This window comes from Dermacoccus sp. SAI-028 (assembly GCF_004346775.1).
GTDB classification, from domain to species: Bacteria; Actinomycetota; Actinomycetes; order Actinomycetales; family Dermatophilaceae; genus Dermacoccus; species Dermacoccus nishinomiyaensis.
In genome coordinates this window covers 2,981,380-3,039,050 of sequence record NZ_SMFS01000001.1, presented here as the reverse complement: position 1 = coordinate 3,039,050, position 57,671 = coordinate 2,981,380, and the positions used below count along the sequence as shown (strand labels likewise).

Annotated in this window: 48 protein-coding genes and 1 pseudogene (2 of these 49 only partly in view); 24 read left to right on the top strand and 25 right to left on the bottom strand. The window is 68.0% G+C overall.

Translation table 11 applies throughout. The features are described 5' to 3' along the window. Both EDC82_RS13840 and EDC82_RS13835 read left to right on the top strand, forming a co-directional pair. Nucleotides 1-157, top strand: the final stretch of a protein-coding gene (locus EDC82_RS13840; RefSeq protein ID WP_074040858.1) for a DNA-processing protein DprA. The gene continues 728 nt to the left of window position 1, outside the view; only the last 157 of its 885 coding nucleotides appear in the window; its start codon lies off the left edge, out of view; it ends in the stop codon at nucleotides 155-157. An 873-nt stretch (nucleotides 158-1,030) separates the two neighbouring features. Next, nucleotides 1,031-1,468 carry a hypothetical protein gene (locus tag EDC82_RS13835; RefSeq protein ID WP_074040857.1) on the top strand — a complete coding sequence of 146 codons (438 nt, stop codon included), beginning with the start codon at nucleotides 1,031-1,033 and terminating at the stop codon, nucleotides 1,466-1,468. Nucleotides 1,469-1,652: 184 nt separating this feature from the next. On the opposite strand, the gene drmB is transcribed toward EDC82_RS13835, so the two are convergent. The 6 genes from drmB to EDC82_RS13805 all read right to left on the bottom strand — a co-directional run bounded on the left by drmB (nucleotide 1,653) and on the right by EDC82_RS13805 (nucleotide 12,357). Continuing rightward, nucleotides 1,653-3,578, bottom strand: coding sequence for a DUF1998 domain-containing protein (gene drmB / locus EDC82_RS13830; protein ID WP_074040856.1), 1,926 nt, complete (start codon nucleotides 3,576-3,578; stop codon nucleotides 1,653-1,655). Further along, entirely contained in the window at nucleotides 3,575-7,075 is a 3,501-nt protein-coding gene (locus EDC82_RS13825) for a helicase-related protein (protein ID WP_074040855.1), read from the bottom strand. The genes drmB and EDC82_RS13825 overlap by 4 nt, the downstream gene beginning before the upstream one ends. Further along, complete coding sequence (locus EDC82_RS13820) at nucleotides 7,072-8,772, bottom strand: nuclease-related domain-containing DEAD/DEAH box helicase (protein WP_074040854.1); 1,701 nt, start codon at nucleotides 8,770-8,772, stop codon at nucleotides 7,072-7,074. Before EDC82_RS13820 ends, EDC82_RS13825 begins: the two co-directional genes overlap by 4 nt. Continuing rightward, nucleotides 8,769-10,301, bottom strand: a complete 1,533-nt coding sequence (locus tag EDC82_RS13815) for a hypothetical protein (RefSeq protein WP_074040853.1) — start codon at nucleotides 10,299-10,301, stop codon at nucleotides 8,769-8,771. Before EDC82_RS13815 ends, EDC82_RS13820 begins: the two co-directional genes overlap by 4 nt. After that, nucleotides 10,298-10,996, bottom strand: a complete 699-nt coding sequence (locus EDC82_RS13810; protein ID WP_235006245.1) for a hypothetical protein — start codon at nucleotides 10,994-10,996, stop codon at nucleotides 10,298-10,300. The genes EDC82_RS13815 and EDC82_RS13810 overlap by 4 nt, the downstream gene beginning before the upstream one ends. 320 nt (nucleotides 10,997-11,316) lie before the next feature. Next, nucleotides 11,317-12,357 carry a DNA cytosine methyltransferase gene (locus EDC82_RS13805; protein WP_074040852.1) on the bottom strand — a complete coding sequence of 347 codons (1,041 nt, stop codon included), beginning with the start codon at nucleotides 12,355-12,357 and terminating at the stop codon, nucleotides 11,317-11,319. A 416-nt stretch (nucleotides 12,358-12,773) separates the two neighbouring features. Here EDC82_RS13805 and mobF point away from each other — a divergent pair, with 416 nt between their 5' ends. Continuing rightward, complete coding sequence (gene mobF, locus EDC82_RS13800; RefSeq protein WP_074040851.1) at nucleotides 12,774-16,295, top strand: MobF family relaxase; 3,522 nt, start codon at nucleotides 12,774-12,776, stop codon at nucleotides 16,293-16,295. An 8-nt stretch (nucleotides 16,296-16,303) separates the two neighbouring features. Here the strand turns inward: mobF and EDC82_RS13795 are convergent, their stop codons facing one another. Continuing rightward, a complete protein-coding gene (locus EDC82_RS13795; RefSeq protein WP_235006243.1) occupies nucleotides 16,304-16,651 on the bottom strand; it encodes an Lsr2 family protein in 348 nt (115 codons plus the stop codon). A gap of 68 nt (nucleotides 16,652-16,719) precedes the next feature. Next, nucleotides 16,720-17,490, bottom strand: coding sequence for a hypothetical protein (locus EDC82_RS13790; RefSeq protein ID WP_074040850.1), 771 nt, complete (start codon nucleotides 17,488-17,490; stop codon nucleotides 16,720-16,722). A gap of 141 nt (nucleotides 17,491-17,631) precedes the next feature. Between EDC82_RS13790 and EDC82_RS13785 the strand changes: the two genes are divergently transcribed. The 4 genes from EDC82_RS13785 to EDC82_RS13770 all read left to right on the top strand — a co-directional run bounded on the left by EDC82_RS13785 (nucleotide 17,632) and on the right by EDC82_RS13770 (nucleotide 20,134). Further along, nucleotides 17,632-17,865, top strand: a complete 234-nt coding sequence (locus EDC82_RS13785; RefSeq protein WP_083603968.1) for an addiction module protein — start codon at nucleotides 17,632-17,634, stop codon at nucleotides 17,863-17,865. Next, nucleotides 17,862-18,173 (top strand): type II toxin-antitoxin system RelE/ParE family toxin, encoded by a 312-nt coding sequence (locus EDC82_RS13780; RefSeq protein ID WP_074040848.1) that lies wholly within the window; start codon nucleotides 17,862-17,864, stop codon nucleotides 18,171-18,173. Before EDC82_RS13785 ends, EDC82_RS13780 begins: the two co-directional genes overlap by 4 nt. Before the next feature lie 33 nt (nucleotides 18,174-18,206). Continuing rightward, nucleotides 18,207-18,704, top strand: coding sequence for a hypothetical protein (locus tag EDC82_RS13775; protein WP_074040847.1), 498 nt, complete (start codon nucleotides 18,207-18,209; stop codon nucleotides 18,702-18,704). 299 nt (nucleotides 18,705-19,003) lie between these two features. After that, complete coding sequence (locus EDC82_RS13770) at nucleotides 19,004-20,134, top strand: FAD-binding oxidoreductase (RefSeq protein WP_171969873.1); 1,131 nt, start codon at nucleotides 19,004-19,006, stop codon at nucleotides 20,132-20,134. A gap of 167 nt (nucleotides 20,135-20,301) precedes the next feature. On the opposite strand, the pseudogene EDC82_RS13765 reads toward EDC82_RS13770, so the two are convergent. Beyond that, nucleotides 20,302-20,526: pseudogene (locus tag EDC82_RS13765) on the bottom strand (ethanolamine utilization protein); the annotation flags it as partial. 120 nt (nucleotides 20,527-20,646) lie between these two features. Here EDC82_RS13765 and EDC82_RS13760 point away from each other — a divergent pair. The 9 genes from EDC82_RS13760 (at nucleotide 20,647) to EDC82_RS13720 (ending at nucleotide 31,253) form a co-directional block, all read left to right on the top strand. Further along, nucleotides 20,647-21,204 (top strand): hypothetical protein, encoded by a 558-nt coding sequence (locus EDC82_RS13760; RefSeq protein WP_131941892.1) that lies wholly within the window; start codon nucleotides 20,647-20,649, stop codon nucleotides 21,202-21,204. Nucleotides 21,205-21,542: 338 nt separating this feature from the next. Then, a complete protein-coding gene (locus EDC82_RS13755) occupies nucleotides 21,543-22,238 on the top strand; it encodes a copper chaperone PCu(A)C (protein ID WP_074040844.1) in 696 nt (231 codons plus the stop codon). Between the two features lie 25 nt (nucleotides 22,239-22,263). Next, a complete protein-coding gene (locus EDC82_RS13750) occupies nucleotides 22,264-22,851 on the top strand; it encodes a copper resistance CopC family protein (RefSeq protein WP_074040843.1) in 588 nt (195 codons plus the stop codon). A gap of 437 nt (nucleotides 22,852-23,288) precedes the next feature. Beyond that, the gene (locus EDC82_RS13745) at nucleotides 23,289-24,320 is read left to right on the top strand and encodes a Dyp-type peroxidase (protein WP_160126269.1); all 1,032 of its coding nucleotides are present in this window, start codon (nucleotides 23,289-23,291) and stop codon (nucleotides 24,318-24,320) included. Nucleotides 24,321-24,540: 220 nt separating this feature from the next. Then, nucleotides 24,541-26,286 carry a pyruvate dehydrogenase gene (locus EDC82_RS13740; protein WP_074040885.1) on the top strand — a complete coding sequence of 582 codons (1,746 nt, stop codon included), beginning with the start codon at nucleotides 24,541-24,543 and terminating at the stop codon, nucleotides 26,284-26,286. A 260-nt stretch (nucleotides 26,287-26,546) separates the two neighbouring features. Beyond that, nucleotides 26,547-27,869 (top strand): hypothetical protein, encoded by a 1,323-nt coding sequence (locus tag EDC82_RS13735; protein ID WP_074040842.1) that lies wholly within the window; start codon nucleotides 26,547-26,549, stop codon nucleotides 27,867-27,869. Between the two features lie 116 nt (nucleotides 27,870-27,985). After that, nucleotides 27,986-28,507 (top strand): 2'-5' RNA ligase family protein, encoded by a 522-nt coding sequence (locus EDC82_RS13730; RefSeq protein ID WP_074040841.1) that lies wholly within the window; start codon nucleotides 27,986-27,988, stop codon nucleotides 28,505-28,507. 187 nt (nucleotides 28,508-28,694) lie between these two features. Beyond that, nucleotides 28,695-29,687, top strand: a complete 993-nt coding sequence (locus tag EDC82_RS13725) for a 5,10-methylenetetrahydrofolate reductase (RefSeq protein WP_131941890.1) — start codon at nucleotides 28,695-28,697, stop codon at nucleotides 29,685-29,687. A 276-nt stretch (nucleotides 29,688-29,963) separates the two neighbouring features. Next, a complete protein-coding gene (locus EDC82_RS13720) occupies nucleotides 29,964-31,253 on the top strand; it encodes a lipase family protein (protein WP_131941888.1) in 1,290 nt (429 codons plus the stop codon). A 272-nt stretch (nucleotides 31,254-31,525) separates the two neighbouring features. Here EDC82_RS13720 and EDC82_RS13715 read toward each other — a convergent pair whose 3' ends face one another. The 3 genes from EDC82_RS13715 to EDC82_RS13710 form a co-directional block, all read right to left on the bottom strand. Then, nucleotides 31,526-31,915, bottom strand: a complete 390-nt coding sequence (locus EDC82_RS13715; RefSeq protein WP_131941886.1) for a hypothetical protein — start codon at nucleotides 31,913-31,915, stop codon at nucleotides 31,526-31,528. A gap of 161 nt (nucleotides 31,916-32,076) precedes the next feature. Next, entirely contained in the window at nucleotides 32,077-32,238 is a 162-nt protein-coding gene (locus EDC82_RS14670) for a hypothetical protein (protein WP_156444999.1), read from the bottom strand. Nucleotides 32,239-32,252: 14 nt separating this feature from the next. After that, nucleotides 32,253-33,623, bottom strand: coding sequence for a threonine/serine exporter family protein (locus EDC82_RS13710; protein ID WP_200829308.1), 1,371 nt, complete (start codon nucleotides 33,621-33,623; stop codon nucleotides 32,253-32,255). A gap of 254 nt (nucleotides 33,624-33,877) precedes the next feature. Here EDC82_RS13710 and EDC82_RS13705 point away from each other — a divergent pair, with 254 nt between their 5' ends. After that, nucleotides 33,878-36,187, top strand: a complete 2,310-nt coding sequence (locus EDC82_RS13705) for a hypothetical protein (protein WP_131941884.1) — start codon at nucleotides 33,878-33,880, stop codon at nucleotides 36,185-36,187. A gap of 64 nt (nucleotides 36,188-36,251) precedes the next feature. Here EDC82_RS13705 and EDC82_RS13700 read toward each other — a convergent pair whose 3' ends face one another. The 6 genes from EDC82_RS13700 to EDC82_RS13675 form a co-directional block, all read right to left on the bottom strand. Beyond that, nucleotides 36,252-37,211 (bottom strand): glycosyltransferase family 2 protein, encoded by a 960-nt coding sequence (locus tag EDC82_RS13700; protein ID WP_131941882.1) that lies wholly within the window; start codon nucleotides 37,209-37,211, stop codon nucleotides 36,252-36,254. 169 nt (nucleotides 37,212-37,380) lie between these two features. After that, entirely contained in the window at nucleotides 37,381-38,196 is an 816-nt protein-coding gene (locus EDC82_RS13695; protein WP_131941880.1) for an FAD:protein FMN transferase, read from the bottom strand. A 40-nt stretch (nucleotides 38,197-38,236) separates the two neighbouring features. Further along, nucleotides 38,237-38,755 (bottom strand): FMN-binding protein, encoded by a 519-nt coding sequence (locus EDC82_RS13690; protein WP_074040838.1) that lies wholly within the window; start codon nucleotides 38,753-38,755, stop codon nucleotides 38,237-38,239. Nucleotides 38,756-38,784: 29 nt separating this feature from the next. Beyond that, nucleotides 38,785-40,266, bottom strand: a complete 1,482-nt coding sequence (locus EDC82_RS13685; protein ID WP_131941878.1) for a ferric reductase-like transmembrane domain-containing protein — start codon at nucleotides 40,264-40,266, stop codon at nucleotides 38,785-38,787. Between the two features lie 151 nt (nucleotides 40,267-40,417). Next, nucleotides 40,418-41,230: a DsbA family oxidoreductase gene (locus EDC82_RS13680; protein WP_131941876.1), complete on the bottom strand. Its 813-nt coding sequence runs from the start codon at nucleotides 41,228-41,230 to the stop codon at nucleotides 40,418-40,420. A 304-nt stretch (nucleotides 41,231-41,534) separates the two neighbouring features. Next, nucleotides 41,535-42,641: an ABC transporter permease gene (locus EDC82_RS13675; protein ID WP_200829307.1), complete on the bottom strand. Its 1,107-nt coding sequence runs from the start codon at nucleotides 42,639-42,641 to the stop codon at nucleotides 41,535-41,537. Between the two features lie 108 nt (nucleotides 42,642-42,749). Here EDC82_RS13675 and EDC82_RS13670 point away from each other — a divergent pair, with 108 nt between their 5' ends. After that, nucleotides 42,750-43,346: a TetR family transcriptional regulator gene (locus EDC82_RS13670; RefSeq protein WP_131941874.1), complete on the top strand. Its 597-nt coding sequence runs from the start codon at nucleotides 42,750-42,752 to the stop codon at nucleotides 43,344-43,346. Nucleotides 43,347-43,773: 427 nt separating this feature from the next. On the opposite strand, the gene EDC82_RS13665 is transcribed toward EDC82_RS13670, so the two are convergent. Together EDC82_RS13665 and EDC82_RS13660 are read right to left on the bottom strand one after the other, a co-directional pair. Continuing rightward, a complete protein-coding gene (locus EDC82_RS13665) occupies nucleotides 43,774-45,042 on the bottom strand; it encodes a hydroxyacid-oxoacid transhydrogenase (protein WP_131941872.1) in 1,269 nt (422 codons plus the stop codon). 175 nt (nucleotides 45,043-45,217) lie between these two features. Beyond that, nucleotides 45,218-46,135 carry a hypothetical protein gene (locus EDC82_RS13660; protein WP_131941870.1) on the bottom strand — a complete coding sequence of 306 codons (918 nt, stop codon included), beginning with the start codon at nucleotides 46,133-46,135 and terminating at the stop codon, nucleotides 45,218-45,220. A 249-nt stretch (nucleotides 46,136-46,384) separates the two neighbouring features. Between EDC82_RS13660 and EDC82_RS13655 the strand changes: the two genes are divergently transcribed. From EDC82_RS13655 to EDC82_RS13640, 4 genes are all read left to right on the top strand, one after another. Further along, nucleotides 46,385-47,446, top strand: a complete 1,062-nt coding sequence (locus tag EDC82_RS13655) for a DUF5336 domain-containing protein (protein ID WP_131941868.1) — start codon at nucleotides 46,385-46,387, stop codon at nucleotides 47,444-47,446. A 78-nt stretch (nucleotides 47,447-47,524) separates the two neighbouring features. Next, nucleotides 47,525-48,208 (top strand): HAD family hydrolase, encoded by a 684-nt coding sequence (locus EDC82_RS13650; protein ID WP_131941866.1) that lies wholly within the window; start codon nucleotides 47,525-47,527, stop codon nucleotides 48,206-48,208. Between the two features lie 205 nt (nucleotides 48,209-48,413). Next, nucleotides 48,414-49,967 (top strand): amino acid permease, encoded by a 1,554-nt coding sequence (locus EDC82_RS13645; protein WP_131941864.1) that lies wholly within the window; start codon nucleotides 48,414-48,416, stop codon nucleotides 49,965-49,967. Between the two features lie 168 nt (nucleotides 49,968-50,135). Next, nucleotides 50,136-50,651, top strand: coding sequence for a DUF1697 domain-containing protein (locus tag EDC82_RS13640; RefSeq protein WP_160126267.1), 516 nt, complete (start codon nucleotides 50,136-50,138; stop codon nucleotides 50,649-50,651). A 75-nt stretch (nucleotides 50,652-50,726) separates the two neighbouring features. Here EDC82_RS13640 and EDC82_RS13635 read toward each other — a convergent pair whose 3' ends face one another. Beyond that, nucleotides 50,727-52,094 carry a threonine/serine exporter ThrE family protein gene (locus EDC82_RS13635; protein WP_131941860.1) on the bottom strand — a complete coding sequence of 456 codons (1,368 nt, stop codon included), beginning with the start codon at nucleotides 52,092-52,094 and terminating at the stop codon, nucleotides 50,727-50,729. Between the two features lie 94 nt (nucleotides 52,095-52,188). Between EDC82_RS13635 and EDC82_RS13630 the strand changes: the two genes are divergently transcribed. Continuing rightward, nucleotides 52,189-52,983, top strand: coding sequence for a TIGR00730 family Rossman fold protein (locus EDC82_RS13630; RefSeq protein WP_235006239.1), 795 nt, complete (start codon nucleotides 52,189-52,191; stop codon nucleotides 52,981-52,983). A gap of 424 nt (nucleotides 52,984-53,407) precedes the next feature. On the opposite strand, the gene EDC82_RS13625 is transcribed toward EDC82_RS13630, so the two are convergent. Further along, a complete protein-coding gene (locus EDC82_RS13625; RefSeq protein WP_131941858.1) occupies nucleotides 53,408-53,836 on the bottom strand; it encodes a hypothetical protein in 429 nt (142 codons plus the stop codon). Between the two features lie 235 nt (nucleotides 53,837-54,071). Here EDC82_RS13625 and EDC82_RS13620 point away from each other — a divergent pair, with 235 nt between their 5' ends. Then, nucleotides 54,072-54,701, top strand: coding sequence for a GNAT family N-acetyltransferase (locus EDC82_RS13620; RefSeq protein WP_006945032.1), 630 nt, complete (start codon nucleotides 54,072-54,074; stop codon nucleotides 54,699-54,701). 90 nt (nucleotides 54,702-54,791) lie between these two features. Here the strand turns inward: EDC82_RS13620 and EDC82_RS13615 are convergent, their stop codons facing one another. The 3 genes in view from EDC82_RS13615 to EDC82_RS13605 are tightly spaced (at most 41 nt apart) and all read right to left on the bottom strand, a layout consistent with a single transcriptional unit that may run on beyond the window. Next, nucleotides 54,792-56,540 carry an NAD-binding protein gene (locus EDC82_RS13615; protein ID WP_006945168.1) on the bottom strand — a complete coding sequence of 583 codons (1,749 nt, stop codon included), beginning with the start codon at nucleotides 56,538-56,540 and terminating at the stop codon, nucleotides 54,792-54,794. 3 nt (nucleotides 56,541-56,543) lie between these two features. Beyond that, nucleotides 56,544-56,921, bottom strand: a complete 378-nt coding sequence (locus EDC82_RS13610) for a DUF6394 family protein (RefSeq protein ID WP_006945029.1) — start codon at nucleotides 56,919-56,921, stop codon at nucleotides 56,544-56,546. 41 nt (nucleotides 56,922-56,962) lie between these two features. Beyond that, nucleotides 56,963-57,671: the 3' portion of a DNA integrity scanning protein DisA nucleotide-binding domain protein gene (locus tag EDC82_RS13605; RefSeq protein ID WP_235006237.1), read on the bottom strand. 602 nt of this gene lie beyond the right edge of the window; the window shows 709 of its 1,311 coding nt (coding positions 603-1,311); the start codon falls outside the window, past its right edge; the stop codon is at nucleotides 56,963-56,965.

Here is a 57,671-nt window from a genome sequence, read left to right as displayed (position 1 = left end):
GGTCGCGCACACCGCGCACCGCCTCGCGCGCACCGTGGGAGCAGTGCCCGGCCCGATCACGAGCACCACCAGCACGGGATGCCACCTCCTCATCCAAGCGGGCATCGCCCGCCTCATCACCAGCGCCGACGACCTCGCCCCCACCGTGGACGAGTAACCGCCAGCACCCCCGGACGGCGCCGACCGCGTTACCAAGCCACGGTCGGCACCGCCCGAACCCCTCTCACACCGCACCCTGCGCCCGACCCTCGCCGCCAGCACCATGACCAGCCCACGCACCCAGCACCCGGCGCCAGCTCCGCCTCCGCTCGACCCGAAACCGGCCCCGCGGACCTCCTCCACCACGCTCCGCACCCGCTCTTCTCACAGTCGGATACACGTCTTGCATTTACACGCCGATCGAGCATTATTGCGGCAGAAGCCTCTTCCGCGCCCGCGTCGATGCGACCTCGCCGCCGCTACGCAGCGATCCCGCTCTCGCTCGATAAAACAGCCGACACCGCACGCGCGCCCGCGCCTGAAACTTGCCGAGACATCGACCCGGGCCCGAGAAATCACCACGCGCGCAACTCCACAGCTCGCGCTACGGCCGAACAGGGATCGAGCCTCACCACCACCGGCGCTCACACCGCCGACAACGGCGACCGGAGCCGAAACACCCCGGCACCGCGCCCGCCATACGCGATGGCGAGGCGAACGTGCTCCGCAACACGCACGCGCACAACAGCCCGCACATCACACCCGCAACACGAAGCCCCCGCAGCATGTTGCACACAGCAAAGGCCCCGGCAGCTCCAAGCGTGCTGCACGCCTCGCGCCCGCACATCCGCGACCTGTAACATCCCTGCACGGACCCGATGCACCGCAAGAAGGAAGCCCTAGCGGCACCATGCAACACCCGGTACCATCGACAGCACCCGGCGGGCAATTACATGCTTCAGGATTCAGGACGCACCATCGGTGCGAAGGGGCCCAGCCACCAACAACACAACCGAGCACGAATGTGCTCGACCGTTGAAGGAGGCCCCTGATGTTCCTCATCTCACTCGCCATGCGCCCCGCCGCCGCCGTCTACAACTGGTGCCAGCGGTGGCTCCCCAGCAATCGACTCGTCACGCTCCTACGCACGCGGCGAGGCTACCGTTGGGGCGTGCCCGCCGTGCTCCTCGGCGCCCTGTACTTCGTCGTCGGGATCGGCTGCTACGGTGCTGTCCGCCTCGGACATACCGAATGGCTCTACCTCGGCATGCTCGTCTTCTGGTGGACCGCCCTCAAACTCGCCGTCCACGGCGTGACGGCGACCATCCGTCTCCTCATCGCCCGCGGCCACGAGAACCTCGCCGTCCGCGCCGCCATCCGCAACGAACGCCGCATCGCCGTCGCAGAAGGTCGAACGGCGCCGACCCACACCGTCGCCGAACGCCGCCGCATTACCGGTGACGTAAGGCACACCTTGCTCGCGCAGTGAGAGACACCGGCCGACAGCCCTCCTTAACTCTGACGGCCGCCCAGAGCCATAACTCCGAGTATGCAACTTCTGGGCGGGCCGATACGACCAGACTCGTACTCGATGCCCCATAGTTTGCGCATGAGCACCGCCCCCGAGTGGCGATGGGACTGGTCGTCAGATGGTATCTTCCTTCGGAAACGCTTCAGTCTGAGAACGCGTCGGAGAAGTAGCCCAGCTTCGGGTCGTCCAGAGTGCCGATTACGAGACCTCGATCGAGGAATCGATTGAACTCCTCACAGCTGGTCTCGGGGAGGAGCCCACAGGCGTGACACGCCGCAAGGTTGCAGGAGTCCGGTCCCTGCCCCTTCTCGCCTGCATCCATACACACCGGATCAGTCGAGCACCAGTGAGCGTCCGCCAGTGCAGAGGCAAAAACTTGCCGCAGGTTGTCCGGGCGTGCCATGCGAACAAGTCCGCCCATCGTCCCTTCTGAGTCGCCCGCCGCTGTGTAGATCAGTACGCCGGCCATGTTCCGATCGGCCGAGTCAGAGACGTAGAGACGCTCCCGGAGCGAAGCCGAGCTGTAGCCGCAGGCGAAGATGAACTCGTTGATCAAGAGATGCGACAGCGTATGCAGCAGCACGAACCTTGGGCTAATCGTCCGCCCCTGCAACCCGCGCTGGCTTGCCACTGATCCGTAGTGATCGGTGATCCGCTGGGCGCGTGCCTGAACCTCCGCACGCCCCTCCCAGGCTGCAAGGCGTGTCCCATCGAGTTCGAAGTAGATTCCTTCACCCTTGACCACATAGGCCGGCAGCCAATCCTGTGCAGGGGTCAAGCTGGCACGCCTGAGCATCGCCTTCCCCTCCGTCAGCTTCAGCTCGCCGTCGCGAACTCGCGTAAACCCCCGCAACGCGCGCGTCTCCCGAAGCACATCGATCGACCTCACGCGAGAGAGGTGGCTTGCTAGATCAGCGTGAAGACCGGGGTCGGATGCCGCGAGGAAGTCATCTTTCGGTGTCTCGCGAATCTTCACGTATTCCGGATGCCGCCAGATGTCGTCGCTCGTCAGGCTCTCCGCGTCGACCGGAGTCTCGACTGGCTCCTCCCCGCTGCTCTCGCCGATGCCGAACTGATCTTGGTATGCCGCCAGTAACTCGTCGTCCGAAATGGGAGCGAAGAGTTCGGGCGGGACGTTTCGCTCCAGCAGCTTCCGTAGCTGCCCGCCCGACACCTCATCAAGACTCAACTGAAACACGTTGTTGAAGGTCGTGCTGACAGCAGGGTGTCGGAGCAGCTGATGGACCTCCTCGCTGACGGCTCCCTCACGTCGAGGGAGATAGATCGAGGACTCCACCTTGGGGAAGTAGACGTTTCCAGCAGCGCGCAGGGCGCCTCGAATCGGTTGATCGCAAACACCGTCAAGCTGCGCTAACCAGGGCCGAGCCCCACCGCAGAGATAGGGCTGTTCGGGCGAAACGAGCTGATCGCTGAGATTGGTGTGCTCCTCGCCGTTCTTGTCGAATCGGGCCTCGGTGACCCCTCGAAGCGAGCGCTCCTGCTTGCAGGTATCGCAGGTTACGACCTGCCCTTCGAGCCCGCCGCCTCCGCGTGATACGAGGCGCAAGGTGCCCGTACATGATGGGTTGGCCGATCGATGCACCCACTTGTCAAAGGGAAAGTCATCCAGGTGTCCTCGGGCGCAGATCGCCACGAACGGAACCTGCGACATCTTCGGCTTGTACTTCTTGTCGGCATGCTCCTTGTCCTGGCACTCAACGAGCGTCTTCATCGTGAGCTTGCTGAGTTCCAGACGCTTGCAATAGATGCAGAACGACCATCGGGGGAAGCGCAACACGGGCACGGTAAGTCGGACGTTTCGCAAGTCGCTGCCCTGGCCTGACGGCCTGTAGTCCGGTGGCAGTCGGAACTCGGAGACTTTGAGGCGGGACTCAAGCCGCCAGTCGTGTTCCTGGTACTCCTCCATCGCGAGAGCGCTTTGGTCGACGACCTCGTACCAGTGATCAAGACCAGCAGTGATCACTGAGGTCCCATTCACAAGCACGCTCATGGCCCCCACGCCGAATGGAGTCACTAGCTGCGCTCGGCGCATTGCTCCAGTGCTCATGCTGGCTCCTCCGCGGCCGTGTCCTCGAACAGGTACGCCTGACTGATCTCCAGGCGGCATTCGGCATCGACGTTCCGCATGCTTGTCGGCACATCCCAGATCGTCGCGCGCCTATCGAGATCAGGGAGGGTTCCCGCGAACCGCATGAGCCCCTGCAGCGGATCACCAGTACGGGGGTTGGCGTCCCACTCGGTACGCTCCCAACCACCCCACTGACGGGCGCGATCACGCGCAAAACGATCGAGGACCGGGAGCTCGTCGGGTTCCGCGATTTCTGCTCGCTCACGCAGCAGGCGAATGGCCTCGTCGTAGGCAGTCGAAGGGAACGGGTCGGGTCCGAGTGTCTCGGGAGCGGTCTGCCGAACATAGGCGACCGCGGCAGCGTGAAGCGCTCTGCGAAGGACCGGCATGGCAAATGGAGTGACGGAAGTAGGCTCCACCTGCGCGTAAAGCTGTTGATGGTAGGTGCGGAAACGCTCGTAGTGGCTGCGGTCACGCGGCTTCGCGGCCCCGTAGATGGTGATGACCAGTCCAGGGCTGACTTCCTGCTTCCGGCCGACCCGACCGCTCACCTGGATGTACTGCGCCGTGGTCTTCGGTTGCCCGACGATCGTCATCAGCGCGAGCCGATCGATGTCCACACCTACCTCGATGATGTTCGAGGCGAGACAGATATCGATAGCCTCTTGTCGCTCCTTCCCAGGGGCGTACCTCACCTGGAGCTGTTCGATCGCTTTTGGAATCTCGTCTGACCGCCGCCTCGATGTGAGTTCCATCTGTCGGTGAGGCCACCGTGGCACGATCCCGTCCCGTCGGCGGAGCCCGGTGAGATAGTCGGGAATGTCAGCCTGGAGGAGCGAGACGGTATTCCCGAGTTCCCGGAGCGAGTTGAGGAAGTTGAGGTTGGTCCAGTAGCCGTCCCGGTCCTCTTCCGGGATGTCCACCGCGGCCTGGAGGGTTGCGGCGGCGACGCGGACCTGGACCGTCTGTGTCGAGCCGAGCGATGCGCTCATCACACCGATGTAGCGCCGCCCTGGTTCCGGGGTTCCGTCGGCCGAAGTCGCGGGTTCAGCGAAGAAGGATCGCCCCTCCTCAAGACCGTGCGGCGGAAAGAGCGCGACGGTCTCCCTGCCGAAAAGCCCCTTGATCTGGTCCTCATATCGTCTGACCGTCGCCGTGGAGGCAATGATCTTGGGGAGCACAGGACTCGCGCCGCGGCGATCGGTACAGAGTTCGTCGATCACGGGCTCGTAGATTCCGACCATTGAGCCGAGCGGGCCGGAGATCAAGTGCAGCTCGTCCTGAATGATCAAGCTGGGCGGAGACACCTTTCGCGCGCCACTCCCGTCAAGCCCGAAGAGATTCCTCGCCCTGGGGCGCCACGCCATCATCGCGAACTTGTCGACAGTCCCGATGACAATCGAGGGCCGAGCTTCATAGATATCGTCATCGACAACATGGACCGGCAGACCAGCGCGGCGTGAATACTTGCACTCGCCGTCAATGCAGCGGAGCACGACCCTGCCCGCTGCTTCCTCGTACCCGATCGGTTCCTGTCCACCGCCCTTCTTAGGCTGCGGGCCCATCTGTGCACCGCACCAGGGACACCTCAGCAGAAGGAAAAGGTTCTGCTCGTGAGGTCGTCTACGCAGAGCCCGCAAGTTGTCAAGTGCTTGCTTCCACGTATTCGGCGTTGAGCTGCCACCCAGCCAAATCCCAATTCCAAAGGGAGCAGCACCGAGGGTGTCAGAGTTCTGCTCCCGAATGTCTTCGAGCACGCAGACCAGCGATGCAGCACGGAGGAACTGCTGCGCCGTGAGGAGACGCAGGGTGTATCGCATGAGCGTGTCTGTTCCGGCGTCCTCGGGGTTACGGAGCCGCCGGGAGAGCAAACTGACGGCGGCCGCGCCAAGGTACGCCTCTGTCTTGCCACCACCAGTGGGGAAGAAGATCAGATCGACGTCGCTGCGAGTCTGGCGTTCTGGCTCTACGAGTTCGGGCAGCACTGCAAGTAGGAACGCGATCTGGAATGGACGCCAGTATCCCCGGCCAGTCGGCACGGTGAGTGCGGGGTGCGCTCCCTCGACTCTCCAGCGACCATCGCCGCTCTGCTTGGCCTCGCGCAGCTCGAATCCGGATCGGACCTGCTGGAGCAGCATCGCCTCGTTTGCCCAGCGAAACGCTCGCGCAGCTCGATCGTTCGCTGCCACGAGGCTCCAGCCTGTTCGCATCCGCGTCAGCGCCGCTCGTGCTCGACGCATGTGCTCACTCGCGGCGTCCTGATAGCGCGGAAGCAACTCGGGGATCTCGGCCTCCCGCCGGTCGATCCACTTCTCGTACTGACTGAGGACAAGCTCCACTTGGGCGGCGCCGTCCTCGCTACCGCTTGCCAGGGCCGCCATACTGACAGCCACCGGCTGCCGCTTGCCATCGGCATCGAAGGCAGGATTCCCGTTGTCGTCAGACAGGTACACGTTCGGTGAGAGGCTGACGACCTCATATGCAGGCAGAGCCGCGGCCTGCACGAACGGCACAACTCCATCGGCGTTGACTGCCCCCCATTCGGCTGCACAGCCATGCCCGATCGCATAGGTGCGCTGGTTCCGGTAGAGGAGGTCAAGTGATCGCTCCTCCTCGTCCCGGTCGGGCAGCTCGACCTCCGGATAGGGGACGATGTCAGCGTCGCCGACAGTCGACACCTTGAAGCCAACCTGAAAGACCGCCGCAGACGGGCCGGAACCAGGGGCATCGTTGACGACTGCGAGGGTCACGATCCTGAGAGCCGGGTCGTCAGCCCCGGGGACCGGACGACTGAACACTCGCACCGCAAGAGGGACAACGCCTTCGCCGCTCAGGAGCACGACGTCGATAACTTTGAGCCGATTCGTCTCCCGCAGAACCGTACGACCCGAGATCGTGCCGACCGCCTCGAAGGGGCGTCTGACCCACCAATCGACTGGTTTGGCGACACCTGGGATGTGCACGGTCAGCTTCTCGTATCTCGCGCCGACTACCTCAACTGTGAGGGTTCCCGAGTCAGCCATGCGAGTCTCAAACGAGACGGCCATCGCCGACGGCTTGAACGTGTTGGCATCCGTGAGATCGAAGTCATCCGAGTCAGCGACATCGTGACGGACGTGGCCCTGAATCTCGACAGGCGGCCCAATCTGGTCGTCTTCGGAGAGCGCGATACCGGTGATTCCGTCGAGGGCGTCGGAAACCTCCTCGACGGCGCTTTCCACCGGCGAGCCGCCGACGGTGGCGCCCGCGAATAAGACTCCGACGCCGTAGCGCTTGAGCGGGGTGCCGCTCGTGAGAATCTCCTGGCCGCTGTCCGCATCGTGGAACTGGCCCCGGGATGCCTCCGTCGTCTCGAAATGCACGACTCCAGCGTTAATCGTCAGCGGCTGCCCCCGCACGGGATCACCGTCGAGAGGCCCGAAGAGCTCGCGCCGTAGGGCCGCCTCAACGGTCTCACGGGCTTCGATTCCGCTCATGCCTCTCCTCCAACCAGTCGCCGTAGCGTCTTCGTTTCTACCAGGGCGGTCAGGCGATCCGTCGCGCGTGTCAGCCCGACGTAGACGAGGGCATCGAAGTGCGGCCCACCGGAGTCATCAAGGTCAGTGACGATGACGGCCGGCGCGTCCAGTCCCTTGAACGAGTGGATGGTGCCGTAGCGGAGCCGCCCCTTGATCGGCTTCGAACCGTCTGCGGGACTCAGCACTTGACGAAGCCAGGGCTCAGATGTGCTCGCAGCGACAGAACTATCGCCAAGCGGGCTGAGCACGACGATCTCTGTCAGATCGAAGCCTTCGTCACGCAGATCGCCTACGACCTTCCGCAATATGGCGGCCTGGTCCTCGCCGCGGACGTACTTGATGATCGTCGGATCGATACCGTCGTCGGTTCGGCGGAACTCTCTGAACCCCGGCGTCAAGTGACCGAGGAGATTCACCTGATATCCGATGCGGGGCAGGTTCCGACAGTTCTCGGACAGCCGGAACGACGCCAGATGCGGCGATCGGGCGCGAAGTACCTCGCGTGCCCCCTCGCTGCCATAGATCGCCTGGCGTTCAAAGTCACCGAACATGAGAACGCGACCGTCGCGCAGCCCGCCCTTGACGAGCAGATCGAGCAAGTCGAGGTAGGTGCCAGTCGCGATGTCCTGAATCTCATCGACGATGAGGAAGTCCCCGACCTCCTCCGCACTCCGCTCAGCAAGGCCCTCAAGGGCCTTCTCGGGCAGCACTCGCTCCCAGAAGTCGCTATCGGCGTCTGCCGGCGGGCCGCTCATGCCGGCGAGTCGCAACATCTCCTGGTGCAATGTGCCCACGCGGAGCCCCACGACATCCATGAGCTTCTCGCGGAGACTACGCCCAAGTAGGCGGTTGAAACACAGAAGTCGACCTGCTCGCCCCTGAGCGACCTCCCGCTGAGCCGACTCAGCGGCGAGGAAGGTCTTGCCTGTGCCGGCGGGGCCTGTGAACAAGACGCCTCTGTTGTCGGCGGCTGAGTCCAGTGCGCGGTACTGCTCCTCGACGAACTGTGCGAGCTGACCCTCTCGCGCTTGTCGGCGGTCCCCAGCAGTCATCACAACCTCGAACCGCGGACGAAGCGTAGCCACGATCCGTTCAGTGGTGGCCCGGTCCGGGCCATATCCACCAAACCCGAAGTACTTGATCATCGAGGCGAGGTGCTGCGCTCCCTCTCTCATGACTCGTTCAACCGCTTGAGCTGTGGTCGGGAGGTCGCTCGAATCAAGCACCTGCCACGAGTGCCACTCAGGTGAGTCGGGCAGCGTCGCTCGCGCACGCACTCCCGTGAACCACACCGCGTGCAGGACCGGGACGTCCCGCAGCTCGACCCGTTTGCTCCGGAGGTAGCCCCGGATGCTGTGCATCGCCTCCTGCGCCTGCTGAAAAGGTCCTCGCACGGTCGGAGGGTCCTGACCGAGGCGCCAGGTGCCATCGGAGCTACGCGCGACCGACAGGTGCGACTTCACCTCTACCACCAGCAGGCCAGCGTCGGGCGCGACGACGACGAAGTCCGCCTCTCCTTCGACCTGTCGCTCATGCTGCGCGATCCCAAGTGAGTGCAGCACAGTCCAGTGTTCAGTCCCAGCTGCGTCCCGCAGTGCCACAAAGACGGCCTTCTCGCCTGGAGGCGCGGACTCGGTGCAGTAGGCCGGGATCATTCGAGCCATTGAGCACCCTCGTCGGCAAAGGGCACGCGAGCGTCGTAGCGGGCGACCAGTTCCGTAAATGGCGCGATCGCAAGGACGCGGGTGACGAACATGCCCCGAAAGCCTGGCTCAGCAATGTCGAGAGTCATATGACCGACGCGCTCGAGCTCGTGAAGGTCCGCGGCATCCGCCGCTGCTTCCAGCCGGTCACGCAGCTCCCGGGTGGCTCGATGCACCTCATGTCTTAGCAATGAGGCGTGCCCGAAGTGCGGCTGGATCGGTAGCCCCAGCCATCCGAGGAGCCGCTCGAAATCGCCATCACTCTGCGGACGGATAACGTGCGGCGATGCCCAGGCGCGAACCTGGCCGGCCGCGCGAACACCGAGTGCACGCAAGGCGCGTTCGGAGTCGCGGATGCCTCTCGCCCTAAGTTGCTCAATCAGTGCAGACTTCCAGGACGCCTGCGACTCCTGGGTTGCTGACGCGCGAGGGCCGATTCGCGTATATGCTCGCGCATGGAGGGACTCCCGCTCAGCCTCACCTTCACGCAGAAGCAGGTACGTGCCCGGAGCGACCGCGGACACCTCCGAATAGCCGACGCGCTCGCCAGGCGGCTGTGTCGGATCAAGCGCACGGATGCGCTCACCATCGTCATCAAGCCAGATTGCGCGATTCCCCGAAAGAAGAATCTTGCGCGCTTCCACCTCGTCCGCGTGCGGCGCACGGTCCTCACTCACCCGGCTCCCCCAGACCGGCTGCGGAAGGAGGTCCTCCTCCTGGATCGGCTCGGTCTCCGACATCGCAGGCTCCGGCGGCGCAGGCAGCGCATCGCCGACCTCGACGATGCGCGCGGCGACCTGGATACCGCCTTCGGCGTACTGTGCGATCGCCGACCTTGGGACGTTTCGATCGCCGAACCACGCCGGAAGGATAAACGTCACTTCCAGCGTGCGGGGCGCAGTGACCGCCGTCGGTTTGAAGAATCGCGGGGGACCCACGAAGTAGGCGATGTCCTCGGAAACATCGGCGCGCTCAAGATCGCCGAGCGTGAGAACTCGTGCCCCAAGCGAGCCGAGCCATTCGCCCAGGGCTTCTCGCGATCGACTGCTCGCAGTCACGACAATTGCCGAGTCCACTCCGACCTCAGTCAGCGACTCAAGCAGTACGGCGCCTACGAGTGGGTCGCGGGTGCAGAGTGCCGCCGCGGCGTCAGCGATCTCTCGCAGGAGCGCATCTTCGTCGACGGCTCCGATCAGCTGCCGAGCCTGACGACCCACCTCGCCCGCAGCAGCCGTGAGCTGAGCATTGCGCTCTATCGGCATCGGGTCGGTGATGAGGCGCCAGCGCAGTGCTTTCGCGGCACCGGCAAGATGATCCCAGACGCCGGGCCCATCCCGCTGGATCAGTCGGAAAAGGCCGCGGGTGGCCGAATCGAACCTTGCACCGAGTTCGTCCCGAACAGCAATGATCTCGACGCCATGCCGCACCAGCGAAGCCGAGGCTGTATATCGCTGATCGAGTCCGATGATCCGCGACGTCATAGTGCCACCGTGAATCCGAGTGCCTCGACACCGGCAGGAGGAGCCCAACCGAGCTGTGTCGACAGCGCAATCGGCTCTCCGCGCGAGTTTCTGAGCTGCACGACCTGTTCCGCTGCACTCTCGTCAGCAACGGATCGATCGAAGACGCACACGACGATCGGGCTTAGGACGTCATTGAGATATCTGATCGCACCTTGGCCGTCCAGAATCGTGAGGGATACGTCATCCGAAAGCGGAAGCTGGTCAGCAAGGCCCGAAGACGAGTAGATGCGCGAGAACCAAGTTGCCGATTTCTCGGTCCTCGGCAGAAGCAGGGTAGCCAGCGAGTCGCCATCGGGATCATCACCCCGGGCAAGAACAGCTTCGAGGTCGTCGCTGATCCAGCTTTTCGTGCCCACGATTGCGAGGTCCGCCGCAGGAGCGACAAGACGCCGCGCCCAGTTTCGGTCAACACCTGTCATCCGACCGATGCTCCCGATGCGCGGTCGCGGCATCCGCTCGGCCGGGTCGCCCTCGGCAGTGGCCGCGACTGCTTCCAGCATGTCGACGACCCACTGCCCTGCGAGTGTGACATCAACGCGCAGCTTGTCTCGCACGACCTTCTCGGACAACCCCTGGAACCTACCTGAAATCACGTGGTTCGCGTTGACGGCACGATAGTTGCCCTGCGGCAGTGCCGCGCGCAGAACCGTCAACGGATCAGTCGCCACCTGAGTGGGCGGCCTTCCGAGAGTCCAACCGGAACCAATGAGCGCCGCTGCATACTCGCGACTCGGAACCGAGATTGCAATGATCAGCTGTCGACCTCTGAAATCATCAACCTTCCGCGCAAGCCGCGTTCCCAACGCGAGGATGGGACCAATCCAAGACGAGCAAACCGAGGCGGAGTCAGGGTTTTCAGCAAGACTGAGGAGCACGTTCGGCCCAGGCCGACTCTCCGCCTTACTCATCGTTTCCTCCCCCCTCCACTGTAGGGATGACGGCCGACATTGGACGCAGGCAGCGGCTGAGCTGACTACGCTGTGACCGTCTGGGTAGCGCTCGCCGACGTGGTTAGCGCAGTCGAGGTGGCCGCCGCGAGCGAACGAGCCACGGGCGGTGGCACAGCGTTCGAGACCTGCTCCACCTGCTGTGAGAGAGTGCCTTCGAGGACGAATGACCTCGGGAAGCCCTGCAGGAGCATCGCCTCATAGATGCTGAGCCGACGCGCTCCGTCCGGATGAACATGAATCTCGCGATGTCCGTAGGCGACCGTGGGACTTGGCTTGTCCCACGACAGGCGTCGGAAGCTCCTAGTGGGCGCGGGCGCAGCGGTCTCGCCCTTGAATCTCTTGGACCGCGGAGTCATCGTCCAATGGTTCGGATGTGTCGGGATGTCGTCCGCTGAGAGGCTTCGCGAGAAGAAAACTGGCTGAGGCAGGTGACCAATTGCGCCGCGCACGGTCAAGTCGACTCCCTCGCGGGAGATTGTCTTCGGCTTGAAGGCGCTAGCGGCTGCCTCGTTCTTGAATCCTGAAATGATCACACGGTTCCGTGTCTGGGGCACGCCGTAGTCGAGGGCCGAGTGGTCGGCGACACCCGCCGTGAGTTCCAACTCTTTGAGGCGAGCCAGGATCCCACGGAATGTCACCGAGTGCTTCGCATCGCGGATGCCCATGACGTTCTCGAAGAGCACGAACTGCACGTCGTAGCGTGTTTGCAGCGCCTGAACGATCTCAAGGTAGAAGGTTGGCATTTGATTTCGGGGGTCATCAGCGCGAGAGTTCGAGTTCGCGCGTGAGAATCCCTGACACGGGGGCCCGCCGATGATTCCGATGGCCTCGCCATCCGTCAGCGCCTTCGCGATCTCATCCAAGACGGCGAGGCTGCCGGACGCCTCGTTCCGGATCGTGATGTCCGCCGCAACTGACATGGTCGCTGGGAAGTTGCGCTTATGCGTCTGCACCGCGGCCACCATCCGATCGACAGCAAAGGCGATTTCGTAGCCCTCCAGATGGAAGCCAAGATCAAGTCCTCCTGCACCCGAGAAGAGGCTCACGATGCGGGGCAAGACCATCGGGCGCTCCTTCGGCTACGCAGGCACCCGACTGGGCCTTTCCGGCCTAGCGTACCGGCATCGCCGACTCAGATCAGACCGCTGTCGGCGTGTCGTGAGGCTCCTTCTGCTTGTGTCGGCTATTGCTTCCTCGCCCCCTACCAGAGCGCGCCGGAATGGTCCGGATGGGGCAGCTTAACGCGAACAGACGGAACGGGGCTGTTCGGACTGTCCGGTGGAAGCCAGGGCGCTAGCGGCAGGAAAGCTGTGGTGAATTTCGATTCCTGCGCGCTTCCCTACTCGACCAGTCGGACACTCCGAGGAGCACCTCCGATCAGTTCCCCGATTCACCTTCCGCATGAAGACCTCGTCGGGCCCTCTCCCCGGCCGCCGCCTCAAGGGGCCCTCGAAGGGATCGGGTCACGTACCTGTCTTGTGTGACGGTGTCGATGCGTGTGCTCAGTGCGGGGGAGGGGTATCGGTATCTCCTCAAGAGCATCGCGGCCGGTGACACCGGGCGGGACCTTGCGACGTCACTGACCCGCTATTACGCGGAGGCGGGAACCCCGCCGGGATTCTGGCTTGGTACTGGTTTGACCGGTCTCGAGGATGCGGCCGTCGCGGACGGTGAGGTGGTGACGGAGGCCCAGCTTCGTCATCTGCTGGGACGGGGTGAGCATCCGACGACGGGTGAGCAGCTCGGGCGGGCGTACTTCGCGTTCAAGCCGTTGCGGGAGCGGGTGAAGATCCGCACTGGCAGGTTGTCCGAGGATCTGAACGCTGAGAAGCGGGAAGCCGCGGTGGAGAACATCGTCCGTGAGGAGAAGGAACGCAAGCGCCCGCGCACCGTCGCCGGGTATGACTACACCTTCTCCGTCCCGAAATCGGTCTCCGTACTCTGGGCCGTTGCAGACGGCGGCACACAGGCACTGATCGGACAGGCCCATCACGCGGCAATCCGGGAAGTCATCGATCTGATCGAGCGTGACGTCGCGGCGAGCAGGACAGGCACGAACGGTGTCGCGCAGGTCGACGTGCGGGGCGCGGTGGCGACCGCGTTCGATCACTTCGATTCCCGCGCGGGCGACCCTCAGCTGCACACGCATGTCGTGATCGCGAACCGGGTGCAGGCAGCGGACGGGAAGTGGCGGACGCTGGATGGCCGGCCCATGCACGCGGCCGTGGTCGCGTTGTCTGAGCACTACAACGCGGTGCTCGCCGACCACCTCACCCGTGTCCTCGGGCTGGGGTGGGAAGCTCGCGATCGCGGCCGGGACCGCAACCCCTCGTGGGAGATCACCGGGGTGGGCGACGCGTTGATCGATGAGTTCTCGTCCCGGTCGGCCGCGATCGACACGGAGAAGAACCGGCTCATCGACGAGTACGTCACGCGTCACGGGAAGTACCCGTCAGAGACGACGATCATCCGGTTGCGCCAGCAGGCGACCCTCGCCACCCGTCCCGCGAAAGAAGTCCGCTCCCTCGCTGACCTGACCGAGGAATGGCGTGGACGGGCGACCCACGTGCTGGACGAGGAATGCACCACGTGGGCGACGCATCTTCTCGAATCCGGCACCGCCCGGGGAACCCTGCGCGCAGATGATCTTCCGCTGGACCAGGCCACCGCGATCGGTGAAGTCGTCGTCGCGCAAGTCGGGGTGAAGCGGTCGACGTGGCGGCGCTGGAATCTGCATGCCGAGGCATCCCGGCAGACGATGGGACTGCGCTTCGCGTCCACCACCGACCGGGAAACGATCATCGGCATGATCGTCGACGCCGCCGAGACTGCGTCGCTGCGGCTGACCCCGCCTGAGCTCGTCGTCCCGCCAGCGGAGTTCACTCGTCCGGACGGGTCGAGCATGTTCCGTCCGAAGCATCACACGGTCTTCTCCTCGACCCGCATCCTGGAAGCCGAAGACACCCTCCTCGCACTCTCACAGGCCACGAACGCCCCCGCCGTGCCGCTGCGCACCGTAAGCGCAGTCGTCTCCCGGCGAGACGCCCGAGGCATCCGGCTGTCGGTGGAGCAGCAGGCCGCGGTGGAGAAGATCGCCGTCTCCGGGCGGAGCATCGACGTGCTCGTCGGCCCTGCCGGAACCGGGAAGACCACGACCCTCGGAGCGCTGCGCCGCGCATGGGAGAAGAAGCACGGCGCCGGCACCGTCATCGGACTTGCCCCCTCGGCCGCTGCGGCGGAAGTGCTTGCAGAGGACCTGGGCATCGAAACCGACAACACTGCGAAGTGGCTTCATGAACATGACCACGGCCGATGGGACCTGCAGCCCGGCCAGCTGGTCATCATTGACGAGTCCTCCCTCGCTGGCACCCTCGCCCTGGAACGCATCGCCACCCACGCCGCCGAGGCCGGCGCGAAGGTCGTCCTCGTCGGGGACTGGGCGCAGCTGACCGCGGTCGATGCCGGTGGGGCATTCGGGTTGCTCGTCCGGGACCGCGGTGATGCCCCCGAGCTGGCCGACGTGCGCCGATTCCACGCCGAGTGGGAGAAGACGGCGTCCCTGCACCTCCGCCTGGGCCGGACCGACGTGATCGACACCTACGACGATCAGGGTCGGATCGTCGGCGGTGACTTTGAAGACATCCTCGACGCCGCCTACCGGTCCTGGTACATGGACATCGCCGACGGCAAGAGCAGCCTCCTGATCGCGGAGACCAACGAGACCGTCACCGAGCTGAACAGCCGCGCCCGCGACGACCGCATCCTCGACGGCCACGTCTCACCCGACGGCATCCGTCTGCGAGACGGCACCCGCGCCGGGACAGGAGACATCATCATCACCAGGAAGAACGACCGGCGCCTGACCACCGGCGGAGGGGCGTGGGTGAAGAACGGCGACCGGTGGCGCGTCGCCGAACACCACGACGACGGTTCCCTCACCATCGCACGTGCCGACGCCCGCCACGCCACCACCGTCGTGCTCCCCGCTGGCTACGTGGCAGACAACGTCGACCTCGGATATGCGGTCACTGCCCACCGCGCACAGGGCGCAACCGTGGACACTGCGCACGCGATCGTGCACTCGTCTTCAATGACGCGGGAGAACTTCTACGTCGCGATGACCCGCGGCCGGGCGTCCAACACCGCCTACGTCGCCATCGACCAGGCCCACCTTGAAGAACACCAGCTCCCCGACACCGAGCCCACCGCCCACTCGATCCTCTACGGGGTCTTGCAGCATGAAGGGGCGGAGAGGTCCGCGCACGAGACGATCGAGGCCGAGCAGCAAGCCTGGTCCTCGATCGCGCACCTCGCCGATCAGTACGAGACCGTCGCGCAGGAAGCCCAGGCGGAGCACATCACGGAACTGTTTGCGCGAGCGGGCCTTGACCACGGCCTCGTCGACGAGCTGACAGAGTCGGAAACGTTCGGGTCCATCGTCGCCACGCTGCGCCGGGCAGAGGCCGCCGGGCACCGACCGGAACGGCTGATCGACCGCGCACTGAAGGCCGGGCCGCTCACTGACGCCGATGACCCGGCGAGCCTGCTGCGCCACCGCGTGCAGCAACTCGCCACGCGCACCAGCCCCGGACGCGGGCGCGGCACCCGGCGACGGTTCATCGCCGGGTTCATCCCCGAAGCATCCGGCAGCATGCCCGAGGACATGACCCGCGCGCTGACCGAACTACGATCGCTCATCGAACAGCGCGCCCAAGCCCTCGCGGACGACGCCCTCACGGAGAAGCCTCCCTGGCTGAAGGCGCTCGGCCCCGAACCTCGTCCCGATTCAGCTGCGAGAGAGCCGTGGGGGACGGTATTGCGCATGGTCGTCGCCTATCGGGAACGCTACGGGATCACCGACCACACCCCGCTCGGGGCGAAACCGGATGCCACGCAGCAGCGCCTCGATCACGAACGCATCGACGGCTTCCTTACCAGCCTCCGCCGCCGTGGCACGCCTCCGGCCACGCCCGAGGTCACGCGAGAGGGAATCGGACGGTGAGCGTTCCGTCAGGACGTGGCGTCGTAGGCGGCGACGATGGCCGCCGAGACACGTCCCCGATCGCTCACCGTGTATCCGTGATCCCGTGCCCATTCCCGGATCGCCCCCAAGTTCCGAGCCTGCGCGACAGAAGATGCCGGGCGCCCGGCTGGGCGACGCCCCGTCAGGCGTGCGGCCGTCAGGTACGGGGTGAGCACCTGCCGAAGTTCATCCGCGTGTGCCGTCGACAGGTCGATCTCATACGTGCGGCCATCCAGCCCGAAGGTGATGCTCTCACCGGTCCCGTCGAGCTCGGCGCCATCAAGGTCATCAACGAGCTGAACACCATTTTGCGTGCCATGCGTTGATCGTGACACACCACAAGGGCGTCGCATCTCTGCGACGCCCCGGCACCTCACCCCAGTGGGTTCCTATCCATATGCGGTCATCTGCCCAGTGGCTCCGGGCGGGCGTCGATGCTGTGACCAGTCACCCCGGCGGTGACCGTCGGCGACGCTGGGCCCAGCTGCCGGGCACGCTCCGATGGTGTCGCCGCCTCGGCCGCGCCAGCGATACTGCGGGTCAAGCCCACGTGTCCCAGCGAGTGATTCCACGACAGGTGATATGCGCCGCTGCGGAACTCCCTATCCCACGTCCCGACCGGTGGCGCCTTGTAGACGTGACCGTTCGCGGCTGCAGCCTGCTCCGTCTCATCTCCAAAGTCCCACTGCGCCAAATGCGCGATCGCTGCCTCCGGACCGCGCTCTTCAAGAACCGAGAGCGCGGCGTCCGCGTCCTCGCCCTGCAAAAACACCACCGACGCCCACGGCCCTTCCTGCTCACCGAACCGCCCGGTGAACACCTCCGGCTCTTCGAGCTCGAACGACGCCATCGCCAGCTCGTCCTCATTCAGATACGCCTGCTCATAGACCCACTCCGGGTAGGCGTCATCCGGCGGGCACATGCCCGAGCGGTATCTCTCGCCTGCCTTAGAGAGGAACCCCGCCAGCACCCCGACCATTCGCGACGCCGACACATCCATCCCGACACCCGCATACAGATCCGTACCTCGATAGACATGCTCGCCGGCACGCACCTCGTACAAGAACTGCATCCGACTCCCGCCGGCCTCCTCGGGCGCGCGGCCTGTCTTCTCGACCCGCAGCGACATGCCGCCGACCACCGTCGATGCCTTACGATCCAACTCCGAAGCCATGACCAGTCCTCGCATCTATCTATCCGCTCACTTGCGTAAAGAGGTACGAGACGACCACCCCACGCAGGGCTGACGACTCCTCTCACGCTCGTGGCCGGGTCAACCTCGCTGAACCGGACGGTGCCACGGTAGAATTGGGGCATGACGGTGGCTGAGGTGATCCAAGCCGCGATGGCGCTCACGCCCGAGGAGCGATCGCGGGTCGCCGACGTCCTCTACGACGCCGACGCCCCCGACCAGGCGGTCATCGACGCAGCCTGGGCATCCGTCGCTTCACGCAGGGCTGACGAACTCGAGAACGGCACGGTCACGATGCTCTCTCGCGAGGAAGCGAACGCCTACCTCGACGCCCGCGCTGCCGAGAGAAGCGTTTGACGCTCCGCGTCGGGTTTCACCCCGATGCCGTGCGTGAGCTGGACGACGCGATCCAGTGGTACGACCAGGGTGGACAGCACCGCGGCGCGAGGTTCCGCACCGACGTCGACCGGGTCATCGATCGTCTCCTCGAATGGCCGGAGTCAGCCGAGACCATCCTCGACACGCCGGCTGGCCGTGTCTTTCGCCATGCCAAGGTTCCTCACTCGCACTACCGCCTCGTCTACTACCTCACCGACGAGGCCCTGAAGATCGTCGCCATTGCCCACGAACGGCGCATGCCGCTGTACTGGAGCGGAAGAGACTGACACGCCGACGGCGACCGCAACTACCCTGAAAGCATGGCGACGATCTTCCTCACCGTGCGGGTCGCGCTCGATGACGTGGATGAGGCGCTCCGCGTTGCGAGCGGCCTCGGATACGAGGCGCGTCCGATCGGCGGCAGGCGCCGCAGCACTCTCGTGCTGGTCGAGACGATGACCATCGACGACGCAACGGACGAAGGCGCCGCCGAACAGCGGGTGCGTCACCGTGTCGCTACGGCGTTGACAGAACACGGCCTCCAATACGACCTGATCGGTAGCGGGACGGACGCATCGAGCATTACGAAGTCGCTCTTCACGATCAGGCCCATCGGCGCCACCGACGAGACCGACTCGCTCGAGATCCGCGCCGACAACCGAGCCGAGTTCGAGCAGCGCCTGGCCGCCGTGCGTTCGCTGTTCAGCGGGGAATCGTGGCCGAGTCAGGACCTCGTCGGATACGAGGTCACCGTCGATGGCCTCGCCGCCGGTGATCCCGACGTGCAGCACCTGCCCTTCCTCCCGAAACGGCGATAGATCCGCGACGGGCACGTGCAGACGCCAGCTGGGACGAGTACAATTTGTACTGTGTCACGACCCGTTTCGGCGAGTGCAACAAGCCTTTTGGTACGAGTGGCACGCAGGTGGCACGGCCGGTCTGCGGAGACGCAGAGACCGCGAGATCACGTGCTTCCCGACGAGAACCGGGAGTACTGGCCCAGAGAGGAGGGGTCGCTGCGCACGGTGACTTCGGGCTTACGCAGCCCGCTGACGTTGTGACAGCGACCCCTTCTCTTGCGGCCTATCGCTAATCACCAACAGATCGGGGAACCGCGATGACAGGAACTGACGACGGCGTTGCCACGACGCGTTCACCCGAGGTAGCGGTGATCGGGGGCGGGATCGTCGGTCTGTCGACGGCGTACGCGCTGCGGGAGCAGGGCGTGTCGGTGCGCTTGTACGAGGCTGGTGTGCCCGGGACGGGTCAATCCGCAGGCGAGTCGCGGATCTTCCGGCATGCCCACGACGACCCGCGACTCGTCGCCTTCGCGCGCGAAAGCCGCGGCATATGGGATGAGTGGGCCGAACACTTCGACGTCGAGCTGGTCTCATCAGACGGTGTCCTGGCGATCGGAGACAGCGCCCTGGCGCGGCTGCGGGTGCTCGACCAGGTCGGCGGCGTGGAAGCGCGCGAGATCGACGCGGCCGAGGTCGCCCAGCGGATGCCGCTGCTCGCTGGGTACTCGGGGCCAGCGGTGCTCGACGAGTCGGGCGGCGCGATCCGCACCCGAGCCGCGATCAAGGCACTCACGGGTGCCCTCGCCGATGCGGTCACCACCGGTGAGGTCATCTCCATCGATCCCCGCGCCGACGGGACGGTCGAGGTGCGCAGCGTCACCGACCGGGCTGTCTACTCCAAGGTGGTCGTGTGCGCCGGCCGCGAAACCGCCCGCCTGGCACGCAGCGTCGGCCTGTCGCTGCCGGTTCGCCTTGCCGCACACGTCAGGCTGACCTTCGACGTGAAAGCCGCCGCCCCGGCACGAGTCGCGTGCCTGCAGGACGGCAGCGGCGTCTTCGGCGAAGTCGGCGTCTACGCGACGCCGCTACCGGGTAACAGAAACTATTCGGTCGGACTCAGCGACACCGTCGGCGTCCGCGACGACGGAACTTTCATCGACCCGGCGGCGATTCGATCGCTGGACGAACGCGCACGCGAATACGTCACACGGGCGCTGCCCGGTCTCCACCCAGAGCCGCGCGACTTCCTTCACTGCTGGGTGACCGACCTCCCGTGGAGTGAGGACGGCGTGGCCGTGTGGGAGGCAGACTCTGTCCTGTTTGTGGCTGGTCACAATCTGTTCAAGCAGGCACCTGCGCTGGGTCGCGCTCTTGCCCAGGCTGCGACCGGCGGCGGTGTCCGCGCCGAGCTCACGCCCGAAGCGCGCCTCGGCGAGGCCCAGAGCTAGGGCGTGTCCCCCCAATCGCGGGGGACCCGCGATTCTGGCCGGCAAACTGTTCAGCGAACCCACGATCGAGAAGGTGGACGTCCTGGGCCTCTAAGCTCCCCGCCTGAGACTACGACCTCGTCGAGTGTGTCGCTGTGCGATGTTCAGATCGCACAGCGACACACTCGTCACAATGGGGTCACGTTGGTGGCTGCCTGCAGTGCGGCGGCAAGGTAGCCCGCGGAAGCACCGACGCCCTTGTCCGCGACGTAGGCGGGCGTACCACCTGCAACCACGGTCCCGCCGGCGTCGCCCGCGCCGGGTCCAAGATCGATCACGTGATCGGCCACCGCGACAACGCGCATGTCCAGCTCCGCGGCGACGAGCGTGTTGCGCGCATCGAGCAGCGGTTCGTCCTGGCTTGTAGGAGCACCGGTTTCGCGGCTCGCATGCACGCTCGCCGAGGACGCGGTGTACCCGGCCTCACAGCGTGGCTGGGCGGGCGCGCTGGGTGCTGCTCGTAGACTAACTGGGTGGAGCTCGGGCAGAAACAGCAAGTGCGCTGGGTGCGCAGCCTGCTCGTCGCTGCCCTGACGGCGTGCTCGGCGGGCGCCGCGCACGTCGCCGGTGGCGGGCATCGCGCACCGGTGCTGCTCCTCATCTGCCTGGCGGTGATCGGCACGCCGATCATGCACGCGGTGAGCAGGCGACGCTGGAGTTTCGCGCAGCTCGTCGGCGTCATGGCAGTCGCGCAGCTCGCGCTGCACGCGGCGATGTCGACGCTCATGCCCGCCTCGATGACGATGCCGCACCACGCGAGCGCCGCCGACGTCAGCGCCGACGGCACGAGCGCGACGATGGCCGCGAGCCATATCGGCATGACATGGCTGTTCGCCGCGCTCCTCGCGTACGGCGAGAGGGCGCTCGCCTGGACGATCCGCGTCCTCGTACCGCAGATTCAGCTCGCGCCGTTCGGTGAATTTCCGACGGCCTGCACGGTGTTCGACGACATTCGTGCGCCCCGCCTGGTGACGCTGCACGCCCCGCGGGCCAGCCGCGCCCCACCGGTGAGTTTCGTTCTCTCGCACTGATCCTCGGATCTTTTCCCTCTCTCACGGGCCTGGCCATCAGGGCTGTCGACATGCGCCTCACGGCTGTCGACCGAGCGTCCGCATCGTGCCGGTGCGGTGCCCCCTGGTGTCAGGGGGGCCTGACGAGCGCACGACGGCATGAACCGCCCGTGGCCGCGCGCCATGTCGGCGTCACCCCCGTCGCGCATCGAGCGGCCCGGGCGCCCCGCGCGTCCTGCGTTGCCCGGCAGCCGTGAAATCGCCGCAGCGTTCGTCGCATCCATCGGCGACGCCACCGATGCCCCTGGCCGTGAGAGCCGCCGCGACGCCACGTCGCACCCAGAACGAAAGACCTCACCATGAGCATCACCATCACGTCCGCCACCCGCCGCACCCGCCGTCTGACGGCCGTCGCCCTCCTGACGCTCGCCGCGCCGGCAGCGCTCACCGCCTGCTCGTCGGAAGATTCAGGCACCTCGGGCGACTCCAAGAGCGCCGCATCGTCGGCGCCGGCCACGTCGACGTCAGCCACGTCGAGCGCCGACGCCACGATGGCGTCGCGCATCAGGCCGTCAGACACCTGGGCGAAGGCCGCCGATTCGGGCATGAGCGCCGCGTTCGGCACGCTGAAGAACACCGGGACGAAGCCCATCGTCGTCACCGGCGCTCGCGGTGACGCCGGGCCGGTGCAGTTGCACGTCACGCAGAAGACCGCGACGGGCATGGAGATGAAGGAGACGAAGTCCTTCACGGTGCCCGCCGGCGGCTCGCTCGAACTCAAGCCGGGCAGCAGCCACCTCATGTTCATGAATCTCTCGCACGCGCTCAAGGCAGGCGAGACGCAGAAGCTGACCGTGACGTTCGAGGACGGCTCGCACACCGACGTCAGCTTCCCCGTACGCGCCTATGACGGTGCGAAGGAGAAGTACGCGGGCTCCGGCCACGCGCAGCACTCGTCGGAGGCGACCCACTCCGGCGACGCCCACTCGAGCGGCATGGGTTCGCACTCGGCCGGCTCGACCATGCCAGGCATGTCGACCACCCCCTCCCACTGACCTGACGGCCCGAAAGGCTCCCACGATGAAGAAGATTTATGCCGCCCTCGCGCTCGCCACGACGATCGCGTTCGCGCCCGCCGCATCCGCCCACGACGAACTGACCGGCACGACGCCGAAGAATGGCGCGACGGTGAAGAGCGCGCCGTCATCGCTCGAGCTGACGTTCGCCGAGAAGCCGCTCGCCGTCGGCAACCAGATCTCCGTCAAGGCACCGGACGGATCGACGTCGAAGGCCACGCCGAAGGTCGACGGCAGCACCGTCAGCGCCCCGTTCGCGGGCCACGGTGACGGCGCGTACACCGTGACGTGGCGCGTCGTCTCCAGCGACGGTCACCCCATCAGCGGGTCGTACACGTTCACGCTGAAGGGTGGCACTGCAAGCACTGCGGCGCCGTCGACGGCAGCGTCGTCCTCGGTCGGCGCCGCGTCGTCGTCGCCGCGCGCGACGGCCACGACGACGTTCGACTCGCCCGCTCCGTCACCTGCGGCGGAAGCGCACGAGGACGCTGACGGCAGCGCCGCGTGGAGCGTCGTCGCCGCGGTGGCGGGTGTCGTCGTGGTGGTCGGCATCGGAGTCGCGCTCATGGCGCGGCGCCGTCGCGGCCAGTGAGCCTTCGCCGTCAGCGTCGTGACGATGCGCGGGGTGCCTCGACGGAGGTGCCCCGCGCGGGCCGCGGTCAGGACGAGGAGGGTTCAGGTGATGGTCCGTCTCGCGTGGATCCGCAGTGCCCAGCCGGCCCATCGGCGGCGACGGCCGGGGTGGCGCGCGAAGGTGGACGAAAATCGCAGAAGGGTACAGGAATAGCCGATGGGGGCGGGGCCTCGCGGCGGGGACTGATCGCCGGGTCGTTCGCGAGCCTCGGTGCCGTTGCGCTCGCGGCGTGTGATCGCGCGGGGTCGGGAGCGTCGGCGCCAGGGGCTGGGCCAGGTTCCGGGGCGGTAGGTTCGGGATCCTCGAATGCCTCGACCACTCAGGGCGCGCGTGCCAGCGCGTCGGCCCATCCGGCGCGCTGGCACGTGCCGAGCGGTGCGCCGCGTCAGTCGGGTGTGACGACGCAGCCTGGCACGCACGCGCACTGGCTCGGCCTCGACCTCGCGCGCGATGCGACCAAGGACGACCTGCGTCGTGCGCTCGTCGTCGTCGACGACGCCGCGTCGCGCTTCGTCGCGGGGTCGACGCCGCTGCCCGACATCGCGCATGAACTCGCGTTCGATGCCGGCGGCGTCGCGATCGCCGTCGGCCTCGGGCCGCGCGTGTTCACGCTGCGCGGCGTGCGGGCGAAGGCTCCGTCGTGGCTCGCGCCGATCCCCACGATGCCGATCGATCGGTTCGAGGAGCCTTGGGATCAGACGGATCTCGTCATCCAGATCGACGCGGCCAACCCGGTCGGGGTGAGCCACGCGGCGACGCAACTCGTCAGTGCGCTCAAGGGCATCGCGACGCCGCGCTGGCAGCAGCGCGGTTTCCACGCCGGCGCGCGCCCGAGCGATGCAGGTGTCACGCGCAACCTGTTCGGCCAGCTCGACGGGCAGGAGCAGCCGAACGTCGACGGCAACGAGGCCGACCGCGTGTGGAACGCCGCCACCACCGACGCGCCGTGGATGGAGGGCGTCACCGGTATGGTGATCCGCCGTATCCGCATGGACGTCGACGTGTGGCAGACGCTCGATCGCACCTCTCAGGAGAACGCGATCGGCAGGCGGCTGACGAACGGCGCCCCGCTGACGGGCACGTCAGCGCACGACCCGATCGACCTGGACAAGACGGACGAGCTGGGCCTCAGCGTCATCAACCCGGCGGCCCACGTGCCGCGGGCGCGGCCGGCGAAGACGGGGGAGCGCATCCTGCGCCGCCCCTACAACTACGAGGACGCGCGCGCCGACGGCACGAGCGACCGCGGGTTGATCTTCGTCGCGTTCTGCGCCGACGTGGCCGCGCAGTTCGTGCCGATCCAGCGCCGCCTCGCCGAGGCCGACCTCCTCAATACCTGGACGACGCCCATCGGCTCCGGTGTGTACCTGCTGCCGAGCGCCCCGCGGCCCGGAAAATACCTGGGCCAGAACATCGTCGAGGCGTGACGCGTTGCGTGCACCTTGTCGGCAGGGTGCCTGCGAATGCCTCTTTCGTCACGTTGACGGGTGCCGCGAGGTGTCGAAAACCGCGGAATGACGGGGTTGTCGGTGGCGGATGCCAGAGTTCACATCGCAGCCTCGTTGACGGGATCTGCCGCGCGTACTTGACTGAAATCAAAACGTGTTCACGAACGAGGCGGCGGGTGCCGCCGGAGGAGTCAGCTCGATGAAGCTCGCCGAACAGATCGTCTCCCAGCTCCAGGCCGCCGGTGTGCGCCGCATCTACGGCATCGTCGGAGACAGCCTCAACCCCATCGTCGACGCCGTGCGCCGCACCGGCGGCAGCGCGAAGGGCGGCATCGACTGGATCCACGTGCGCCACGAGGAGGTCGCCGCCTTCGCCGCCTCCGCCGACGCGCAGGTGACGGGCGAACTCGCCGTCTGCGCGGGCTCCTGCGGCCCGGGCAACCTGCACCTCATCAACGGCCTCTACGACGCGAACCGCTCCGGCGCGCCCGTGCTCGCCATCGCGAGCCACATCCCGAGCGCGCAGATCGGGCAGGACTACTTCCAGGAGACCCACCCCGACCGTCTCTTCACCGAGTGCAGCGTCTACTCCGAGCTCATCTCGACGCCCGTGCAGAGCCCCCGCGTCGTGCAGGCGGCGATCCAGCACGCCGTCACGCTCAAGGGTGTCTCCGTCATCACGCTGCCCGGTGACATCGCCGACGAGCCCGCCACCTCGGACGTGACGCCCGTCGCCGTGCCCGAGCCGGGCGTGCTCGTGCCGCCGACCGGAGTCGTCGAGAAGCTTGCCGCTGAGATCAACGCGGCGGAGAAGGTCGCCATCTTCGCCGGCGCCGGTGCCGCCGGGGCACACGACGAGCTCATGCGGCTCGCGAGCAAGGCCAAGGCGCCCGTCGGGCACTCGCTGCGCGGCAAGGACTTCGTGCAGTACGACAACCCGTTCGACGTCGGCATGACGGGCCTGCTCGGCTACGGCGCCGCCGCCGAGGGCATCGAGGACGCCGACCTCATGATCATGGTCGGCACCGACTTCCCGTACGACCAGTTCCTGCCCGACACGCGCACCGTGCAGATCGATGCGCGCGCCGAGGTGCTCGGCCGCCGCACGGCCGTCGACCTGCCGATCCAGGGCGACGTCAAGGCGACTCTCGACGCCGTGCTGCCGCTCATCGAGGAGAAGAAGAACTCGAAGTTCCTCGACAAGACGCTCAAGAAGCACGAGAAGCTCATGGACAAGGCAGTGGGCGCCTACACCCGCAAGGTGGAGAAGCACACCCCCATCCACCCCGAGTACGCCGCGTCGCTGCTCAACGAGGCCCTCGCGGACGACGCGATCGTCACCGCCGACACGGGCATGTGCAACGTGTGGTCCGCGCGCTACATCCAGCCGACGGGCCGCAGCCGCCTCATCGGCTCGATGCTGCACGGCTCGATGGCCAACGCGCTGCCGCAGGCCATCGGCGCCCAGTTCGCGCACCCCGACCGCCAGGTCGTCGCGATGTGCGGTGACGGCGGCCTGTCGATGCTCATGGGCGACATGCTGACGGCACGCGCCTACGACCTGCCGCTGACGCTCACCGTGTTCAACAACTCGACGCTCGGCATGGTCAAGCTCGAGATGCTCGTCGACAAGCTGCCCGACTTCGGCGTTGACGTACCCGAGGTCAACTACGCCGCCATCGCTCAGGCGATGGGGTGGCACGCCATCCGCGTCGAGAACCCGAAGGACCTCGAGAAGGCGTACGCCGAGGCGCTCTCGCACAAGGGCCCGAGCCTCGTCGACATCGTCACCGACCCGATGGCGCTGTCGATCCCGCCGAAGATCACGAGCGACCAGGTGTTCGGGTTCGCGACGGCCATGTCGCGCATCGTGCTCAACGGCGGTGCCGGCGAAGCCGTCGCGATGGGCCGCTCCAACCTGCGCAACATCCCGCGCAGCTGGTGACGGCGCTCCTCGCCGCCCGCTGAGGCGGGCGGCGAGGCCGAGGAATGAAAGCGGTCTCGTCCTGGTGTGGCGAGCCGCACGGTGTGAGTGCCAGGCGAAATCTGTCTGGGTCCTGCGATTTCCTCCAGGCGTTACTACAGGTGTAGTGTGACCGGATGGGGCCTGGGGAAGTACGGTTGAACCACGGCCCGGCAGCTTGCCGCGACGCGAGCGGCCGGCCCCCACGAAACCGCCCGCATCCCGTCCTTCGGAGGAAGCCCATGGCGCAGCGTCTCGACGAGTCTGCTCCTGCACAGACCACCGCTCGCGAGCAGATCCGTCAGTTCGCCCCCCGCCTCATCGTGCTCGCGCTCATGTGCGTGATCGTGCAGGGCCTCATGGGGCTTTCGTACATGGGTGCCTTCGGCAAGCCGGAGGCGAAGAAGGCGCCGTTCATCGTCGTCAGCCACACCGAGGGCAACGCCGGCTACATCGCGAACAAGCTCAACGCCATCGACGGTCAGCCCGTGCTCGCGACGATCAGCACCGACGAGAAGGCCGCCATCGAGCAGGTGAAGAAGGACGAGGCCGTCGGCGTCTACGTCTTCAACCCGAGCAAGACGGAGAAGAACCCGAAGGACACGCTCTACTACGCCTCGGCTCAAGGCGCCTCGCGCGCTCAGGTGGCGCAGACCGTCGCGACGAAGACGTCACAGAACGCGAAGCGCGGCCTCGTCACGCATGACGTCGTCAAGGCTGCGCCCGACGACGCCCGCGGAACCGCCGCGTTCTATCTCGTCCTCGCCTGGATGGTCGGCGCCTACCTGCTTCCCGCGTCGATGACGACCGTCGTCGGCAACCGCTCGCACACCGCCGTCGGGGCGCGCATGCGTCTGCTGCTGTTCGCCGGGTACGCGGTGCTCTCGGGCATCGTCGGCACCCTGGTGGCGCAGCACATGCTCGACGCGCTGCCCGGCCCGTTCTGGAAGATCTCCGCCATGGGCATGGCGCTCGTCTTCGCCGTCAGCACGTTCACGTTCGGCCTGACGTCGGCATTCGGTTCGCTCGGCGTGGGCCTCGCGATCCTGCTGTTCGTCATCCTCGGCAACCCCTCCGCCGGCGGTGCGTTCGCCTACGACGTGCTGCCCGAGCCGTGGCGCTCGGTCGGCCCGTACCTGCCGAACGGCGCGGGGGTCGACGCCGTGCGCTCGATCGCCTACTTCGGCGGCGTCGACCTCACCCGCCCCCTGTGGGTCGTGGCGGTCTGGGGCGTCATCGGCCTGTGGATCCTGTTCATGATCGGCAACAACACCTACCGCTTCGCCCCGGGCGGCGTCGACGCGAGTGACGACGACGGCGTCGGCGCCGTCGGCGAGTTCGTCGAGCATCAACTCGGCCACCACCCGCCGCACAGGCAGGAGGGCGGGCGGGGGCCCGGCTACGAGCGCGAGTCGCGGGAGCGGGCGTCTGAGACCGCCTCGAACGATGACGTCGACGGCCGCGGCGACGGCGGCGACCGCACCGCCGAGCTTCCCCTGCGGCGCGACCGCCGCGAGCGTCACGACACCGCCGACCATTCCGGCGACGGCGACGCGCTGGCCTGACGGACGCCGCGCGGCGGCCTGACGACGGCCGGAGCATCCGCATGGAAACCACCCCTGGGGCTCAACCGAGCACCTAGGGGTGGTTCTTCATCCTCTGACCTCGGTAGCGTCAAGTCATGGCCGACTGTGCGCTCGAGTTGAGTTTCGACGAGCGCAGCGCCACCGCCGTCGAGGAACAGTGGCGGGCGCTGCGATTCTTCGGCCTGCCGTCACAACTCGACCACCGTGGCATGACGAACGCGCCGCACCTGTCGCTCGTCGTCGCATCGGCGATTCCCGACGACGTGATCGCACGCGCCCGCGACTTCTTCGCCGCCGCGTTGCCGATCCGTCTCGACGTGCGCGGCCTCATCGCGTTCGGCGCGGGCTCACGGGTGACGCTCGCGCACCTCGCCGAGCCGCCCCGTGTCGTCGCCGATGAGGTGGCGGCGCTGCGTCAGGCGTCACCGCTCGTCCGCCACCCGGTGTGGACGCCGCACGTGACGCTCGGTCGGCGCATCCCGCGCGATCGACTCGGGGAGGCCATGGCCGCCGTCGACGCCCGCGGTGGTGAGCCGGCGCCTGACGTCCTCGTTGCCGACCGTCTGCGGTGGTGGGATCCCGCGACCGCGACGATCGACGTCCTCGCCCAAGCCTGACGTTGCCCCGGCCGTGCGGAGCCCCGCGGCACCCCTCAGAGCCGCCGTCATCGCCCGGAAGCGCGTCATCCGTGACGCGTTTCCGGGTCATGATCCGCTGCTTTCGGTCCGCGGCAGACGGCTGCTCGTCTCACGGGTCGGCGCGCGAATCGGGGGTTCATGAGGTGCGGGCCTAGCCTCGATCGTCATGAGCGCCCATGCCGAACGCACCTTCGCCGACCTCGTCACCGACGAACGTGAACTGCTGCTGTTCGCCATGACGCCCCCGCGTGCGACGACGAGTGCCGAACGTGCGCAGGAGATCGCCGACGCGACCCTCACGCGTCTCGACGGCCTCGACGTCGACGCGCTCATCCTCTACGACCTCGACGACGAGTCGGATCGCACCGACGACGACCGACCGTTCCCCTACCTCGAGACGATGGACCCGGCAGACTTCCTCGCCGGCCCGCTCGCCGGGTGGGGTGGTAACGCGATCGTCTACCGCTGCGTCGGCAAGTACGACGAGGCGCAGCTGCGCGACTTCCTCGCCTCACGCCGTCAGGGTGACGCGACCGTCTTCGTCGGCGCCAGTTCGTCCGACAAGCCGGTGCGGACGAGCCTGCCGCGCGCCGTCGACCTCGTCGCCGAGCACGAGCACGTGACGCTCGGCGGGGTCGTCATCCCAGAACGCCACGCACGCACGACCGCCGAGCACGAACGACTGCTGCGCAAACAGGAGTCCGGTGCGGCGTTCTTCGTCAGTCAGGTCGTGTACGACACCGGCGAGGCGAAGAACACGATCAGCGACTACGCCTACGCGTGCGCCGAGCGGGGCATCCGACCGGCGCGCCTCATCTTCACGCTGTCGCTGTGCGGCTCGGAGAAGACCCTCGACTTCCTCGAATGGCTCGGCGTCGACGTGCCCCGCTGGGTTGGCAACGAACTGCGCCGCAGCCACGACACCCTCGAGGCGTCCTACGAGCACTGCCTCGCCGCCGCGCACGAACTCGCCCGTTTCTGCCGCTACCTCGACGTGCCGTTCGGCTTCAACATCGAGAGCGTGTCGACGCGCCGCGTCGAGATCGACGCGACGGTGCAGCTCGCCCATGACATCGCCCGGGTGCTCGGACGCGGCGCTGGCGACGAGGCCGAGGTGCCGCAGCACGAACGTCAACCGGAATCGGCGTTCGGCGCCTGACGGGGCACGGCCGGGCGGCTCGGCGATCTGATCGCGCATGAGGCGGTTTCGGCTCTGGAACCGCACGACCAGCCGCGCCGGGGTGGGCTTTTCGGCCTGCCGGGCGTCCATTCGTGACACGAGCCACACGATCCCGCATCTCAGTTACGCTCGCGTAACTTTTCGAGCCGTCCTTCCCCAACGGTTCCCGCGAAAAGGTTACTGTGCGGTAGGTCACATCGCGTGGCTGCTCCATGCCGGTCCCCGGAAAACCCTCCCGCCCCGAAGGAACCCCCCATGCGCCGAAACCGTCTCGCCACCGTCACTCTCACGATCGCCGCCACCTCCACCGCCTGCGTCACGACGATGGCCGCAGCGCCCGCCGCCCAGGCCAACGCCGCCACCTTCTACACCGCGCCCGCCAGCGTCCCGACCACCCCCGGCACCCTCATCAAGAGTGAGCCGTTCTTCACCGGCCTCGGCGTCTACGGCAAGACGACGCGCATCATGTACTCGACACGCGACACGAACGACAAGCCGACCGCCGTCACCGGCGCCTACATCGAGCCGTGGGCGAAGTGGACGGGCCCGGGCCCGCGTCCCGTCGTCAGCTTCTCCGTCGGCACGATCGGCCAGGGCGACCAGTGCGCGCCGTCGAAGCTGCTCACCACCGCGCTCAACCTCGAGATTCCCGGCTCGATCGGCCTCAACTACGAGACGACCGCCATGAACAACCTGCTGTCGAAGGGAGTCGCCGTCGTCGTCACCGACTACGTCGGCCTCGGGATGAACGACCGCGTCCACAGCTACATGAACCGCGCCGACCAGGCCCACGCTGTTCTCGACGCGGCGCGCGTCGCGAGCAAGGTGCCCGGCGCGAGCGTCAAGGCCGACTCCAAGGTCGCGACGTACGGCTACTCCCAGGGTGGCGGCGCTTCCGGCGCAGCCGTCGAGGCCGCGCCCACGTACGCGCCGGAGCTGAATGTGGCGGCCGCCTACGTCGGCGCTCCGCCCGCCGAGCTCAACTCGGTGCTTTCCGGCGTCGACGGCAGCCCGATCGCCGGCGTCATCGGCTACATCATCAACGGCGCCGTCAACGAATACCCGGGGCTGCAGAAGATCATCGACGACAACCTCAACGACGACGGCAAGGCGATGCTCGCGAAGACGAGCGGGCAGTGCACCGCCGACATCGTCTTCGCGTTCGGTGGCAAGAAGACGGCGCAGTACACGAAGTCCGGCGAATCGCTCGCGCAGATCGTCGCGCGCGAACCGGCGCTCTCCGAATTCATCGACGCGCAGCGCATCGGCCGTCTCAAGCCCACGGCCGCCGTGCGCGTGGCGACGGCGACCGCCGACGACCTCGTCACGCACAGCCAGGCCCGCCAGCTCGCCGTCGACTGGTGCGGTGAGGGTTCGAACGTCACGTACGCGCCGCTGAGCAACCCGAGCGCCGGCACCAAGTCGATCCTCAACCACGTCGGCCCGTTCATCACCGACCAGTTGGCTGCACGTAACTGGGTCGTCGACCGTCTCGCCGGCAAGCCCGCGACGTCGAACTGCGCTTCCATCGCCGGGATGCCGTGATACCGGGACGCCGTGCGATCTGACGCGTGATCGACGAACCGCTCGAGAATCCTCGTGATTCCGGGCGGTTCGTGCGTACCGGCCCGTCCGGCCTGCACCCGGCCGCCGGGCAACGTGAGCAGCGTGCTTGGCGGGGCCTGCCCGTCCCGTCGTGTCGGGGGCCGCATGGAGCGCGCAGGCTGACACTGCGGCGTGTTTCACGTGAAACACCGCAGCCCCCGTCTCGTCGACGGGGGCTGCGGTGTTGCGCTCGACCTTGGGGTCGAGACGCGTCAGTGCGTGCGGCGCTCGGTCAGCGTTCGGTGGATGATCGAACCCGCGCCGATGCCGATGGCCAGCGCGGAGAAGAACGCACCCATGGCCGGGTACTTGAGGAAGATGACGGGCGAGAGTGCGACCAGCACGAGGCAGATCGCCGCCATGCCGGCCGGCGGCAGCTTGAGGAATGTCTTGTATGCCGCGAACCCGAGGACGTTGCCGAGCAGCCAGCCGGCGAGGGGGTCGATGAGCCAGCTCGGCTCGGGCAGCAGACCCTTATCGGGCTGAAAGATCCACAGCAGGAGGATGAGCACGCCGAGGGCCGTGACGTCGATGGCGACCCAGGCGGCGGTCGGGAACGTGAAGTCGTCGTCGTCGCGACGCTCCGTGGGTGAGGTGCTCATGCCAGACCTTTCAGCGTGGACTCTCGGCGAGGTCGACGGGCGTCGACGTCGAACGTCAGCGCGTCGGCAGACACGCGTTCCTTCATTTTCCCCGCAACGGCGCGTCCGGCGCCACCGATTCGGTCAGATTGGTGCCGGATGGCCTGCGCTGGGCAGGGCTGTCAGCCCCGGCGCCGCATCTGCATGACGATGAAGCACGCGACGCCGACGACGATCGCGAGCACGACGGCGAGGGAGCCGCCCGACAGGCGCGCGAGGGCGATACCCAGTGCGACACCGCACAGGGCGAGGAGAAAGGCGCGCAGGCGCGGGGACGACGTCATCGCTCCAGCGTAGATCAGGCGGGCCGGCTGGCACGGCCGCGGCGGGCGCGGCGGATCGTGACGCGCAGCCCGCGCGCGGCGCTCGTACCGAACACGAGCCCGAGAGCGATCCCGACGATGGCGCCGGAGGCATTCGTCGCCGTCTTCCACGACTCGTGCGGGTCGATGGCGAGCTGCGTGACGCTGACGAGCCCCAGCGAGCCGGGCACGAGCAGCCAGAAACTCGGCAGGAACAACACCATGCGCGGCAGCGTCGGGCGGGCGAGCGCCATCACCCATGCGCTGAAGGCGGCGACGAACGCGCCCGCGCACGCGCCGGCCCAGGCGGGGTAGGCGAGCCAGTTCTGGATCGACCACTGCGTCGCGTACGTCAGCGTCGTCACGGCGAGCACCCAGGGTGCGAGGCGCCGCGGCACCGACTCCATGAGGCAGATGCCGATCGTCACCGCCCCGAGGCCGATGAACCCGGCGAGCGGGCCCAGCTCGTCGACGCGGGTGTTGACGAAGGCGCTGCTCGGCGCGTGCGTCAGCAGGCTCGCGCCGGCGACACCTGCGGCGAACATGACGAGTTGCGCCGTGCCGTGCGCGAGGCGTGCGGCGCCGCTGACCATGGCGCCGGCGACGAGTTCGCTGAGGCCCGTGACGATGAGCGCGCCCGGCAGCAGCACCGCGACGGGTGGCAGCATCGTGCGCAGCGGACTGGCGACGAGACCGGCGTCGAAGGCGGCGAACGCGGCGGCCGCGACGATGAACCCGGCGAACAGCGGCAGCAGTGCCGCCGGGACGAGACGACGGCCCGTCAGGCGGATCAGGGCGACGGTGACGGGGCTCGCCAGGGCCGCGAACAGCACGCTCGGCCAGGTCGGTTGGAGGATCCCGGCGATGCCCGCTGCGACGACGAGGCCGCCGAGGTACATGCCGACGACGGGAAAGCGGGCGCGTTGCCTCCTCAGGCCGCGCAGCGTGGCGAGGGCGTCCGCTGGCGTCAGCGACCCCATCTCCAGACCGTGCTGGATCGCGGCGACACGCGCCGTCTGATCGAGTCGCAACGAACCCTCGACGGACTCGAACGTCGCCGGCTCACCATGGCCGAGCCCCAGCGTCACGCCGTTCGGGTTGGCCTGCATCTGCACGCCGGGCAGCCCGATGGCGCGGGCGGCGCGCACGACGTCCTCCTCCGCCTCGTGCGCCCCCGCTCCGGCGGCCATGTGAGCAGCCGCGAGATAGACGAGCAACTGACGCGTCTGCGCGGGCGTCATGCGGTCGTCAGCGGGGGACGCGGCACCTTGCGCGCTCCTCGGCGCGGCCCCTTGCGAGACGCTCGGCGCGACGTCGCGCGCATGCGTCGTCTGCTGCGACGGGTCGGACGGGATGGGCGAGCTCACCCGGCGATCCTAGAGCCGCCGGAGGCACCGAGCGTCCGCGAAAGGCTCCTCGCCCCGTCGCTGCACCGTCGCATCGTCGCCGCGCCTGAGCGCTCGAGGCCGCATGGTCCGTACCCGACGGCGATTCTTGTCCACATCGGCGATTTTCGTCCCTCTTTGCTGCCAGTGCTTGTCTCGTTTACCGGGGGTGAAGGTGGACGAGAATCGCCGATGGGTACGGGCGCACCGGGGGATGAGCCACTAAACTCCGCTGGGTGCTCACACGTGCCCGTCGTGCGCCCGCTGTCGTGGGCCTACTGTTCATCTTCTTCGCACCCGTCGCGCTCGACGCCTCCTTCGGGGACGCCGTGCGCTATGCCGTCTGGACGTCCGCCTGGCTGCTCTGCGGCGCCGGCGTCGTCGCTGCCATGTCCCGACTGCGCGGGTCGCTGCGATGGAGCCTCGGTGCCGTCGTCGGCATCATGCTGCAACTCGTGAACTGGGCCGCGTGGCAAGCGATCTCACAGCCCGGCCTGACGGTCGTCGGCGGCGTGGTCGCCTTTGGCGTCGGTGCGGCGCTGCTCTGGCGTCACAGGGGCGATGCTGCAGGCGCCGTCACGGCGGACACGGCCCCGACGGCGGCGTCGATGAGCGCGCCCCCAGCGCGCACGGCCGGTGGAGCGACGCGCGTCGAGACGCCCGTCACGGGCTCCGTCGAGGATCTCGGCCGCACACCCGTCGCCTCGGCCTGGTTGTGGGTGGCGCTGACGGTGTGGCTCGGCCTCGCCTTCCTCGCGGATGCGGCGCACCAGAGCATGCCCCCGGGCACGAGCACGATGTATCAGGATCTGTACTGGCATCTCGGCCTCGTCGGGGAGCTCGAGCATGCGCTCGTGCCCATGGTGCCGCAGGCGAAATCGGGCCACCTCAACTACCACTGGCTCAGCGACGCATACATGGCCTCCGGCAGCCTCGGGTCGTTCGCCTCGACGCTGATGGTGGCGCTGCGGCTGTGGATGCTGCCGATCATCGGGCTGACGCTGGCGCTGACGCTCGTCGTGACGGCGCGTCTCAGCGGCTCGTGGGTCGCGGGCAACGTCGCGATGATCGTGCTCGCCGCCCCCGCGTCGGTGTCGTTCCTCGGTTGGGTCGGGGCCGGGCCCCACACGCCGTTCATCTGGGTGAGCCCGTCACAGGTCTTCGGTCTCGTCTTCACGCTGTGGGCGTTGTACCTCTTCGCCCCCATCCTGCGCGGCGAACGGGTACGGGGCGCGCAGCTCGCCCTCGCCGTCATCACCATGTTCGTCTGTGCGGGAGCGAAGTCGAGCATCCTGCCCGTCTTCGGAGCGGGCGCCGCGGTCGTCCTCGTCCTGTTCATCCGCAACCGTCGCGTGCGCCGCGGAGCACTGACGGTGGGTGTGCTGTGTGCGGTGGGCATCGTCATGGCCCTCCCGCTGTTCGCCGGCGGTTCCGCAGGTTCCGAGGTGCGCCTGCTGTCGAGCGTGCGGCGCGCGAGCGCATACCGTGACTACCTCCACCTGCCACGCCCCACTGGCCACGGCTCGATGATTCCGCCGCACATCGCGACGCCCAGCGTCTTCGTCATCGTTCTCGGGGTGCTCGCCGTGATGCTCCTCGGGTACGCGTACGCGGCGACGTCCGTGGCCCTCGGATCGACGTGGCGTCGCGACCCGGTTCCGCTGTTCCTGCTCGGCTCGTTCGCCGGTTCGCTCGCGGCGTTCCAGCTCATCGACCACACAGGCCTGTCTCAGGGCTACTTTCCGCTCGGTGCGTTGCCGCTGCTCGCGACGCTGACCGGCTGGGGGTTCGCCGCGGCTTGGGCTCGGGCGGAGCACCCGCGACGCTGGGGCGTCACCGCCATCGGGCTCGCGTTGGGCGGCCTGGTCGTGTGGATCAGCCGCGCGGTCACGGGCAAGCACGTGCCCGCTCCTCACGCCATCCCGGGGGGCATCATCTGGCCGACGCTCGTGATGGCGGTGCTCGTCGTCGCGCTCGTCGTGCTGATGCGTCGCAGGGCCCTGTGGGGCGCGGCGGTGCTGCTCGGTCTCGGTGTCGTCCAGGCGGGCGTCGCGACGGCGGACGCGACGCACGAACAGTTCGACGCGCCTCGCGGCCGTGTCGCGTCGTACTCCGTGTTGCCGGCGGAATCGTCCGCAGCCTTCTGGTTGCGCGATCACTCAGGAGCCCACGATCTCGTGGCCACGAACGTCCACTGCCGCGGCGTGGTGTCGACGCTGAACTGCGACCGTCGAGCGTTCTGGGTGAGCGGTTTCAGCGAACGTCGGATGCTCGTCGAGTCATGGGGATACATGGATGCGCCGCAGAAGGCCGCAGGGGAGCACGGCCTGCGGGCGACCCAGCAGCCGTACCCGAATCGCGCCCTCTACATGACGAACGAGAACGTCTTCCACGCGCCCACCGCCGCCGGTGTCGCGGCGCTGCAGAAGCAGGGCGTGCGGTGGTTGTTCGGCGACGCGCGGGCGAGCAAGGTCTCGCCGGAACTGGCAAAGTACGCGACGCCCGTTCACACGTCCGGGCCCGTCACGATCTATCGCCTGCGGTGATCCGCCTCGCGGGTGCCCTAGGTCGCTGGGCGGGCGGCCGCGCTGAGCGGCCGCCCGCGATGACTCACAGGGTGGGGTCGCCGACGCGGCTCTCGGGCGTCTCGAGGCTGTCGTACGCGATGTAGTGGGTCGGGCGAGCCTGCATCGCCACGTACAAACGCCCGACGTACTCGCCGAGGATTCCGAGGCACAACAGCTGGAATGCCCCGAAGCCACAGATCGCGACCATGGTGGAAGCCCAGCCGGTGATCGAGTGGCCCGTCAGTTTGGAGATGAGCGCGAACACGAGAACCAGGAAGGCGGTGACGAACCCCAGACCGGCGAACCACGTCGCCAGCCGGAGTGGAGCGTTGGATACGCCTGTGATGCTGTCGAACGTCAGCTTCAGCATCTTCGACAGCGGATACTTCGACTCGCCTGCGGCGCGGGCCTCACGCTTGTAGCCGACCTCGGCGCTCGGGAAACCGAGGTGCGGGACGGCGAGGCGCAGCACGCGGTTCTGCTCGGGCAGCGCGAGGACGGCGTCGACCGTTTCTCGGCTCATGAGGCGGAAGTCGGCTGCGTTCATCGCGCCACCCGCCCCGAGCTTGCCCATCACCTTGTAGAAGCCCTCCGCCGTGGTGCGCTTGAACGCCGTGTCCGTCGTGCGGTCGGTGCGTACGCCGTAGACGACGTCGACGTGCTCGCGCTTCGCGACGTCGAGCATCTCGGCGATGACCTCCGGGGGATCCTGGAGGTCGGCGTCGATCGTCACCATCCAGGAGCCGAGAGAGCGCGCGAGGCCGGCGCTCATGGCGGCCTGGTGGCCTGCGTTCGCGCGCAACCGCACGACACGGATCTGCGGCCACTCGCGGCGCAGTCGCTGCAGGATGGTGGGGGTGTCGTCAGATGATCCGTCGTCGACGCACACGACCTCGTACGAGGTATTCATGCCGTCGAGGACGGGGCGCAGACGCTCGGCGAACAGGGGCAGCACGTCCTGCTCGTTGAACATGGGGACAACGACGGACAATTCAGGGTTCACCGCCCCAGAATACGTGGCGGTACCGCGGATGCAGCGGACATGCCGGCCGGAGGGTCGGACCGCGCCCGCGCCGACTCACGCCTCCTGGCGGGGTCCGTTCGCGGCCGGGCCGGCGGCGGTCTCGGATCTGCATGCCGGCCGCGCCTCGAGACCCGTGGGAGGCAGCGTGTCAGGCCTGCAGGTGCGCGACGCGGTAGCTGGCGGCCATGCGACTGAAGGCGAGGGCGTCGGGTTCGAGGAAGCAGGCGGTGGCCCACACGTCGGCCCAGATTAGATCCGGGCCGACGACGGTGACGCTCGCACACTCGCCCCCGTGCCCCATCGGCGATTCCTGTCCTCTTCTGCGATTTTCGTCCACATTCGTCCTCGGGTCGACGATGTGGGCGCCGCGCTGCGCGGTGCCTGATGTCGCCAGCGCGCCCTGCGTCAGCTCGATCGTCGCGACGACGCCCGCCGCGTCGCGCGGGTCGCTGATGCCAACGCGCCACACGCGCTCGATGCTTGCACTCGCGCCCGGCCCCGCGTCGCACGTCAGGTCACCGCCGGCGTTGAGGCAGAACACGATTCCGGGGACGGCGCGCAGGACGTCGGCGGCACGCTCGACGGCGAAACCCTTGACGAGGCCCGTCGGGTCGTACCCGCGGCTGCCGTCGGGACCGACGAGGTCGGTCGTGAACAGGCCATTCGTGACGGTCGCGGCTTCCTCGCACAACGCGCGAACGTCTGCGTACCAGGGGTCCGCCTCGGTCTCGTCGAGCTCACCGCGGCGAATACGCATGAGGTCGCTGTCGGCGCGGTAGGTCGAGAACACGTCGTCGGCGCGGTGCAGGGCGGCGAAGGCGCGGTGGGCTGCGTCGGCCAGTTCGTCTGTGCGTGAGTCGAACTCGTCGTGTGCGACGCGAATATGGAGCGAGACGGCCATGCCCATCGTGTGTTCGACGAACGCTCGGGTGCGCCACGGCGGTTCCGGGGTGGTGGGCATCATGATCTCTTCTCGCGTCGAAGCCGTCGTCATCATCGCGGGCTCAGATGTGGGCCTGGTCGAGCGCCGACTGCAGGCTCTGGATGTAGCCCGTCGAGGTGTACGTCGCGCCGGAGACCATGTCGATCGAGCTCGTCGTCGTGCCCGTCGCCTCGGAGTTGAGCGTCGGGATGGCCACGGAGTTGATCTCCTGATCGCGCGAGTTCTCGCTCGGGTAGACGATGGCCTCCGACGAGGTGACCTTTCCGTTCGCGACGGTGATGCGCACCTGCACCGGCCCCCAACGCGTATCGACGCTCGTGCCCGTGTAGGTCGCGGACTTCGCCGAGCCGGACGTGGAAGCCGAGGCCGCGGGCGTCGAACCCGAACCGGTGCCGGACCCCGATGTCGTCGTCTGCGTCGATCCCGCCTCGCTCTGGCCCGTCGTGGTGTTCTGCTGCATCGCAACGGTGTTCGACGCCCCAGCCCCGCCGGCTGCGACTGCCTCGGTCGACGTGCGGTAGCTGAACAGCAGCACGAGCAGCGTCAGCGTGCTCATGGCCCACCAGGTGATGCGTTTCATGATCGTCCTCGCTCAGTAAGTCAGTAGGTTCAGTAGGTGAAGTGCTCGACGTGGATCTGCTCGCGCGGCACGCCGATCTCGCGCAGCGCTCGCTCGACCGCGCGCATCCACCCGGCCCCGCCGCAGACGTAGACGTCGCGTTCGCGCACGTCCGGGCAGGCGAGCAAGAGGGCGTCGGCGTCGCTGAGGTGACGGTGATCCTCGGGCAGCCAGCTCTCACGGCCGGGGATGCGGTGGCCGCGCAGCACGATGTACTGGCCACCGCGCGCGGCGGTGATGGCCTCGATCTCGTCGTCGAGCACGAGGTCGTCGTCGGTGCTGTGACGGTGGATGACGGTCGCGTCGAGCCGCCCCGTCGCGGGGTCGCTCGGCAGTTCGTCGAGCAGGGCGCGTAGCGGCGTGATGCCGATTCCGGCGCCGATGAGCAGCGACGCCCGGGTGCGAGCCGCACCTGCGTGCATGCGGCCGTACGGTCCTTCGACGAGGACGCGCGTCCCCGGCGTCAGCGTCGACAGGCGGCGTGAGCCGTCACCGATCATCGCGGCGGTGAAGCGTAGCTCGACCTGCCCGTCGTCCCTCACGCGAGGCGCGGCGGACAGCGAGTACGGGTTCGCGCGCGTCACGCCCGGCCCGCCGAAGCGCCACTGCAGGAACTGGCCGGCGCGCGCGTCGAGCGCGGCCGTGGCGCGCCCCACGGCGCTGACGTTGACGACGCCGGGCGCGATCTCCTGGATGTGCGTCACGCGCAGGCCGGCGCGCTGGGTGCGCGCGAGCGGCAGCAGCACACGGAACACGATGACGGTGAGCGCCACCGCCGCGTACAGGGCCCACCAGAACGTCGTCGCGACGGGCGAGGCGAGGAAGTCGCGGCCCGTCCACAGCTGGTGCGGTAGGGCCAGACCCACGCCGAGGTAGGCGTACAGGTGCAGCAGATGCCAGCTCTCGTAGCGCAGCGCGCGCGAGCGCGGGGACCGAGTCGCGCTACCGGGGCGCAGCGGTTTGATGCTGGTGACGACGACGAGGCACAGCGCGACGGTTCCGGCCAGGGCGAGCAGCATCGCCGGGTAGGTGAGGGTGAAGTCGACGATCTGCCCCCAGACGCTCTGGTGCGCGTCGGCGGCGTAGCCGAGCGTGATGAGGGCGATGTGGGCGAGCATCAGCGTGAAACTCGAGAAGCCGACCCAGCGGTGCAGGCGCGTCAGCCCATCCTGCCCGAAGGCCTGCTCCACGAACGGAACTCGCGCCATGAGCAGCACCTGCAGCAGGAGCAGGTAGCTCGCGATCAGACCCGTGAGGCGGCCCGATTCGTCGAGGACGCCCGACGTGGACGTCAGGCCGGCGATCCCGCCGTTCGTCACCCACAGGGCGACGACGAACAGGCCGAGGCCCCAGGCGACAACGATGCTCGCGTCACGCCACCAGGAGGGGATGACGCGCGGTTCGCGTGGTGCCGCGACGGCGGAGGCGCCGAGTCTGTTCGGTGTCGGCGGCATGGTGACCTGCGTGCTCATGACGCCACTGTCCCGCCCTCACTTCACCACCCCGTATGGCGTCGCTGTGAGGCGGCTATGAGGGCGTCGGAGCCGTACCCATCTGCGATGTTCGTCCACATTTACTCCCGGTAAACGGGTACGAAAATCGCAGATGGGTACGGGCCCGCGGTCAGATGGCGCAGTGGTCGGTGTCGCAGGTGCCGGGATGGCTGTGGGTGCTGGCGCGGCCATGGTCGACTGAGTCGGCGTCGGGGCCGGTGGGCTCGACGTCGTCGGGGTCGGCGTCGTCGGATGACGTGGACGCGCCGTGCGTTGCCGCCGCGTCCAAGGTCGGGTCCGAGGTGGCCGTACGAGCCTGCCAGGCCTGCGTCAGGGCGCGCTCGAACGTATCGACGGGCTGCGCACCGGAGACGGCGAGGCGCCCGTCGAGGACGAAGAACGGCACACCGGTGATGCCGATCTGACGCGCCGCCGCTTCGTCGGCGCGCACGTCCTGAGTGAACTCGTCGCCGGCCAGGACGCGGCGGACGTCGTCGGCGGGCAACCCGATCTCCTCGCCGAGACGCTGCAGTTCGTCGACGTCGCCGATCGAGACGCCCTCTGTGAAGTACGCGTGCATGAGGCGCGTCTCCGCCGCGGTCGCGAGTCCGTGATGCGCTGCGAGATGGATGAGGCGGTGGGCGTCGAACGTGTTGCCGTACTTCGCGTCCTGCCAGTTGAACGTCAGGCCGACGGCGGCCGCGCGCGCTGCGACGTCCCGCTGGCTCGCCGCCGACTGCTCGGCGCTGATGCCGTACTTCGTCGCAATCGTGTCGACGAGCGTGCGGCCGGGCTCACGCTCTATGCTCGGGTCGAGTTCGTAGCTGTGCCAGACGATCTCGACGTCGTCCGCGTGCTCGAAGTTCTCGAGCGCCAGCTCGAGGTGTCGCTTGCCGATGACGCAGAACGGGCAGACGATGTCGCTCCAGATGTCGATCTTCATGCCGGTGTCAATACCGTTGACTGTTCAACTATTCCGACATGTGCTGGCTGCGACGATCCGTCCCGCCGACGGCCGGAAGCGGGTGCGTGACAAGGCTGCGCCCGACTCGCCCCGCCCGAGTGCCCCGTGCCCGACTCACGTACTCCTGCACCGCCGTGTTCTGCGCAATGCCCGCGCCCGACTCGCCTGTGCCCGATTCGCCCCGTGCGCGACAGGCCCGCCACGACATGGCGCGGGCGCCGACCCAGCCATGATGGATCGCGCCCGGATGATGCCGCGTCGCTCGTCGCGCCCGGGCTGGCCGTCAGTGCGCTGTCTTGCGCCACTTGCCGAGCGACAGCAGGACGAACCCGCCGAAGGCCCAGCAGAGCAGGACGATCCAGGCCTGAGACGCCCCGCGCCCGTCGAAGTAGGCGACTGATCGCAGCGCGGTGCCGGCCGCACCGACGGGCAGGAACTGCCCGATCGTGCCCCAGGGGTGCGGCAGCCACTGCGGGCCGGTCGCGAGGCCCGAGATCGGGTTGGATATGAACAGCATCGCGACGGCGCCGAGCCCGAAGCCGGCCGGGCCGAGGTTCTTCGCGAGTCCGAGAACGGTGAAGCCGATGGCCGCGATGCCGAGGCCGAAGGCGAGCGCGAGCTTCCAGAACGAGCAGTCGACGGCGTCGAGCCAGGACGTGAGCATCCACGCGGCGAGCAGGCCGCCGAGTGTCGCGACGCCGACGACGCCGAGCGCACGTCGAGCGAACGAGCCGCGGAAGGTGAAGAACAGTGCGGCGGACGTCGCCATGCCACCGAAGATCAGCGGCAGTCCGGCGCTCGTCATGGCGGTGCCCATCGGGTCCTTCGCCGGGAGCGGAGCGAGCTCCTGGTAGGTCACCTTCTGGCCCTGCTTCTCGAGGCCCGCCCCGACGCCCTTGAGGAGCGCGGAGTACGGCGAGCCCGCGCCGGCGGCCGTCTGGATGACGGCGCCCTGCGGCTTCACGGCGATGCCGCCGATGGCGTCGCGGTTCTTGACGGCGTCGGCGCCCTGCTCGGGCGTCGAGTAGGTCTTGACGTCGAACGCGCCCGGCTTTTCCTTCTCGAGCGTCGAGGTGATCTTCGACGTCACCTGCTGCGGGCCGCTGGCGGCGAGGGGTAGATCCTTCGCGCCGGAGTGCACGGCCGGCGTCGCGAACGCGAGCAGCATGAGGCCGAGGACGACGGGCAGCGCGAGGACGAAGACGAGCAGCGGCGGCTGCTCCTTCTCGGGTTCCTCGACGCGTTCGGCGCCGTCGGCCTCGACGCCGTTCTGCGTCGTGCCGGTCGTCGCGGGCGCCTCGGTGCGGGCCTGTGCCTCCTCGGCGCGGGCCGCGTCGAGGTCTGCGTGCGTGTGGTGCTCGCCGCGCATGGGCGGCGTGGGTTCGGTCATGACGGCTCCTGATGCCGGGGAGCGGTGCCTGGGCGCGTGGCTCGTGGCCGCTCTGCGATGTCGTGCGATTGACCCCAGCATGGCCCGCCCTGATGCGATGATGCCACCGTGGTGAATTCTTCGCGGGGGCGTCCCAAAGGTGGTAGTGATGCCCGAGAACGCCTGTTGGAGGAGGCCAGAGCACAGTTCTTGGCCTCCGGATACCGCGGCACGTCAGCCCGGTCGATCGCCCGGGAGGCCGGTGTGGACCACTCGTTGGTGAATTATCACTTCGGGACGAAGCGGCTGCTGTTCGCCGAGGCGATGGCGCTGCAGTTCAGCCCGACGTTCGCCGTCGAGTCCGTGTTCAGCCGTGCCCGGGGCAAGCCCCCGCAGCGCGTGGCCGAGGAATCCCTGATGGCCATCATCACCGTGTGGGAGAGCGCGGGCTCGCGCCCGGTGCTGCAGGAGACGGTCGAAGGTGTGCTCGGCGATCCCGCCATCCGCGGGTTGTTCAGCGAGTTCATCACCGCCGAGCTGCTGACGCACGTGCGCGATCACATCGGAGGCGCCGACGCCTCCCGCCGTGCTGCGGGCGTCGGAACCGTCATCTCCGGGCTCGTGTTCGCGCGCTACCTCATCGGCATCGAGCCGATCGCCTCCATGCCGCCGCGCGACGTCGTCCGCACCCTCGCGCCGATGATCGCGCTGCAGCTCGGACGTTGACGCTGACGCCGGCGTCGCTGCCGGCGTCGTCGGTCGCGGGTCAGGCGCCAGTGCGCTCGCGGTCGGGACCGATCGTCTGGGCGCATCACCTGTGACGGTCGCCGGACGCTGACGGGCTGCGGCGTCCTGCCGTCGTCACGCGGGCGACCGGGCCTCACCCGTCTGCGCAGGGGCTTGTCGCCGATCTTCGCGATGCGCTCGGCGTACTGAGCCGGAAAGCCCATCGGACGCTCGTCGTCAGAACCGGCGAGCCGGACGAGGGCGGCGTCATGCCAGGGGCCCGGCGTGACGACGGAATCGATGCGCGAATCGCAGAGGGGGACGGGCGGGCGCCTTGTAGGCCCGGCCACCTGTGAACCCCCCGCAGCGGTCGACGTCCTGCGATGCCGAGCCCCACCGTAGCGCCCGCCTCACGGCAGCGGTGTCGTCACCAGAGCGTCATCGAATCTCGCAGCACGCGTTCGACGTCGGTCTCGGTGATGTCGACGGGCGCCGTCGCGAGCAGGCGCTGCTGCTTCATCGCGCCGTCGACGAGCTGCGGCAGGTCGCTGCTCGAATAGCCCAGTGCAACAAGGCCGTTGGGCAGGCCGATGTCGCGCATGAGGCGACGCAGTGCGTCGGGCAGCGCATCGCAGCCGAGGTCGCTGCCGGCGGTGTCCGGTTCCAGCAACGCGGCCAACTCGTGGTGGCGCCCCGGGTCGGCGGGGTAGAGCAGCGCGAACGCGGCGGGCGCCGTCATCGCTACGGCCATGCCGTGCGGCACCATCGGGTGGTCGGCGTCGTAGCCGTCGGGGCGGAAGTCGCGCACCATGCCGGCGATCGGGTAGGCGCACGCGTGCGGCACGTGGACGCCGGCGTTGCCGAACCCCATGCCCGCGAACGTCGCCGCGAGCGCCATCGCGCCGCGCGCGTCCACGTCGTCACCGTCCGCGACGGCGGTGCGGAACGACGTCGCGAGCAAACGCACGGCCTCGCGCGACCACATGTCGCTGATCGGGTTGGCGCCGCAGTACGGCACGCGCTCCTCGGCACGCTTGGCGGCGAATTCGGTGTACGGCTTGGCCGCGTAGCTCTCGAGGGCGTGGCAGAGGATGTCCATGCCCGCGGCCGCGGTGACGCCGGCGGGCTGCGTCATCGTCAATTGCGGGTCGACGACGGCGAGCCGCGGGCGCAGCGACGCATGGCTGATGCCCGTCTTGACATTCGCTTCGAGCACGTCGAGGACGCAGATCGTCGTCGACTCGCTGCCCGTGCCGGTCGTCGTCGGCACGGCGATGACGGGCACGAGCGGCTTCGTCGGGTTCTTGCCGCCACCGACGGGCGCGTTGATGTAGTCGACGAGGTCGCCGTCGTTCGTCGTCATGAGGGCGATGGCCTTGGCCGTGTCGATGCTCGAGCCACCCCCGACGGCGACGATCGCGTCCCACGGCCCGTTCTTGCGGGCCCAGTCGGTGGCTTCCTGCAACGAGGCGTCGCTCGGCTCGACGCGGGCGCCGGTGAAGACGTCGACGCTGATGTCACCGCCCGTCAGGACGTCGGCGACGCGTCGCGTGATGCCTGCGTCCGCGACGCCCGGATCACTCACGACGGCGACGCTGCGCGCGCCGAGATTGGATGCGTCCCAAGCGATCTCGTCGATGGCTCCGGGGCCGAACTTCAGTTGGGGGCTGCCGTAGGTGAACACCGTTTCGTCCATGGGCTCGACGGTACGCGAGTGAAACGAACGAGGCACCTGGCCCGGGGCGGAACTGTTCGAACCTCGTGACGTCCCACTCGGCGCAGATCGCGCCGAGTGGGGCAATCGGTCGGCGCGAACGTCCCACGTGGTGCAGTTCCGCACCGTGTGGGGCGTCGAGCGTCGCCCCGCCGTGTCAGCGTCGACGTCTCGAGCGCGCCCGCGTCGACGATCGCCGCACCTGCGCGGCCGTCAGCCGCTCATGCCGGCGCATCTCACGCGCGACGCGGGCCTGAGCGCGCTCGAGCGGCAGTTCCTGACGGCGTCGGCGCGCGGCCTGCATCTGTGAGCGCATCGTCGCGCGCATCTGTTCGCGCGGGTAGGGGCGGCCGCCGATGAAGTCGCGCACGGCGTTCCAGCGTTCGTCGTAGGCGTCGTTGAAACGCGCGTGGGAGCGCCGATCGAGCCACCCGCCCGTCTTGTATCGCTTGGTCGCCCACCACGATCCGGGTTTCGCGACGCGCACGGCACCCACGACGGCGAGACCGGGCACGAACACGCCGATCAACCCCGTCAGCAGCTTGCCCTTGAGGATCGTCAGGACGACGAACCCGAAGTTGATGACGATGCCCACCGCGACGACGACGCCGGGCACTCCGTCGCTGCCGGGGACGATGTCGAGCGGGTTCGCGCCCAGGACGAGGGCTGCGGTGATGGCGACGGCGACGAGCAGGGCGCTGATCGACTGGCGTCCCTCCTCCTGCCAGTAGACGTCCTCGAGGTGCAGCCACATCGCGAACTCGTCGAGGGTGAGGGCGGCTCCCGTGCCGAAGATCGCCGCGAGCAGGTTGAGCCACAGGCCGCGCTCGGGCAGGTACGTGATGAGCATGAGGCCGCTGAACAGCAGCATGAGGATGCCCCACACCTGATGGTGGATGTGGATGCCCGCGATGGCGATGTTGCGGAACATGCCCGGCTCGGCGTTCTCCTTGAGGTACGCCTCGGCCTGGTCGGCGCGGTGACGGATGTAGCGCGTCGCGGTGCGCGTCGCGGCCGTCGCGAGGACGAAGAAGATGAGCAGCCACAGCACGGCGTGACGGCTCGGGTCGATCATGTCTTCATCGTAGGCGCGGCAACTGACCGTGCCCCGGACGGCATCAGCCGGCGTCGCACCCCCGTCGCAGCATCGTTGCCCGAAATCGCGTCGTGCTTGAGGCGTTCTCGGGCACGATGCGCCGCTACCTAGCCGGCCGGAATACTTTCACGTGCGGACGCTTCTCACCCCGCGAGCGTGAGCGGCGTCATACTGGTCGGGCGTGGTTCGCGACCCCGCCCGACCTCACTCGACAGCAAAGGCAGTCCGATGACCGACAACACCACCCCGGAGGGCGGCTCGTCCCGCATCGACGGCGCTTCCGAGCGCGAAGTCGCCCGCAACGACACGTCGGATCGATCGGTTGACCAGAATGATGCACGACTCGACGGCGGCTACGCCCAGGCGCACGAGCAGCGCGGTCCGCAGGGAAGAACAGGTGAATCGGCGAGCGAGTACCCGTCTCACACGTCTCGGGGCCAGAGCTACGGACAGCAGAGCGCGCCCCACGCAGAGCAGGGCAAGTCCCATGATTCACAGCGATGGCAGGACGCGAGCGGGCCACATTCCGCAGCGTGGCAGGACGGCCGACCATACGGGCAGCAGCAGCCTCAACCCGGACAGCACGATGCCCACCAGCAGGGTCAGCAGTACGGTCTTCAGGGCCACGCCTTCTCGAACCACGGGTTCCAGAACTCTCCCCACGACCAGCAGGCTGGTGCGCCCTTCTCGTCAGGCGGTCAGTGGCATGCGTCGCCCGGGTACCAGGGGCAACAGGGTGCTGGAGGCGGGCAGTACGACCAATCCGCAGGCGGGCAGTACGGCCAACAAGGGGCGCCGTGGGGCGCTTCGGACGGACTTGGCCCGGGCGCTGCGCCGGGCAACCCATGGAATGCTCAGGGTGCCCCCACCAACTGGAACACCCAGGGCGCGCCCGCGAAGGGGGCGGCCCCTCTGCGTCAGCCCGACGGCACGTTGCACCTGGGCAATTCGGCGCTGGCGGCCTCACTCCTCGCCCAGTTGTTCGTCATGCTGGGGTGCATCGGCCCCTGGGCGAGTGTGTTCGGCATCTCCGCGTCGGGAATGAACGGTGACGGCGTCTTCGTGTTGCTGTTCGCATTGGCGGCGGCGGGTCTCGTCGGGGCGTTCCTCGCCGGGAAGCTCCCGCCGAAAGCACTGTGGGGCGCTGTCGTCGCGGCGGGATTGTGCGCGTTGATCGGTCTCATCGACGCGGTCAACGTCGGGTCCTACATGGCGTGGGGGCTGGTCATGGTGGTGTTCTTCAGCATCATCGCCACTGCTGCGACAGTGTTCGGCACGTTGCGCCGCTGAACCGGCCGTCGCCCGGCGCCGGTCGCGGTGGCGCCGCGTTCATTGCGTCGGGTGCCGCGAACGGGCAAGGATGGTGGGATGACTGACGATTCGCAGCAGGCTTCCGGGGCCGTCGACACCGTCCTGTTCGACGTCGACGGCACCCTCATCGACTCGACGTACCACCATGCCATCGCGTGGGCGCGTGCGTTCGCGCGCTTCGACCTGTATCCGCCGCTGTGGCGCGTGCACCGCTCGATCGGCATGGGCGGCGACCAGCTCGTCCCGAGCCTCGTCGGCGACGACGTCGAGAGCAAGCACGGCGGCGACCTGCGCGACGCGTGGGAGGAGGAGTACGAGAAGCTCCTGCCCGAGGTGCGCGGATTTGACGGCGCTGCCGACGCCGTGCGCGCCGCGCGCAGCAAGGGCTACAAGGTGGCGCTCGCGAGCAGCGGCAAGGAGGAGTTCACCGACGCCGCGCTCGAGAAGGTCGGGCTGACGCGCGACGACTTCGACGCCGTCACCTCCTCCGACGACGCCGACAACAGCAAGCCCGAACCCGACATCCTCGAGGTCGCGCTGAAGGAGGCAGGCGGCTCGAAGGGCGTCCTCATCGGCGACGCGACGTGGGACGTCGAGGCCGCGAAGAAGACCGGCATGTCGACGATGGGGCTGCGCACCGGCGGTTTCTCCGCCGCCGAGATGCATGACGCGGGCGCCACCGACGTCGTCGACGCCATCACCGACCTGCGCGACGGCACCTGGCTCGACCGCCTGAACTGACGCCGTAGATCGGTCCCGTAGGTCCATCTGGCTGGGGGCACCCCGAAGACATCGAGCGAAATGTTCGAATGCGAGCGGCACAGCGCTCGTGTTCGACCATTTCGCTCGTTCTCACCCCGCTCGTCCCGGGTCGGACGTGCGTCACATCCCGGACTCGCCGACCGTCCGAGTGGCAGTCCCCCATCGAACAGGGGACGGTGTTGACATGTCGACTCAAGCCGGTGGCGACAGACAGGCCTCGCCCGTCTCGCCCGAACCGTGGAAATCGTCCGCCCAGCCGCCCACCGACGACGCCCCGCTGGGCGCCCTCGAATCGGGGCTGAAACCGCGTCACGTCACGATGATCTCGATCGCCGGCGTCATCGGCGCCGGCCTGTTCGTCGGCTCGGCGAACGCGATCCAGCTGGCCGGCCCGAGCGCCATCATCAGCTATGCGGCGGCCGGTCTCGTCGTCGTCCTCGTCATGCGCATGCTCGGCGAGATGGCGACCGTCAACCCGGATACGGGTTCGTTCAGCGTCTACGCCGACCGCGCGCTCGGCAAGTGGGCCGGGTTCTCGATCGGCTGGCTGTACTGGTGGGCGTGGGCGCTCATCATCCCCGTCGAGGCGACCGCCGGCGCGACGATCCTGCACAACTGGATCGACTGGCCGCAATGGGTGTTCGCGTTCCTCATCACGGCGATCCTGACGGCGACGAACCTCGTCAGCGTCGGCAACTACGGCGAGTTCGAGTTCTGGTTCGCGCTCGTCAAGGTCGTCGTCATCATCGGGTTCATCGCGCTCGGCGTACTGGCGATCCTCGGCATCCTGCCGACGAGCGACGTCTCCGGCGTGCACGGCCTCACCGACCACGGGTTCTTCGGTGGCGGCGTCGGCGGCATCTTCGCCGCGATGCTGACGACCACGACGACGTACCTCGGCACCGAGATCGTGACGATCGCCGCGGCCGAGTCCAACAACCCCGTCGGCGGCATCCGCAAGGCCGTCAACAGCGTCATCTGGCGCATCTCGATCTTCTACCTGGGTTCGATCATGGTCGTCGTGTGCCTCGTCGACTGGACGAGCCCCGACCTCGCGTCCAAGGGTTCGTACCAGTACACGCTCGAGACGATCGGGCTCGGCCGACTGACGACCGTCCTCGACCTCGCGATCCTGACGGCCGTCGCGAGCTGCCTCAACTCGGCGCTCTACACCGCGAGCCGCATGGCGTTCAGCCTGGGCCAGCGTGGTGACGCGCCGAAGTCGTTCGGGCGGACGAACAAGCGCGGCGTGCCCGTCGCGGCGATCCTCGCCAGCGTCGTCGTCGGCTTCTTCTGCGTCGCCCTCAACTACGTGCTGCCCGACAAGATCTTCGCCTACCTGCTGTCGACGGCCGGATGCGCAGCACTGTTCGTGTATCTGTGCATCTCGTTCACGCAGCTGCGCTCGCGCCGCGCGATGGACGAGGCAGGCACGACGGTGCGGGTGCGCATGTGGCTGTTCCCGTGGCTGACGTACGCGACGATCGCGTTCATCCTGCTCATCCTCGTCATGATGGCGTTCGACGACGGCCAGTCGCAGAACCTGTGGTTCTCGCTCGCGGTGGCAGCGATCGTGCTCGTCGCGGCGTTCGCCCGTCACGGCTTCACGGGTGGCTCGGACGAAGAGATCGTCGAGGCCGCCGAGCAGGGGCTCGCCGAACACGACGACCCCGATGACCCCGACGATGCCGACGACACGACGGTTACCTCGACCGAGGCTCACCGCAACGACGCCTGAGCACTTCCGTCCATCCTTGCGAGTCCTGTCCCCATCGGCGAATGGCGTCCACATGTGCGATCTGCGTCCACAACGGCGATTCCTGTCCACATGTGCGATTTTCGCCCGCCTTCACCCCGAGCCCTCGGCTTCGGCGGCGAACGCGACGTCGGGTGGCAGGATCGAGCTGTGAGCACCTACGTCATGTTCCTGCGCGGCATCAACGTCGGGGGCGTGCGCGTGCCCATGCCGCGTTTGCGCGAAGTGCTGACGGAGGCGGGTGCCCGCGAGGTGACGACGTGGCTCGCGACGGGCAACGTCCGTCTCGCGTTCGACGGCCCCGCCGACGACCTCAAGACACTCGCCAAGCGTGTCCTGAGCGACGAGTTCGGCTACGAAGCCTACGTTCTCGTGCGTGACGCGGACGAGCTCGCGAACATCGTCGACGCCTGGCCGTTCACGCCCGACGACGCCCACCACCGCTACGTCGTGCTCGGGGGCGCGCCCGCCTATGACGACGCTCAGGCCGCCATCGACGCCAACCCCTGCGACGAACACGTCCTGGCCGCCGGCGACGACCTCTACTGGCGAACCCTCAAGGGCGCCACGACCACGTCGCCCGTCGCAAAGGTGCTCGCCCGCCCGCGCTGGAAGTCGACGACCACCACGCGCAACCTCAACACCCTCGAGAAGATGCTCGCCTGACGCACCAGCACCAGTACCAGCACAAGCACCATCGGGCAACGGCCGGATGGCGGGTAACTCCGCCTCACCAGCCCGTCACCCCCGAGGCGCTTCACCGCCGTGGTCGATGAACGGACGGCGGAAGTCGGGTGTCGACAGGCCCTTGGCTGCGAATTCGGTGTCGTCGAGGTCGGCGTCGCCGTGCTGCGACGCGTGCTTGTACTGGACGCTGCGGGCGCTCCACAGGGATCGGCTCGCGATGAACTGCCCGAGGACGGCGCCGGTGCCGATGGCGAGGGCGACGGCCATCGCTTCGAACAGGTACGAGCCGGCGCTACCCGAGTGCGTCGCGAGCGCCGCGAACCCCTTGTAGAGCACCATGCCCGGCACGAGTGGCGAGATGGCGACGTCGAGGGCGCCGGACGTCGGCAGGTGCGTCGGGCGTGCCATGACGACGCTGACGATGCCGAGCCCCATCGCGGCGACGCTCGTCGCGGTGAAGTTGGAGATCCCGGCGGCGCTGAGCAGCAGGTAGATGGCGCGCGCCGCGGCGCCGAGCAGCGCGAACAGCGGCAGGTGGCGCCAGCGTGCGTGGCTGAGCAGCGCGAATCCGATGGCGATGAGCGCGGCGGCGAGCGTCGTCTGCCACGCGACGGGGTTGCCGTTGCCGGTCTTCTCGATGTCGAGATGCACGCCGACGTGCGCCACGCCGTACACCGCGCCGATGGCGCCGACGACGAGCCCGAGCGTCAGGATCGTCGATTCGATGAGGCGCCCGCAGGCCGTCAGGTACCAGCCCGTCAACAGGTCCTGGATGGCGCTGACGGAGGCGCTGCCGGCCAGCTGCGTCACGAGCGCGGCGGTGATGATGACGCCCGGCGAGCCGATCGGGAACACTGCGACGAGCACCGCACCTGTCGCGACGGCGAGCCCGGCGGCGATCGCGCGTCCGTAGTACGACGGCAGCTGCACGCGTGCGAGCCAGGCGCTGACGACGTCGATGATGACGGCGCACACCGTCGCGATGAGGCAGACGCCCAGCGACCCGCCGAGCAGCCACGCGAACCCGAAGCCCATCGCCGCTGTGCCGAGCGTCTTGAGAGTGCGCGTCTGCGGCGGTTCGGCCTCCAGCTCGTCGAGACGTCGCAGCGCTTCACGGATGTCGATGCGTGAGGTGACGACATCCTCGACGATGTGTTCGAGCACCGTCAGCACGTGCACGTCGAGGCCGGCCGCGCCGACGGTCTGAACGCGCGTGACGGGTGTCGCGTCGTCCGCGGGCGTGTAGCTGAGCGTGATCTGACCCATCGTGACGTTCGCCGTCGTGGTCGCGAAACCGTTGACGCGGGTGATCGTCAGCATGGCCTGGGTGACGTTGGCCGACGGAGATCCGTTGCGCAGCAACATGCTTCCGGCGCGCAGGGTGAACGTGAACAGGTCGTCGATGGGGCGGGAGGAAGGCACGCCGTCACGGTGTCAGGACGCGGGGGCGGAGTCCACTCGGACGCTCGCCCAGCAGGCAGGGTGCGTTGTCACCGCCCGGCTCTAGGGTGAGTGCATGAGTGAAACCGGCGCGAGAGACGGCCACGGCGAGCGCGCGAACGAACCCGTCAGCGGTTCGACGGCCTCTGGCGACGCGACGGCCGCGGACGCCGTGCATGGCGACGGGATGAGCGCCGCCACATCGGGCCGCATCGCGGCGACGCCGACCGCGGCGTCGTCGACTTCAGCGGGCGCGAACGCCGGAACGATGCGCAGCGTCGCCGTGTTCTGCGGGTCGACGCCGGGCGCCGACCCGGCGCTCATGGACGCGGCGTACGACGCGGGGCGAGTCATCGCCGAACGGGGTCTGACGCTCGTGTACGGCGCGGGCGGCGGCGGCCTCATGGGTGCGGTGAGCCAGGGCGCGCTCGACGCCGGGGGCGAGGTCGTCGGGTTCATTCCGTCGCTCATGGTCGAGCGCGAATGGGGGCGGCACGACCTCACGGAGTTCCACGAGGTCGACACGATGCACACGCGCAAGGCCGGCATGGCCACGCGCGCCGACGCCTTTCTCACGCTGCCCGGCGGCCTCGGCACGCTCGAGGAGATCTTCGAGGTCTGGACGTGGCGCACCATCGGTTACCACGACAAGCCGGTGGGTTTCCTTGACGTACAAGGGTTCTGGCGCCCGCTGCTCGACGCGGTGCAGGGTCTGGCGGACGCCGGGTTCATCCGACAGAGCGTCATCGACGACGCCGTCGTCGCCCCGACCATCGATGAGGCCCTCGACGCTCTCGCCGCCCGTTGCATCGTCAGCGGTGCGGGTTTGCGCGGCGGGTCGAGGCGCGTCCGGATGTGCTCGCGCGCTTGAGCGGTGAGGCCGCCGACGTCGATGACGCGCACGTGGCGACGGTGGCGCCTGCTGACGGCGGGTTTGCCTGGGCGAGAACGGCAGTGAGCAACGAGTCGCCTGCCGGCAGAGCCACCGATGGCGGAGATGATGCTGACAACGTCAGTCGTGATGACACCGATGACGCCGACCTCACCGACTGGCAGCGTCAGTGGCTCGACGTCAGCGCACCCGAGGATGAGCCTGACGAAAGCATCCCGACCGTTGACGCCGGCGGTTGGTGGGAGGGCATCCCCGCCGTCAGACAGTTGCTGCTCACGGCCTCGAGCCCGCCTGCCGTCGGTGCCGGGCCCGCCCACACCGCAGTGACCTCGAAGGGGCACGCCCGAAGCCCGAGACGCGAACGCCCCCGCACCGTCAGATACGGGAGCGTCGAGCGGGCCGGTCAGGCGGCGTGCTTCTGCAGCGTCGCGCCGATGGCGGGCAGTGCGTCCTTGATCATGTCGGCGGCCTTGCCGCGGAACGTGCCGTAGACCTTCGCGATCTGGTCGCGCGACGTCGAGTTGGCGCGCGCATCGGCGATCTTGAGGATGTCGGCGCTCACCTCGTCGCCGCGACCCTTGAGGTACGCGCCGAAGTCGCCCTGGCCACCGAAGGCGTCCCAGTACGGGTCGAAGATCGCGACGATCTGGTCGAGGTTGTCGTTGAGCGCCGACGGAACGTCGACCTTCTTCTTCGCGCCCGCGTACGCCGTCTTGATCGCGGCGCCGCTCAGGCCCTTCTTGCCGGAGACCTCGGAGTCGATCGTGGCAGCGAGATCCTTCGCGACGGCGGGACGCACGGACGGCTGCAGCAGCTTCTCGGAAAGCGACATGATGATGCCTTTCTGTGGCGGTTCGTTTCGCCCGTCAGCCTAGCGTCAGCCCTCGTCGACGGCCCGCGCATCATGCGCCTTCGCGCCTGCCCCACCACACCAGGGCGCCCACCCCGTACACATCTGCGATTTTCGTCCACGTTCGCCAGCCACCGCCGACGGGCGGCGCGCCAGAGCCGATCCCACGGGCTGGGGCCGGGCAGAGCGGGCGGGCGTCTCGCGGTACAACAGGACGGTGACCGAACCCCGCGAACAGCGCCGCACCACCCTTCCGTCGGCAGCGCCGAGACACCCGCTCGTCACCGGGCGCACCGTCCTGCGCGTCATGACGGGTGACGACATCGACGCGGTCGTCACCTACCGCACCCGCCCGAACGTCTACCGCTGGCTCAGCCACGGCGGCCTCGCCTCAGCGCAGCTTCGGGAGAAGTTCCAGCGGCGCATCGATCGCATGACGAAGCCGAGCGACGAACGATCCGAGGTCCAGTTCGTCGTCGAACGGGAGGGGCACGTGATCGGTGACTGCGGATTCGCGATCACCCGTGCCTGGACGAAGGACGACGCTCCGACACCGCATCTCGTCGCGCGCATCCACTACGCACTCGACGATGCCGTCGCCGGCCAGGGGATCGGCACGGAAGTGGTGCGTGCACTCGTCGACCACGCGTTCAGCCTCCCTGACGTCCACCGCGTGCAGGCCGACGTCTTCGCCGGCAACGTCGCGTCAGGCCGCGTGCTCGAGAAGCTGCGTTTCCGGCGAGAGGGCTACTTCGTCGATGACGGCGTCATCGACGGCGCGTTCGTCGACGCTTGCCTCTACTCGCTGCTGCGTCGCGAATGGGAGGCCCCCGACCACCCGGCCTGATTGCCCGGAATCGCGTCACATCCGACGCGTCTTCGGGCGAAGATCGACGACCCCGAGCCTGTCAGCCCCGGACGACCAGCCCGAACCCCGTCACCCCACCGGCTGACGCGAGCGACTGCGCCGCTTCGACCGGTTCAGACGCCGCCACACCCACGTCTCGGGCACCTGCACGCCGGTGGCGATGTATTCGGCGGAGGCGTCGCTGAACTGTGTCTGCACGAGTGCTTCGAGGCCCCAGTGGTGGCCGACGACGAGCACCTGGTCGTCGGGTGTCACCGTCATCGTGTCGTCGGGTGCGTAGATGTGCTCACCGTTGCGGATGAGCATGAGCGCGACGAGCGGGAGCTTCGAGTCGCGGTCGTCGGGGTTGGCGAGCAGCTGTCCGATCGTCAGTTCGGCGTGCAGCAGCCAGCGATGCAGCGCGGGCGAGCCGGCCGCGGAGAGGTCGATGATCGCGCGGTCCTTCGCGACGTCGCCGCAGCGGTTCGTCAGGTTCGTCAGGAGGCGCTCGGCGAACTCTTCCGGCTGCGTCACCGCGTATTCGACGAAGCTCCAGAACAGCGGCGTGATGACGCGCGCGAGGCTCTCCTGCGCGACGAGTTCGGTGGGCGTGAACACCGAGTCGATGCCGAGCGCCGTGATGATCGACGCGCGCGCGTCAGACTGCTGGCGCACGCCGACGAACAGGTCCTTGCGCTCGAGCTTCGCGTGCTCGGCGAGGGCGAGGTTCGTCGTGTCGTTGCGCGTACCGGCGATGAAACCGCTCGCGCCACTGACGTCGGGGTGGCCTTCTTCCGGGTCGGCCATGACGACGTGCATGCCGGCGCGATGCAGGTCGTTCGACACCTCGGCGCCGAAGTCGTCATCGGAGGCGACGACCCACGTCCCGCCCGATTTCGGTTCGTACCGCGGCGGCAGCGGCAGGTCGCGCGGGTCCATCAGCCACGTGACGAGCCGGTACGTCTCGGGCCGTTGCAGCGCGAGCACGAGGTAGGCGCCGTAGCGGTCGCTCGGGTTGATGACGGCGTTCGGTGCGAAGTCGCGCATGCTTTCCTCGACGCGCGCGTCGGTGCAGCGCGCGATGACGCTCATGCCGGGGCGCAGCACCGTGGCGTTCATGACGATGGCGAGGTTGTCGGTGTCGTCATCGGTCAGGGCGAGCACGCCGTCGCAGTGCTGGTTGGCGAGGCCCGCCATGCCGAGTACCGCGGGCAGGCTCGCGTTCGCCTCGAGCGCGGGCACCTCGCTCTGCAGCTCGTCGGTCATGATGCGGTCGAGGCGCCCTTCGTGCCGGTCGATGACGACGAACCGGCGCCCCTGGAAGTCGAGCTCGCGACAGACCTGACGCCCCGCCTGGCCGTACCCGCAGACGATGAGGAACGGCTCACGGATGCGCTTGACCTTCGCGCGGAAGCGCTGCATCGCGAGCGCGTGCTGAAAACTGGCCGACTGCAGCAATGACAGCAGCGTTCCGATCGCGTACGCCCATCCGACGACCGTCATGAAGATGCACACCGTCACCCACATGCGTTGCGGCGTCGTGAACGGGTAGATCTCGCCGAACCCGATCGTCGAGGCGGTGTAGGAGATGAAGTAGAACGCCTCGAACGCGCTCAGGTGCGTCGTGTGGCCGCCCTCATCACGGCCGGGCACGAGCGTCAGGCCGAGCACGGAGATCGCGAACACCGTGATGATGAAGATCAGCGGCGCGCGCATGCGTCGGATGACGATGAAGATCGCGTCCGTCGACGGCGCCTCGTCGGGGATCTCCACGGCGCGCCGCACGCGCGTAGTGTGCCGCGTCGGGCGTCGGACGAGGAAGGCGAGCAGGTTGTTCATGGCTCAGCGGCGACGGTAGGAGATCGTCTCCGAGACGAGCAGGACGACCGAGACGATGTTCGCGAGCAGCGCGCCGCCGGAGAGGCTGACGATGCTCGCCGTCGTCCCGGGGCTGTTGTGATAGCCGCCGGCCAGGACGTAGTACGCGGCCGCCGCGACGAGCTGCAGGACGGCGACGAGCGACGTCGCGAGGTGCACGGCGCCGATCTGCGTGCGGTCGCCGAACTTCAGCACGAGTGCGATGAGGTTGACGAAGATCGCGACGTACAGCTCGTTGATGTTGTGCAGTTTCGGCTCGGCCATGTCGCCGATGAAGAAACCGAAGTTCATCGTGGCCGACAGCAGCACGAAGAAGCCGAAGACGACTTTCTCGAGGTTCATGTCCCCGAGCCTAACGGGGACGCCGCTGCGGGCCGGCACGCTCAGTTCGGCGGGGCCGGGGGCCCTTCGGCTCCCGGTGAGATGAAGTACGAGTCGTCCATGGCCGGGTGCGGCGCGATGGGCACGACCTGCATGCGCACACGCTCCTCGGCCCAGCGCTGCTGTTCGACGCTCTCGCGGGCCTCGTTGACGGCCTCGCACTGCTCGGCGTCGAAGTAGAACTCGAGCGCTGCGGCACGCGAGTCGAGGCGCGAGAACTTCTCGTAGTCGGTCGTGCCGTCGGCGGCTCGCACGAGCTGTGCGACGGCGCGTTCGACCGACGCGCGCCGCACGCGCCGCGCCACGTGCGGCAGGATGTCGACGCGCCCGTCCTCGCTGACGATGATGACCATCGAGCCCTTGCCTCGCCCTGCGAGGTACCGGATGGCGGAGTTGTAGCGAGCACCGCGTGAGATGTCGCCGGTGCCGGTGGCTGCGCCGTCGAGAATGACGCCGACGGCGTGACACTTGCCGTCAGGGCTGACGAGGACAGCGCCGTCGATCTTCGTCAGCGCATCGAACGCGTGCGCGCCCAGGTGCGTGGGCTCGATCGTGTAGGCCTGCGGCAGCAGGCGTTCCCCCTCGCGGCGCGCGTCGGGGTGGACGACGAGCATCGTGCCGTGCTGCTGCCGGACGCAGGCCTGCGTCATGCCCCACAGCGCGTCGACGTGCTCGCTGAGCGCGTCGGGGAAGACGCGGTTGACGGCGTGC

Coding starts and splice junctions, on each gene's coding strand:
- EDC82_RS13835 (WP_074040857.1), top strand. CDS start 1,031: ATGTTCCTCATCTCACTCGCCATGCGCCCCGCCGCCGCCGTCTACAAC.
- drmB (WP_074040856.1), bottom strand. CDS start 3,578: ATGAGCACTGGAGCAATGCGCCGAGCGCAGCTAGTGACTCCATTCGGC.
- EDC82_RS13825 (WP_074040855.1), bottom strand. CDS start 7,075: ATGAGCGGAATCGAAGCCCGTGAGACCGTTGAGGCGGCCCTACGGCGC.
- EDC82_RS13820 (WP_074040854.1), bottom strand. CDS start 8,772: ATGATCCCGGCCTACTGCACCGAGTCCGCGCCTCCAGGCGAGAAGGCC.
- EDC82_RS13815 (WP_074040853.1), bottom strand. CDS start 10,301: ATGACGTCGCGGATCATCGGACTCGATCAGCGATATACAGCCTCGGCT.
- EDC82_RS13805 (WP_074040852.1), bottom strand. CDS start 12,357: ATGGTCTTGCCCCGCATCGTGAGCCTCTTCTCGGGTGCAGGAGGACTT.
- EDC82_RS13790 (WP_074040850.1), bottom strand. CDS start 17,490: ATGGCTTCGGAGTTGGATCGTAAGGCATCGACGGTGGTCGGCGGCATG.
- EDC82_RS13785 (WP_083603968.1), top strand. CDS start 17,632: ATGACGGTGGCTGAGGTGATCCAAGCCGCGATGGCGCTCACGCCCGAG.
- EDC82_RS13775 (WP_074040847.1), top strand. CDS start 18,207: ATGGCGACGATCTTCCTCACCGTGCGGGTCGCGCTCGATGACGTGGAT.
- EDC82_RS13770 (WP_171969873.1), top strand. CDS start 19,004: ATGACAGGAACTGACGACGGCGTTGCCACGACGCGTTCACCCGAGGTA.
- EDC82_RS13755 (WP_074040844.1), top strand. CDS start 21,543: ATGAGCATCACCATCACGTCCGCCACCCGCCGCACCCGCCGTCTGACG.
- EDC82_RS13750 (WP_074040843.1), top strand. CDS start 22,264: ATGAAGAAGATTTATGCCGCCCTCGCGCTCGCCACGACGATCGCGTTC.
- EDC82_RS13740 (WP_074040885.1), top strand. CDS start 24,541: ATGAAGCTCGCCGAACAGATCGTCTCCCAGCTCCAGGCCGCCGGTGTG.
- EDC82_RS13735 (WP_074040842.1), top strand. CDS start 26,547: ATGGCGCAGCGTCTCGACGAGTCTGCTCCTGCACAGACCACCGCTCGC.
- EDC82_RS13730 (WP_074040841.1), top strand. CDS start 27,986: ATGGCCGACTGTGCGCTCGAGTTGAGTTTCGACGAGCGCAGCGCCACC.
- EDC82_RS13725 (WP_131941890.1), top strand. CDS start 28,695: ATGAGCGCCCATGCCGAACGCACCTTCGCCGACCTCGTCACCGACGAA.
- EDC82_RS13720 (WP_131941888.1), top strand. CDS start 29,964: ATGCGCCGAAACCGTCTCGCCACCGTCACTCTCACGATCGCCGCCACC.
- EDC82_RS13715 (WP_131941886.1), bottom strand. CDS start 31,915: ATGAGCACCTCACCCACGGAGCGTCGCGACGACGACGACTTCACGTTC.
- EDC82_RS14670 (WP_156444999.1), bottom strand. CDS start 32,238: ATGACGTCGTCCCCGCGCCTGCGCGCCTTTCTCCTCGCCCTGTGCGGT.
- EDC82_RS13695 (WP_131941880.1), bottom strand. CDS start 38,196: ATGATGCCCACCACCCCGGAACCGCCGTGGCGCACCCGAGCGTTCGTC.
- EDC82_RS13690 (WP_074040838.1), bottom strand. CDS start 38,755: ATGAAACGCATCACCTGGTGGGCCATGAGCACGCTGACGCTGCTCGTG.
- EDC82_RS13685 (WP_131941878.1), bottom strand. CDS start 40,266: ATGAGCACGCAGGTCACCATGCCGCCGACACCGAACAGACTCGGCGCC.
- EDC82_RS13680 (WP_131941876.1), bottom strand. CDS start 41,230: ATGAAGATCGACATCTGGAGCGACATCGTCTGCCCGTTCTGCGTCATC.
- EDC82_RS13675 (WP_200829307.1), bottom strand. CDS start 42,641: ATGACCGAACCCACGCCGCCCATGCGCGGCGAGCACCACACGCACGCA.
- EDC82_RS13665 (WP_131941872.1), bottom strand. CDS start 45,042: ATGGACGAAACGGTGTTCACCTACGGCAGCCCCCAACTGAAGTTCGGC.
- EDC82_RS13660 (WP_131941870.1), bottom strand. CDS start 46,135: ATGATCGACCCGAGCCGTCACGCCGTGCTGTGGCTGCTCATCTTCTTC.
- EDC82_RS13655 (WP_131941868.1), top strand. CDS start 46,385: ATGACCGACAACACCACCCCGGAGGGCGGCTCGTCCCGCATCGACGGC.
- EDC82_RS13650 (WP_131941866.1), top strand. CDS start 47,525: ATGACTGACGATTCGCAGCAGGCTTCCGGGGCCGTCGACACCGTCCTG.
- EDC82_RS13645 (WP_131941864.1), top strand. CDS start 48,414: ATGTCGACTCAAGCCGGTGGCGACAGACAGGCCTCGCCCGTCTCGCCC.
- EDC82_RS13630 (WP_235006239.1), top strand. CDS start 52,189: ATGAGTGAAACCGGCGCGAGAGACGGCCACGGCGAGCGCGCGAACGAA.
- EDC82_RS13625 (WP_131941858.1), bottom strand. CDS start 53,836: ATGTCGCTTTCCGAGAAGCTGCTGCAGCCGTCCGTGCGTCCCGCCGTC.
- EDC82_RS13615 (WP_006945168.1), bottom strand. CDS start 56,540: ATGAACAACCTGCTCGCCTTCCTCGTCCGACGCCCGACGCGGCACACT.
- EDC82_RS13610 (WP_006945029.1), bottom strand. CDS start 56,921: ATGAACCTCGAGAAAGTCGTCTTCGGCTTCTTCGTGCTGCTGTCGGCC.